The sequence below is a fragment of the Thermogemmatispora sp. genome (genome assembly GCF_042408735.1).
In the GTDB taxonomy this organism is placed as follows: Bacteria; Chloroflexota; Ktedonobacteria; order Ktedonobacterales; family Ktedonobacteraceae; genus Thermogemmatispora.
Genome location: NZ_JBHOQV010000133.1, coordinates 1 through 43,663 on the forward strand (window position 1 = coordinate 1; position 43,663 = coordinate 43,663).

Here is a 43,663-nt window from a genome sequence, read left to right on the forward strand (position 1 = left end):
GCAACGGTAGTCAAAGTTGAGCCAGCCGAAAGCGCCAGCGCTCCCGTGCACTCCACGCACGATGCGTCCATCAAGCAGCAAGGCTCCCCCGATCCCCGTGCCCACGCTCAGCAGGGCCGCACTGCGCCGCCGGCGGGCTGCTCCGCGCCAGACCTCGCCCAGTAGCGCCAATTGAGCATCGTTACCCAGGACCACAGGCACACCTAGACGTCCCTCCAAATCCTCTGCCAGGTTCCGTCCATTTAGATAGGGCAGATGGGGCACCCACAAGGCTCGACGCTCACTGCACGTGCCGGGCAGACCCACGCAGACACGCCAGAGCGCTCTTCCCTCCTGGGCAGCTTCTCGGCCCAGCCGCTCCAGGGCGGCCAGAAAGGTCTCATAGCTGGCTGGGGTCGCCAGGCGCGACGTCAGAGCCACGGCTCTCCTTCTGCTCGAGGAGCGGAAATACGCCCCCTGGATCTTGCTGCCTCCGACATCGATTCCCAGATACATCGTCAAGGCTCCTCCGTAGAAGCGCAGGCGGACCAGCTAGCCCTTAATGCCGGTCAGGGAGATCCCCTCAATAAAGTAGCGCTGGGCCCACAGCGTCAGCAGTACGCTGGGCAGAATGCCGATCACCGTGCCCGCCATCACGATATTGGTGAAAGCTACGCTCGACGTGTAGGTACGCAGGCCATTGAGTGAGAGGACCACCGTGCTCATCTCTGGCGAGTAGACAATCGAGAGCGGCCACAGAAAATTATTCCACTGGAAGACAAAAGCAAAGAGAATCAAGGCTGCCGCCGCCGGGCGCAAAAGGGGGACCACCACCCGCCAGAGCAAGGTCCATTCCGAGGCGCCATCCAGACGGGCCGCCTCCAGCAGCTCATCGGGAATACCGGCAATAAACTGACGCATCAGAAAGATCCCGAAGCCGTTGGCCAGATTGGGCAGGATCAGGCCAGGATAGCTATTGTCCAGATGGAGCGCGACCATCATGCGATAGAGCGGGATCAGCATCACAAACTGAGGAACCATCATCGTAGTCAGCACGCAGATAAAGATGATCCGCTTGCCTCGAAAATCATGCTTGGCAAAGACGTAGCCGGCCATGATGCTTGTCACCAGGATACCGGTCGTCGAGCAGACCGTCACGATCAGCGAGTTCACGATGGCCCGCCCGAAGGGAATCACCTCAAAGACCGTCTGGTAGGAAGAGAAGGCGGGATGGGCCGGCCACCAGATCGGTGGCAAGGCCCCCAGATCGGCAGGGGTCTTGAGACTAGAGGCCAGCAGCCAGAAAAAAGGGAAGAGCATCACCGCCAGGATCAGCAGCATCACACTATATTGCCCCAGCAGCCCAAGCGAGCGCCAGGCGCGGCGTCGCCGGCCATAGTCCTGCACAATCAAAGGCAACTGCATTGCAACACTCCTCGAACAGCATCCGCTCCACACCGGAGCCATCAGCGCACCGCCCGAGTCAGGCAAGAGCGCGCCGAGTCGCCTCACAACGAACGGAAGAGGCGCAACTGAAGCAGAGAGAGCGCGAGAACGATCGCCAGCATAATCATGGCCATCGCGCTTGCCAGACCGGCCTGCCCATAATTAAAGGCTGTGATATACATCTGATAGGCCACCACATCCGTCGAGTTAACGGGCGACCCCTGGGTCAATACATAGACGGGATCAAAGACCTGCAAGGTATTGATCGTCAGAATCACAAACACAAAGGCCAGCGTTCGTCTCAGCAGCGGCAGAGTAATCGACCACTGGCAGCGCCACCAGCCGGCGCCGTCGATCGCGGCGGCCTCGTAGTACTCTCGCGGGATCTCCGTCAGACCGGCCACTACCATCACGACATAGTAGCCCAGTGTCTGCCAGACATTCAGGATTACCAGAGCTAGCATCGCCTCATGGACCGAGCCAAGCCAGTCCTGGGGCGGCAGATGTAGCCAGCCAAGAATCTGATTGAGGGGTCCATACTGCGGCTCGTAGAGATAGCCCCAGACGATGGCCACAGCCACCGTCGGGATCATGTAGGGGAGGAAGAGCACGGTGCGCAGCAGGTTGCGCCCGTAGATGCGCGCCTGGTAGAGAAAGAGGCCCAGCAAGATGGCCAGCGGCAAGACGATGACCAGGTTGGCCAGAGAATAGAGAACGACATTGAGCAGGGCCGTGCGAAAGATAGGCTGGGCCAGGACCAGCGAGTAGTTCTGCAGCCCGACCCAGCGCATGCGCGCGTAGGGAAGAGCCATTGAACCCTGGTGCAGACTGATCCAGGCAGTCAACACGATAGGCACCGCCACAAAGAGCGTCAAGAGGCCCAACCCTGGTGTAAGCAGGCCGATCGTCGCCAACCGTCTCGTCGAGCGAAGGATGGCGGGGCGCTCTCCTGGCATAATCTCCACTCCTTCACAACAATTTCTGCAACAGAGAGAAAGAGAGCAGGCAGCGAGCGGCCCGACCTGGCTCGCGCCTGTCGCCGACCGGTCCTCTTGCAAAAGAGCCGAGAAGAGGAGAGGAAAGGAGAGAACGGAGCGCCCCAACCCTTTTCTCGCCCGGTCAACGCGAGCTGAGCCAGAAACAGCCGAGCGAAGAGGGAGTCCCTCGCTCACGCCAGACATAGACCCCTCTTCGCTCAGCCCGCCCAGATAGCCAGGCTGCTCTGCTCTCAGGCGTAGTAGCGGCTGAGAATCTGGCTCAGGTTGCTCTGGGCCTGCGCCATCGCCTGCTGGGGTGAACTCTGGCCGTACATGAGGGCCTCCAGAGTTTTCTGCAGGCTGGTAGTCAGCTCATCGCCCCCCAGGACGGTCGGGAAGGGTATGCTGTTCTTGAGCTGCTGTACGTAGGTCTTGATAAAAGGCGTATCTAGCTCTGCCTGGTGTGCGCTCAGATCGGAGGTCCGGCTGGGCAGAATGCCCATGCCCATCAGAATATCGCCCATGGCGGACGAGCCGCGCTGGCCACTCTGGGGACCATTGAGCCACTGGAGAAATTGCCAGGCCGCCTCTTGCTGAGCGGGATCGGCGTTAGCGCTGACAACAGTGCTCCAGGAGTAAGAGACGCTGTGCGAGCCGCTGCCATGAGGACCGACGGGGATCGGGGCGGTGCCGACGTCGTTGAAACGCTCTCCCATGCCCGCCCGGAGGTTGCTCTCCCACCAGTTGGCCATGATGATCATGGCCGTCTTGCCAGCCACAAAGTTATCAAGGTACGGGCCTGTCGTCGAGGCATTAGCCTGGCCCATCGCCGGATCCGTCACCTTGTCGCGAAAGATCAGCTGATAGTAGAGGTTGGCGGTATCCAGGGCCGCCTGGCTCGTCAGCAAGGGCTGATGGTTGCTGCCAAGCAGTTGGCCGCCGTCGGAGTTCATCAGCGAGAGCCAGGGATGGACTACGCCGCTGTTCCAGCTCGTGATCACTCCAAAGCCCTGCTGCACAATCTTGCCAGAGCTATCGCGCTTCGTCAGCTTGAGAGCGTCGCTGATCAGCTCGCTCCAGGTCGTCGGCGGGGCTGTAATCCCGGCTTCACGGAAGAGGGCCTTGTTGTAGTTAAGGGCGTAGAGGTCAACCTCATTGGGATAACCATAGGTTTTGCCATCGACCTGAACCGCCGATACGACGTTCTGAGGATAGGCTTGCTGGATGTCCTGAGCAAAAGCGGTGGGAGCCTCAGCTACCAGACCGTCCTGGACAAGCTGAGGCAGCCAGAGGTTGTAAATGCCCATGATAGTCGGGCCGCTGGCGCTCCCCCCCTGGGTCATAATCGTCGTCAGGAGGTTGCCAAAGGGCACCGTCCGCACCTGGATGGCGACCTGGGGATGAAGCTTTTCGTAGGCCCTGATGGCCTGCTTGAGCTGATCGACCTGGGGCCCCGACCAGTGCGTCAAGTAGCTGATCGTTACTTTGCCAGTAGAGGAGCCTCCGGCGCCACCACAAGCGCCGACCAGGAGGGAACAGAGGACAGCAAGGATGAGTAACGCGATTGGGCGCAGGCGTGGACGCGGATACGGTGGCATAGCTACCTCCAAAGAAGGATCTCAGACGACAGCGGCCCTCACCAAGGAGGCAGGCCGTCGCCGGGCAAGCGGGAACCATTGAGCTGAGATCAACAGGAGTCCCGTTTCAACTGCAGCATGGGCGTCAAGAGCCGCAAAGTCGACGTCGAAAGGCTTCGTAGACCTCCTCATTGTGTCGAGGGCTGACCCCTTCGGTATTGGGCGAGGCAAATGGCTCAACAAGATAACCACGACGAGCCAGCGCCAGGGCCGTTTCGCTGACAATGGCCTGCAGCAGGGCAATCGCTGCCAGGGTCGAAACTCCGCCAACCTTGCCGTTGACACCCGGCACCGATACTACGGCATCCTCGGCAGGCACGCCGTTGAAGAGGACCGCATCGGCAATGTCGCCGATTTTTCGGCCACTCGAGTGCAGGGCGGGACGCTGGCGGTGGTTTTCTTCCGAGGTGATGGCAACCACGTAGAGACCTGCCGCTTTGGCCGCCAGGGCCATTTCCACGGGCGCAGCATTTTGACCGCCGTGCGAGATGACAATCAACATATCGGCTGGCTCCCAGCGCGTATGACGCAGGAAAATACGGATGTATTCCTCCTGCCGCTCTAGCCAGAGCAGCTCTTCCGCACCGCCAGGCCCGCTAACGGTCGTCCACATCAGGCGAGGATCCATGATGGGATAGAAGCCGACATAGCCCCCGTAGCGCGGGAAGCAGTCTTGCACTGGGAGCACCGAGTGACCACTGCCAAAGAGGCGCACCCAGTGACCACCGGCAATGGTTTCGGCAGCCCGCTCCGCCACAGTACGTATCTGCTCTTCCTGCTCCTGAAGTCGCTCAATAACCTCGGCCACGGCGGTCAAATAGGGTATTGCTTGCATACTCACTCCTTCACCGATCCACAGATAAGGCCGGCAGCACAACAACGACCTGGCTGGCTAGGGCTTGCGCCTGGAGGCCCGCAAAAAGAGCTGCACGCGATAGCGGTCGCCACGCAGAACAGAGACGACGAATTCGAAGGGCCGTTTGGCCTCGTCGAAGGTCAGACGCTCGACGTAAAAGCCGCAGGCTCCCTCGCTGACCTGCAGCAACTGGGCCTGCTGAGCGTTGAGCGAGGTGATCGAAAAGATTTCCAGGGCCTCCGTCGGGACAACTGCATAGCGCTCCTCCAGATACTGATAGAGCGAACGCTCATTAAGATCAGCCTGCTCCAGCCCGGGAAAGCGCGCCGCCGGCAGATGGGCCGTTTGAATGCCCATCGGGCTGTCGTTGGCGTAACGCACACGATGAATGACCACCAGCGGCTCGCCAGCTTCGATGCGCAGACGGTGGGCCATCTCCGGCGGAGCCGGTTCGCGCTGGATGCTCAGGACGCGCGCTCCGGCATGCATCCCTCTGGCCGCCATCTCATCGCTGAACGAGGTCAGCCCTCGGGCCCCCGCCGTAATCGTCAGGTCACGGACAAACGACCCTCGCCCCCTCTCACGCACGATCAGCCCTTCGTCAACCAGCACCCCCAGAGCCTGGCGTACCGTGGTACGGCTGACACCATAGAGCTGGCACAGCTCCATTTCGCCCGGTAGCTGCTGCCCCGGCTTCCAGGCTCCGCTGAGAATGCGCTCGCGCATGTCGCGCTCGACCTGGTAATGCATCGGTACCGGGCTGCTTTTGGAAGCCGTCCGATAGCGAGACTCGCTCATGGCGTTGATCCTTCCGCCGCTGATGAAAATGTCATAACATAATGACATTTTAATGGCCGCCGTTTCCAAAGTCAAGGGGACCAGGGACCTTCCCCCGAAAGGGCAAACAGTCGCGGATCGTGAGTAGGCGAGGTGGTCAGAAGAGACGCGGCCTCCGGGCTGACCGAAAGCCGGACGAGAGGCGCTGTGGTCCAACTCCTGGGAGCGCGCAAGCCCCAAGGTCCAGTGGCTGAGGGGGCACCCTTCAGGCCAGACCCTGAGAAAACCCTCGAGGGTCAGCCGCCAGCACCGCCGACGAGGCTGCAGGCGTGACCAGAAGGCGCTGACGGCAGAAAAGAAACAGCAGCCCGACCCGGAGGGAAGGCCGAGCGCTGGCTGTCTGGCCGCCCAGCCCAGAGGAGGATAGCTGAAGAGCTGCTTCAGCCGCTTCTATCGATCGATTCTATATATTAATATTATCTATAGCCGCTCAGCGGTTTGCCCCTGGCTGCTGGCGCCGTCTCGCCAACAGAAAGCAGGCAAAGAGCAACAAATCGAGGCCCAGCATGGCCAGATAAAAGCCTGCTCCCAGCACGCTCTGCTTAATCGCCAGAGCCAGAGGCCCGCTATAGAAACTGAGCACCGCTTTGACGGTCAGCGCGGTGACCGCTCCGAGTAGGAGGGCGGCCACAATTTCGCCGACAGCCCGCTGTCCTGGCGACAGCCAGCGCCTCAATCCTGCTAGCAGGACTAGAACGAGGCCCGAAAGCAGGCAGAGTCCCTGGCCACCGAGCAGGCCAGTCTGCCAGCCGCTGAGGACCAACTGTGGTCCCCCAGGGCGACTTAGCTCGGTATAGCGCCAGGGAAGAAAAACCGAAGCCAGCAGCGCCAGCGTCCCCAGGGCAAACAGCCCCTCAGCAAGGCTCACCGCGTTGAAGCGCCCCCTGCCGTGCTGGCTCTGGCGAGAAGAAGGCCGAAAAGAGCTTTCTCGGTTCACAAGGTGGACTCCTGAAAGGAAGTGGATGCAGATCGACGGCGGAAGGCTGAGGTGGGACGGGCAGCGATACAGCGCCCGGCCTTGAAAACGGCCTCAACCTGTCTGAGATTGCCAGGATGGTCCAACGGGTTGGCCCGGAGTAGCAGGAGGTCAGCCTGATAGCCGGGCAAGAGACGGCCCAATTGGTCGCCGCGTCCAATTTGTAGCGCGGCCTGGCTGGTGGCTCCGGCAATGATCTGAGCTGGCGGAATACCCGCAGCGAACAGCAGCTCACACTCGCGCAGCAGGGCGGCCCCGAAGGGCAGGCCCGGATTGCCGGCGTCGCTCCCCACGCCGAGCAGCACGCCGCTCTCGGCCAGGAGCCTGGCGTTCTTCATTGCCAGGCCGAGAAAGCGCGGCGCCAGCCGCTCAATAGCGGCCAGCGTCGGCACGTAGCAGACACGGCGACTGCTCAGGAGGGCGGGCAAGTCCGGGTCGCAGATCTCAACATCGTCGCAGACGATTCCATGCTCAACTCCATCGCAGCCAAGCTGCACCGCCTCCCGCACATCCGCGGCGGTCATCGTATGGACGACTACCTGTAAGCCGCGGGCGTGGGCCGCCTCGACAATGGCCGCTAAGACCTCAGGCCGCAGCTTGGGGACCTGCACCTCTTCCTGAGGGATCACCAGGCAGGCGGTAGAAACTACTTTGATGAAGTCGACGCCGCTGACCGCTAACTGCTCGACCACCGCACGCGCCTGCTCTGGCTCGCTGAGTTCACGGGTCGCAGCGCGCCGCAGAGCCGTCAATCCATGAAAGAGATCGGCGGTGGGGTGGCCGCCTCGAGCAGTGAGAAAAGGGCCGGCCATCACGAGATTGGGAAAGAGAGGGCCGCGAGCCGCTCCCGCCCGCAGACGGAAGAGCACCTCGGGCAGGCCCCCGAGATCGCGCAGGGTGGTCACTCCAGCTGCCAGCGCCTGCCGTCCATGAGCAGCCAGCAGACGGCGAAAGTCGTCGCCGCTCTCAAGGCGCTCCTCGCTAGGCGAGGTGAGATGCGTATGCATATCGATCAGGCCGGGCAGACAGTAGAGGCCGGAGCAGAGAATCTCTTCTCCTCCCTCCTCCGCCTTCAGCGGCAGATGCTCATGGGCTTCCGTAATCGCCTGGATGCGTTCCCCCTGCAGCCAGAGATCACATCCCCTCCTGAGCTGAGCCTCGGCCCCACCCTCGATCAAGCAGATGTCACGTAGGACAGTGGAGTTCATTCGATCTCTCCTGAGACGCTCGATTGCCGCAATCCGCCGCTGAGCGCCTCAGCGCAACATGCGAAAGAAGGCCGCCGAAAGGCCAAGCGAGACGGCACAGTACAGCAGGCAGCCGATGATATCGGCAAGCGGGGCGCTGCCCGCGCTTCCCTGCAACATGGCGCCGCGCAGCAGGTCGGCTACCATGTAGGAAGGCGTGAACGGGGCCACCTTCGAAACAACGTCAGGTAGAATCTGCAAGGGCAGCAGAATGCCCGTCAGAAAGGTCAGCAGAATGTAGAGGCCCTGACTGATGATGTTGCCCAGCTCCACGCGGTCGGTGAACGAGGCAATGACCTGCCCCAGCAGGAGAAAGACGGCAGAGCCAAGGACAATGAAGAGGAGCGTTAGCGGAGCGTAGAGCAGGTTAAACTTGAAGTTGAAGACCAGGCTGCCGACGATAATGGCCACCACGGTCTGGACAACGATTACCAGCACCTGGGTACAGGCCCGGGCCAGCATGACTTCCCAGGGGGCCGTTGGCGTCACCAGGATGCGCCTGAAAATGCCGCGCTCGCGCCAGGTGATCATTGCCGTTGAATTTCCCATGAGGCCGGAGGCGATGATGTTCATGACAATGATGCCGGGCAGCAGCCAGATCGAGTAGGAGATGCCGCTACTCCCTGGCAAGGGAATGACATGCTGGCCAAAGACGAAGCCAAAGAGGAGCAGCGAGCCTGTCGGCACCAACAGGCTAAAGAAGAGCAACGTGCGGCTGCGAAAGGCCAGGATGGTAAAGAAACGGAACTCAGTCCAAAAGCGTCGCATGGGCGATTCCTTTCTCATCTCGTCTTGCTAGAAGGTGAAAGCCGGGAAATGGAAGGAAGAACCAGCCGCTAGTCCACAGGTCCAAGGCTGCGGCCCGTCAGGGAGAGAAAGACATCTTCCAGGTTGGGCTGGCGGATCGAGACGTTTTGTGGACGGGTCCCCGTCTCCTTGCCGATCTCTTCCAGCAGCGTCAGGACGCGCTGCGGATCGGAGGTTTGCACGCTGAGCAGGCCATCGTCGCTGCTGAGCGACTGGACGTATGCCGCCGCCCGCAGTTGCTCCAGTTTCTCGGCTGGCAGCCGCAGGCTGGCCCGCACCGTTGAGAGGTTGCCCATGCGCTCGATAAGCTCGCGGGGGGCCCCCAGGGCCAGAATCTGGCCACGATCGATGATCCCTACGCGGTCGCAGAGGATCTCAGCCTCCTCAATGTAGTGGGTCGTCAGGATGATGGTTTTGCCTTCGCTGCGCAGGCGGCGCACAATGTCCCAGATATGATGGCGAGCCTGCGGGTCCAGCCCGGTGGTTGGCTCATCCAGTAAGATGATGGCTGGATCATGGACCATCGCCAGCGCCAGGGTCAGGCGCTTCTGCTGCCCCCCAGATAGCGTGCCGATGCGGGCGTTGCGCTTCTCGGCCAGGTCAAAGCGCTCTAGCAGGGCCAGGGCCTCGGCTCGCGAGGGGAAGGTGTTGTAGAGCGCTCCGTAGAACTGGACAGCCTCCAAGGCCGTCAGGTCGGTAAAGAGGGTTTCATCCTGAAGCTGGACGCCCAGCATGCTCTTCACTTTGCGCCGGTGATGGGCAACCTCGTACCCGTCAACGCTGATGCGCCCCTCTTGAAAGCTGATCAGCCCCTCGATACAGGATAGCAGGGTGGTCTTGCCCGCTCCATTAGGGCCGAGCAGACCAAAGCATTCGCCCTGGCAGATCTGCAAGGAAACGCCGTTGAGGGCTTTGAGATCCCCGTAGGCTTTGTGGACATTTTCTATTGCAATGATCGCGGCACGGCTCCCGCTCACGACAGTGACCTCCTTACTCCCAAAGGTTGATGCTGCTATGCTCGCCGCTACTCCGCTGACCACGCTCCTGCTGCGATCGCCGGTAGCGGCATCTCATAATATTGACCCGCCAGACGCTCGGGGGCAATCAGTACCTGAGCCAGGGCTGTTGCTCCGTTTTCAAGGCCAAGTAGATGGTTCACTCCTTCGATAGAGTAGGCCAGACTGGTGTGGCAGCCAAGGCCGAGCAGGGCGGCTGCCAGATAGAGACGCTGAATAAGGCTGCCAGCCAACATGTTTTGGATGCGATACCAGCGGGCTCCATAGCGGCGCGCCCCTTCGTTGTACTCTCCGACCGGAAAGAGGTGTAGGTTGATATGGTAGACATTGTGATATCCAGTATGAGCCACTATTTGCTGTAATTGTATGCGCTTATCCCCTGACCTTACAAGCTGCAAATGGCGAGCACCAGGGGTATAGCAGTAGACGCCGGGATCGAGATCGCGCACGTTGGCAGCGATTACGTAGAGCAGCAGGTGCGGCAGCGAGGGCGCCGCGGGGGCAATGTCGCTCTGAAGGGGACGCCCCGCGACCGAGAGTAGCTGAGCGCACTGTTGCTGACTGATGCTGCCGGGCTGAAAATAGTGACGGGCGGAGTGACGGAGTGGCGTGCCTGCTGCCAGCTCCAGCCCGGCGTCGTCCTTCATGGCGATGGTGGGGGCCGCCTGCGGTCCGGCCAAAACCTGCCTGGCTTCCTGGCTCGCCCACTGGTCCGACGGCGGGCGATGCCCGTTGATAAGCGAGTCCCGGTGCAGAGCTTCCGAAAGGGGCAGGGAGCTGAGCGGCTGCCAACGAGCCTGCTCGGCTACCGCTCCGGCTCGGGGCGCGGCGGCTTTGAAACAGCGCTCTACAACGGCAACGGCTTGCGCTCCGCCGGGCCTCTCCCTCTCCCCGAGGCCGAAGACGATGACGACGTAGGCGCTCTCGTAGGCCCCATCGAGCTGCAGCAGGGCATTGACCGCGCTGTCGACAAAGCAAAAGTGGACGCTGCTCTCTAGCCCGTAAGAGCGAGCGACTTCCAGACACTGGCCCAGGACGATCCCCAGGTCGAGACTCTGCAGGCGATAGGCAAATTCACCATATTTGAAGGCGTTTTTCCAGAAGACGCAGCTCAGAACGAGCGCGAAATCGGCCTCGCAGCTCGGCGAGGCGAGCAGCGCCTCCAACAGGGCTGCCAGCGGCTGGTCACTGCTCTGATCCGAGGAGGCGCAGACCTCGCGGATCACGTCCAGGACGTGGTGAAGGGGGTCATAGTGGTAGACGCCAGCAGGCAGCGCCTGAGCGGCCCCGATTACGGCGTAGATCTCGCAGGGATAGAGGCCGCCCCCGGAAGGCACTGGGCGCAGCAGATCCTGCTTGAAGGGATGCTTGAGCGGGTCAAGGATCGGCAGCGTGCTGCCAACGGCGATAGCGTTATGGCTCTCGGCCCCTGTCCAGCGCTGACGAGTCACCCCATAAATGTCGGCCAGCATCTGGCCAAACTGGTTGAGTCCAAAGGGCTGCCGAGCTTGCGCCCGCGCCCGGAACGGCTGGTACGGGAGGCGCAGGCAACTGCAGCCGCGATAGAGTTTATATTTGAGCGGCGCGCGCGGCCAGTCGACAACCTCGCGATCGGGAAAGTGCTGCGCCTCGGCGATGTAGCGCTGGAGGGGCGTTATTGCTGCTGACGGCAGCCCCGGCTGGGAGGCCGCGCGCTGCTCATGCTCCTGCATGTTGCCCCCTTTCCTTTGGCAGCCAGGACGGCTGCACGGGCGGCTTCCCGTCGCTGAAGGCGCTCACCATCTCCGCGGCGCTGATCTTGAAGGCTTCCTCTACGGCGTTGGCCGCCAGGTGGCAGAGCAGAAAACGATCGATCGGCCGCAGACCCAGACGATTGAAATGCAGGTAGAGCAGGTTGAGCACCAGGCGATAGCTCTGGAACCAGGGATCGCTGTAGAGAGCCTGCTTCCGCCGCTGATCGCGCTCCAGCGCGCTGTGGAAGGGACTGGCGGCCAGCTTCCCGCGCACGGGAGAGGAGGGCGCGTCGCCCGCTTCCAGAGCCGCCGCGCTTAGGTCGATCTGGCCGGCGGCGATCAGGTGGGCGGCGCGCTCTTGATAGCGCTGCATTAGCTCTGACCAGGCCAGAGTGAAAGGAAAGGTATCGTCACCCCGCTCAAGCGCTTCTAAGAGCAGGCGCAGCCTGGCAACCAGGGTTTGGGCCTGAGCCAGGTAGCGACGATCAAGAAGGGAGCGCGTTCGAGCGGGGTCAGAGCTGGCAACGATGAAGCCTTCGGCATGCGAGCGGTAAGAGATGAAGCCGCGCGCGATGTGCTGGCCCTGGCAATGGGCCACGGTGAGCATCAGATCGAGACAGAGAGTTAGCAGCGAGTGGCCCTGGCGCAGGTAGGCCAGCATGGCAAAGGCCAGCTCGTTGGTCTCCACGTAGAAATCTTCGAGCAGGGTCGCCAGGGCCTCGGAGCCGAGCACCTGTAAACGGCGATCGTAGGGCAGATACTGAATCGAATTGTCGGGATAGAGAGGGAAGAATGGCCCGCTTTCTCGCTCCTGGCGCGCCAGCGTGGCATAGAGCGGCTTCAGCCGCTCCTCGTCAAGGCGGACGCTGGAAGGGTGCTGGCGCAGGTAGTCTCCCACGGTCTCTTCGATCAAGGGCTTGAGCGCCGCTGTGAACTGCGTCGGGGAGCAGTAGAAGCGTAGACGCAGGTGGGGACCGCGCAGCCAGTGGCGCACGAAGAAGAGCCGCTCTGTGATGGACCTGGCCTGGGCGAAGAGCGGCTGAATGCAGTCGAGGAGCAGCCCTTCTTTCTGCTCGTCGTAGTAATAGACATGGACGCTCTGCCAGTCGCAGGCTCGCGGGCCTAAAGGCGCAGGACAATTGCTCGACATGGCTTGCTCCTTTGGCTAGAGAGGTCTGCCTTCCTCCGCGGCGGGCAATTGGTTTCTGGTCTCGCCGCCTTCTTCAAGTGCTCGTTTGAGCAGATGGAGCACGTAGGCCTCTTCGACGATGGAAAGGCCGAGCCGATTGTTGTGCATGTGGGCGCAGCGCAGCAGAATAGTCAGCGGCAGGCTGAGGCTGATCGGTCTCGCTCTCCTCAGCGTCGCAGGAGGCTCAGGCGACAGTTGCTGGGAATACAGTAGGCCGGCCTGCTCCAGGGCAGAGAGTCTGCGGTAGAGCTGGCGAATGGAGCGCTGCCAGCTCGCGACAGCCGTTGCAGGCCCAGCGTGCTCAAGATCAGGCTCTGGCTGAGACGAGAGACGCAGGAGCAGCTCGCACATCTGGCTGAGGTGCTGGCGCTGGCGCTCGTAGCCCTGATCAAAGCTGGCCAGGAGTTGGGTACGCAGGCTGGCAGGCATACGCTCCCAGGAAGAGGAGAACTGTTCGATTACCCGGGCCGTCGCCGCGCGGTCCGGGTCAGCCAGAGCGGCGCTCAGCAGCATGGTCGCCAGGCAGTGAGCTGTGCGCTGCTTGCGATCGGCGCTCCTCGTCAGGAACGCCAGGGCGATGGTGCTCGATTCCCAGAAATGCTTTTCTATGTAGGGCATGGCCTGCTGGCCGCCGTAGTGCTCGTATTCTGGAACATAGGGCAGAAAGTGCAGGCTATTGTTCGGATAGAGTGGTCCGCGCTGATCATAGCCATACTCGATGTATGAGAGATAGCCGCTCAGCTCCTGGTAGCGCGCCGCGTCGAGGGAGTCGGGAGCTGGATGGTGCTGGAAATACTGGGTGGCGGCCCGACGCACCTCATCCCTGATCTGGGCCGCGTCTTCGGCTGCTCGCGGCAGAAGGCGCAGGCGAAGATGCGGCCCCCCCTGCCAGTAGCGCACAAAAAAGTAGGCGTCGATAAGAGCTTTCTCCTCTAGACGAGCGAGCAGCGGCTGCACGCACTCGACCAGCAGCGCGCCGAGATCACCGTGATAAAAGAAATGGGCACTGATCCAGCTAGCGCCAGGCCGCTCCATGATCTGTGGCTCCCCGGCTGTTGACTTCAAAGATGTATTCGCAGACATACTTCCCCTCCCGCGTGGGTAGCAGGTCAGCCTCTGCTGGCAGAGCTTCCTCCAGGAGCAGGCCGAAGCGGCCCTTCTCAATCAGGCGCTCGAAGGTGCCCAGCGCGAAGTAGCTCTCGAAGTCCATGTAGACAGGCTTGCGCTCCTTGCTGAGCGAGTATGCGGGAACGTCAAGTCCCTGGCCCTGGACGGCCTGGAAATCGAAGGGATTGACCCGCAGAAAGCAGCGCGCAGGCAGGCCGTACCGCGTGCGCCAGCGCTGCACCCTCAAGAAGTAGTCGAAGGGCGCCTCGCCTCTGTGGCGCAGGGGTAAGCAGGCTGGCGGCAGGTGCCAATGGGCGCGCTCGAGGCAGATACGCCCTAGACAGGTGCGCGGCCTGTAGCGCGGCTGCGGCTCTTCTGTGCCCCTGCTCTCGCCCTTGAGGGGCTGGTCAAGCAGGAGCAAGCGCAGGCTCCACAGATGCTCGGTGGGCATCTCGCCGAAGGCCCACAGCAGAAAGCGATACAGTGGGGGCAGCCAGTAGTCCGACATCAGCCCCAGATGGATCGGCAGCAGCTTGCGGCCCAGGCGCCTGGAGATCAAGAGCAGGCGCTGACTGGCGGGATCGTGCTGGACAAGCAGATCACTCAGCGGCAGGCTCTGACCGTGACTGCCGCTACCGAAAGAGCCAGGATAAGCGATCTCAAGCTCGCCGCCAGGCAGTCGCAGGTTTAGATTGGAGCCAAAGACGCCCTGGATGGCGATCGGCAGGGGATCTTCCTCCGCGCTCGGGAGGAGGCCGCCGCTGTTCATCTCAGCCGGCTCCTGGGACCTGGAGGCCAGGGCTGCTTCCAGATACCCCAGGCGACGCAGGCTGCGCCCAAAGCCACTCTGAATAGAGTTCAGCACCAGGTAGCGCTGGCCATCTTGCCAGTAGAGCTGACAGTGGAGAGCGAGCGAGCGTGGAGGCTCTCCCCATGCGGGAGACTGGGCCTCGAGTGCCTCTAGCCGGGCAGCCAGCCACTGGCGCTCGAGGTGGCGGACACCAGCCTTGTCAGGGGGCTGCTCAGCAAGAGCACCTGCTAGCTCCTGACGCAGGACCTGGAGACGGGCCAGTTCCTCGTGCTCGGTGGGACGACTGCCGAGGAGGGCGCCGAAGAGCTGCATCCCCCGGATCGGACTGGGCAAGGCTGAAGATGTCGAGGGCGTTCCTTCGGCCTTTTCGAATAGGCCCGGCATCAGGCTCTGACCCTGGCGATAGCACTCCTCGTAGAAGGTCAGCAGATCGACGGAGGCGCCCTCTCCATAGCGCCTGCCGAAAAAGGTCGCCAGGGCCAGGCGCCCGGCAAGCAGTGGCTCACAGAGGGCGATCAGTCGCCGGACCAGGGCCAGATCGGCGAGCAGGTCGCTCTCCAGGGCAGGGAGATTGCCCCCAGGCACCTGCTTGATGAGAATATGCTCGTAGATCAGGTTCTTGGCCGGCAGAGAGTAGCCGGGTCGTCCGCTCAAGCCTAGCTCCTCAAAGAGGCGCTCTAACAGGGCGCGCAGGTGCTGCAGGATGGCATAACGCCGGCGCGCCTCGGTAGCCCGCTCATAGGCGATCAGCGCCTCGTCTAGCTCTATCAGCTGAGCGCGCAGCGCTTGAACGGGCGCCTGGCCGATGGAAGCAAGGGCCTCGCAGAGACGCCGCAGATAGTCATGAGCCTGCTCAGGAATGGCAAAAGTGAGCTGCAAGAGGCCGCAGGCGATCAGTTGATCGAGAAAGGCCGCCAGTTCTTGGCGCCGTTCCTGCGGGTCCAGGGCGACGAGCGTCTCTAAGAGCGTTCCATAGGTCAGTGGCTGCCGGCCCTCGACGAGCTGGAGGACGATCTGCAGGGCCGGCGTGGCTCGCAGAGCTACCAGCCGCTCTTGACCCAGCTCATCGCGACTGACGAAGCGCACACCCCCCGCCTCTCTGGCAAGCGAGGGATTGAGGTTGACCGGCAGGGAGGGGCGAATGTCGGAGCGCCGGGCCAGCGCCTGGGCAAGGTGGTGCACGAGCAGGATGTTGGCCTCGATGACGCTCTGACCACGTTCCAGCTCGTCCGTCTCAGGCGCGAGCAGCTCGGTGCCCCTCTCTCGCTCGGACACCTGGAGAAAGCGACCACGGGCCAGGGCCGTAAAGGTGCTGTAGGGACTGGTTTTGGCAGCCATGCGCGCCAGATAGTTGAGCAGGCCATCCTCGAGCTTGCGGTCCAGATAGCGCCCGGCCTCCGCCGGAGGCGCTGCCAGCCAGCGGCAGCAATCCAGGTAGAGGCTCGGGCTGGCAAGCAGAACGCCCTGGAGGAAGCGCTCCCGACCGACCAGCTCGCGCAGAGCCTCGCGGCGTTCGCCCAGCTCCGCCTCGAAGAGGCGACGGGCCTCGGCGAGCAGAACGCTACGCCGCTGGAGCAGCTCGTGCCAGCGCAGGATTTCCTCCCTTAGATCGGCGGGTAAGGCGGCCAGCAGGGCCGGAGCCAGATGCGCCGCCGCCGGTGGACGTCCCTGGAAGATGGCCCGCCGAAGCTCGATCAGTTGCTGGCGTCGCCGGCGCTCTTCATCGCCCGTCAGCCTGCCAATCGCCGTGTGTAGCCTTTCCGAGAGCCGGTTCCCGCTGCTGCTGAGGACCTCCTCTACCTGCCACAGCTCTTCGATGAGCGCCAGGCTGCGTTGAAAACGCAAGGCCGCCAGTGCCGTCAGCGGGAGGCCGGCGATCCGTATGACGTATTCCTCTGCCACACTGCAGTTATGCTGCTCTTTCATGCCCCTCTTCTCTTCTCTAGAGACGAATGCTGTGACGGTAGCGCGCCCCCGCTCCCGCCTCCGGGCGCTCCTGACCAACGGCTATCAGAAACAGAGGGAGGGCCGCCCGCTCGTCTAGGCCCAGCAACTGCTGACAGCGATCGAGATGATAGCTGTCGCTGCAGCGCGCGACCAGGCCAAAGGCCGCGCTCAAGACGCAGAGACGTTGCGCCACCAGGCCGCATTCCATATTCATGATGCGATAGGCACGGTTCCCCAAGGACGCGCTGAGGTCTTCGTAGTTGGCAACCGGATAGGCAACAAAAGGGGCGCTTCCACAGTTGACAGCGGGGGTACTGTGAATGGCCTGGAGCTGGGCAGCCACTGCCCGCTGTTCAAGCAGATGCAGTCCGCCACAGCCCTGGCAGAGACGGTAAATCCCCGCGGGAATATCGACCACATTGTTGAGAGCCAGAAATAGCTCCAGGAAGGGCGGCCTCATTTGCCCACCGAGAGTGAGGTCGCTGGCGTACGGGGCCAGACTGTAGCGCACGATCTCCCAAAAGGTTTCTCGGCTCAGGGGCCTGGCGAGCGGCAGGAAAAAGGTGTCGCCTGAGCTGCGCCTGTGGAGGGCCTGGGCTAGCTCAAGCTCCTCTGGCCAGGGGGCTGGACCCTGCAGCCTGATGTCGTTCTCGGCGCAGGTCGAGGGCACGGGCGCCAGCGAGATTGCCAGTTCGGCGCTGCTCTCAAGCCGCGAGTGCTGGTCGATTTCCAGCAGCCTCTGACAGCGCTCGCGGTCAAGCGTACTCAGCCTGATATGCTCCGGCGCCAGCGCCTCGATCTCGGCCAGAAGTGCATCGGCGCTCACTGCCCCAGCAGGAAGCCGCTTGGCCGGGGCCCGCTCCCCGCCAGCGGGATAGAGTACCAGCGCCGCAAAGGGACTCTCCTCGCCGTCCTCCAGGCCCAACAGGCGAATGAGGACGCGATCAAGAAACTGGTAGTGCACCTGAACACCCAGACCCAGCAGACCACAGACCAGCAAGATGTTGCCGATCACCATCCCCACCTCCTGGGAGCACAGCCGGTAGGAGAAGTTACGGTAGCGAAAAGCGTTCTTCCAGAAATAGGCGCTCACAAAGAGCACACCCAGGCTCTCTGCCAGCTCGCAACCGAGAGCCGCACCCAGCAAGGCAGCATAATCGCCCTGTCTGAGGGCAGCCAGACCGTGATGGAGATTATCGTAGTGGTAGAAGCCCGGGGGAAGAGACTCGACCGCCGGCAGCCAGGCGTAGAGTTCGGCGGGGAAAAAGCAGCGAGCGGAGGCGACCAGACGATGGAAAGGCCAGCGGACAGCCAGGCCGCTATCGTGGCGCGAGAAGCCATAGCTGTAGTAGAGAAGGCAGGAAAGGGTCTGATAATCCAGGGAGTGCCTCCTTTGCTGGCCGTGCTCACCCTGGCCTCCAAAGGCCCGCCGCAGATCGCCCAGGTAGAGCGGAAGCTGTTGGCCAAGCGAATAGTGGGGGACGCCGCGATAGATCTTAAACTTGAGCGGCTCTCCGGGCATGCCCTCCTCGCCCTGGCCCTCGGCAAAGAGCTGCGGCAGGTCATAGTAGGTGGCCTGCAGGTAGCGCAGACCAATCTGGCGGTCCTGGTTGCTCATAGGTGCTCCCTCCACTCGCTCATGGGAATGGATGAGGATAGGGATTGAGATCGGCCTCGGTCAATGGCCGGGCCGCGTAGCCAAGCTGGTAGGGCAACTGATAAAGACGCGTCAAGCCAGAGCAGCGACGAGCATGATGGCCGAAGGTCATCGGGAGCATTCCCGGCATGAGGACCCGCACGGCTCGGAAGCCCTCCAGCGCCAGCTCAGGCGTTGTCTGATCGACGGCAATCACATCGATACCGCTGCGCAGGTAACGGGCCATTACAGCCAGCAAGTCCTCGCGCAGGTCCGTATGAGAGAGAGGCTGATCTCCCTCGAAGGCCGTCGCAAAGGTCTGTGTTCGCGGCGTCTGGTAGAGAAAAGCCAGGCGCTCAAACGCTTCCGGCAGGCAGTAGAGAAGAGCGTGATCGCGCATCTGGGTGACGCGCGAGGAATCGGCCAGCAGACTGCGCGCTCGCTCCTCCTCCTGGCGGTACAGGCTGATATGGCTGCCAACGATCGGCGCCAGCTCCTGCAGTGCATTGATGAGGGCCTTCTCTGGCAACAGATGCGAGCCGGCGGCACACAGCACGCGCGGATAGGTCGGACGCTGCTGCTCGTCGACCGCCATCACCCAGAAGCAGGGAATGCGCTCCGGCAGGGTGATGTTGAAGGCGTGCACGCGATAGCCGGTCAGATAGTAGAGCCGCTCGCACATCAGCCCGATCAGCGGGTCGCGCGCCGAGCCTAACTCGATGCGAGGCATAGGCAGGCGGGCGTACCAGGTGAGCAGAAAAGCATCGCGCTCGGCGATCTCCAAGATGCCATGCAGAAGGGCCTCCTCCAGGCAATTTCCGATGGCGCAGCCGTTGGAGATCTCGTAGACATAGGGCTTCTCGCCTCCCCAGTAGTGGAGACCATAGTAAACGTTGCACTCGGGCACCAACACCGGCTGCCGACGGGCGAAGGAATAGCCCCAGACCCAGTTGAGAACCAGGTCATCGCTATAGCGCACATAGGGGAAAGACGGCAGGCTGTACTGCGCTTCGCTGTGCAGCCCCAGTGTGCGCGGATCAATGGCCTCCTCCCCCAACTCACGTCGACTGGCCCGCACCACCGTCCGCTTGCCTCCTGGACGCATACCGGCGTAGCGCTCCAGCGCTTCGGCGATGGCCGCCACCTGGCCCTGCTCGTAGTTGAAAGCTCTGCCAAAGCCGACCTCCTGGCGCTTCCCATTTTGGAAATGGATATGGACGGCAAAATTGGCATAGAGGTTGCTGGCATCCTTGGTCAGGCCACAGATCAGGCCGCACTCCGCGTCGACATAGCGCGCCAGCAAGCGCTCCTTGACCGCCAGCAGGTCACGCATGCGGTAGATATGGGGGGCAAGCTTCCGCCGGGCCACAAGGGTCATCTCGTCCCGGGCAGCAGCGGCGTCGTCGGCGGGCAGGGCCGCACAGTCGGGACAGTGCGGCTCGCGTAGAAAGGGATGGCGACTGATCCTCAGCGTCGCCAGGTCCAGATAGAGCAGGGCGTTGCAGGTCAGCACGGCCTCCGGCGCGCGCAGAAATTGGGCGACCTCCCGTGCGATCTGCTGGACCAGAATGGTCCGGGCAAAGGCTGTCAGCCAGGTGGAGGCCGGACCAGGAAGCGCTGGCGAGCAGGCCCGCTGCGCCAGATAGGCGCGCTCCGCCTGGAACTCGTCGGCCTGCTTGTGAGCATTGAGACGCCGCAGCTCGGCGCAGGTAGCACAGGCGCTGCGCCAGGGTAGGACACAAGGGCCGAGCACCGCACGCCCCGGCTCAATCGAGAGGCTGAGCCAGGGTGTGCCATTCGCCAGACTCCAGCGATTGGCTTCCTGCAGCAGCGGCCCATTCCAGCGCTCGCAGATTACCAGCAGCAGCCGACAGTCCGGGACCTGCCCCGCCTGCAGGTCGGCCCGCCTGACATCTACAGGCTCCCCCCACGGCCGGAGGCCCTCGCGGACAGCCTCCCCCAGACTGCCCTCGGCCAGCACTCCTAGCAGCGGCAGCGATTTCTCTCGTGCCTGGTCAGCATTCATCATGGCCCCCCCTTGCCAGCAACACACGTACGATATAGGGAAGCGCCGCGCTCAGTGCAGCATCGTGATCAAGCGGCACCAGCAAGGCCCGCTGTCCCAGCCTCCGCAGAGTGGCAAGCAGGACCTGCAGCATCTGGGACCAGGCTTGCGAGGGCGTCTGCGGAGGAGCCACCCAGGCTTCGCCACGTAGGGCCAGCGGCAGAGGCGGTACCGGCCCAAGGGCATAGTCAGGTTCTCCATTGTGACGCGCCTGGGCTTGCTGCAGCGAGAGCAATAACCCCTCTTCGATCGCCGCCTGAGCCTGGATATGACAGGTATAGGCCCAGGTCTCACTCCCGCCACAAAAGGCGAAGGCGCTCAGTTCCCAGTCAGCTAGCAGGGCCGAGAGATCGTAAATAGCGACGGTCAGGCCCAACAGCTCCAACAGATGCCAATAGCGCCGCGCGGCCTCGGAGAAGACTGGGGCATCGATCGCAACACGTGGGCAGGGTTCGCTACTCCCCGAGAGTCGCTGCAGGAGCTGCGCACGCCCATGAGTCAAAAGTGCGCGGCAGAGCGCTTCAGACCAGCTCAGTCCAGCCGCAACACCCAATGGCAGTAGCTCCGGCCACCTATCTTGCTCCTCGATAGAGAGAGGGAAAATGGCCGGCGCTGGAACCAGGGCCAGTTGCTCAGTGGGCAGCTCCCAGGCCCAGAGGTAGCTTTCCTCCGGATCAAGACCTGGTGACGGCTCCAGGCCACGAGTGTAGCAGCTGTAGGAAGTGTGGGGAGACCGCGGTGGATCAGCCAGTTCGGGGACGCTCCCGCTCAGGCTGCGACGCGCGTCATAGCACCAGGCCGCATAAGCTTCGCAAGCCCGCAGCGTCGCTGCCCGCCGGGCAGCGCCAAAGTCGGTACCCAGGCCGAACACCTGCCAGCTCTTTCCTCTGTCCCGGCAGAGCGCCGGTCGGGCCAGATCTACGCGCGCCACATTCAAGGGAATCTGGGTATAGTTGTGCTCGTCAAGCGCGCTGAAAAGTCCGAGCCTGGCGTCAAATAGATGGGCCGCCCGGCGAGAAAAGTCTTCTTCAGAGAGCACTGGCCCAGCGGCGTACTCCGCCAGCCGTGCCCGAAACTGCTCCGCCGTCAGCGGGCGGGCCTGGCGGCAGCTCTGACAATGCGGAGAGCCTTTGAAAGGGTGGCGCTGGCTCTGCAGGGTCTCCAGATCTATGAAGAGGAGATGGCCGTCCGTCTCCAGTGGGCCAGCCTCAGTAATATATTTAAATAGCTCAAAGTTGAGAGTATTGGCGACCACAGCGGCAGTTGGTACAGCCAGAGCATAACTGAGAGGAGCCTGGGGATGGTCGGTGAAAGCATAGAGGGTGGCGACCGCTTCGCCGAGGATGGGGAGATTGGCCTGCAGGCGCAGCCAGGCACACTCCCAGCAGCCGCGGCCTGTCGCCTGCTCACCAGGAGAAGGGGAAACCAACGGACCCAGCCAGGCCTGGTCGTTAAGGATCACCGCACTGAGGAAGAGTTTGCCTTGCTGGTAGCAGAGGCGATTGAGCAGGGAGCAGCGCCCCAGCATTGGTCGATCCGAAAGGTGCAAGACGGCCTCAAACGGCAGAAGGGTCTGCGCCACAACCTGCTCATCATCCCAATCGGGCGCAGCCAGCAGGTGTAGCCTCTGGCGCGGGTCACGCGCCTGGCGCAGAGCCAGATACTCCTGCAAGCGTTGAGGCTCTAGCGCGCACTCGTCGGTAATCAGGACGTGAACATCCGCCAGACCGCTATGCAGGGCAGCCTGCACAAGGGCCAGCAGCGTCAGCCCAGAGCCGATGAGCAGCACACGGCTGTGACGGTAGCGCTCAAAACGCCAGGCGCTCGAATCCCGAAATGCCTCGATGAAAGCAATCTCCGCCGCATAGGTCTCCTGCTCCGCTGCGCTCAGCCGGTGAGGACGATCAGGGGCGAGATCTCTGACGAAGTCACGGGCGGCCAGCGTCTCAATGAGCCGGCTAATCAGGGGACGCTGCCCGGCGGGCGCCTGCTCCAGGATCTCCTCCAGGGTATGCCGCCCATCCAGATAGGGCAGAAGGATGTCGAGCAGGCGAGCCAGACCTTTGCCTTTCAGGTGGAAGGAGCCTTGATTGTTGCGCAGATAGACCCCCTCGGGGGTGGGGAAATAGAAGACATCGCCTCTCATCCTGGGTCGCATGACCGGTTTCTCCCTCATCGTGGGTATCGCCAGGCACACTACGCTGCCAGGCCAACCGTGTTTGAGGTGCAGCATAGCGGCTCCGCAGCCATGCTGCACCTGGGACAGGCCAAGCGGAACAGCTCGCTTCGTGCCCGTCGATGTCCGACAGCTCTCTCCTACCTGCCAGTCCCCTACCAGCAGCAACAGCAGGGGATACAGCAGCTACAGCAAGCCTCTGGAAGGACAGAGGCCCCAATCTCTATCATGCCATGACCCAGAGTCAGGGCTTCCAGACCACTCTGACCAGCATCAAGCGGCTGAATGCTCAGCTCATCTAGCCGCAGTTCCTCAAGGGTCAGGTTAGCAAGCTCTCGTTTCAGTTCTTCCATGAGCGCTCTCCTTTCTCCCGGCGGGGGTCGTGTATCGCGTCAGTTGGCGGACAAGAGAGCAGCAGGTCCTTCAACGGTCAGCCGCTGATTACCAGCAGCAGCAGCAGACGAGACAGCAGCTACAGCAGGCTGCCTGGCCGGACGACGCCCCAATCTCCACCATGCCGTGGCCGGTGGTGAGCTGCTCCAGGCCACCTTCTCCTCCAAGCTGCAGCTCTTCGATCTCCAGCTCGTCGAGTGCCAGCTCGTCAAGTTCAAGCTGCGCAAGCTTGCTGTGTAAATCTTGCATGAGTAACCTCCCTGTCCGTTATGGAGCGAGATAGTATCTGCGGCATGAGGTAACCTTGACCCCGCTAATAACCACTAGCCCGCACGGGAGGCCGGTCGATTCTCAGACCGGCATTTAGCATACTGCCAGGCTGTGACGCTTTAGCCCAGGCAGGGACAGCAGCAGCAGACGAGACAGCAGCTACAACAGGCCGCCTGACCGGACGACGCCCCAATCTCCACCATGCCATGGCCGGTGGTGAGCTGCTCCAGGCCACCTTCTCCCCCAAGCTGCAGCTCGTCAATCTGCAGCTCGTCGAGCGTCAGCTCGTCAAGTTCAAGCTGCGCAAGCTCGCTCTGTAGCTCTTTCATTACAATCTCCTTTCTCACGAATAATCGAGATTTACAGGTATGTGAAGGTGAAAAACCGCTCCCCTCCGCGCTTGACAAGCGATACACGACAAACCTGAAAATACGTCTAGCGGTTAGGAGGCAGCATCACCTCATGCCCGTAATTTGGGTAGCGGTGCCTGGATGATTGGCGAAGAGAAGGAGAGGGCAGATTCGAGGAAGCCTTAAGGCTTTCCTTGAGTCCAACCCCGCGGGGCCGACGCAGGCAATCGGCCAGATGCGGATGGCGATCTCGCCGGCGGTACCTGTGCCCGTGCTGACGGCGCTCAACAGATGCTCCTTCACATCCAATCACCGAGCGACACTGCTCTTGCGATGTCCTCTGACATGGCAGACCGGCCTTAGAGCGCGGCTCAGGTTCGAAGATCGCCCGAAGTGCTTCCTTCAGTACTACCCAGCCTGCCATCCTGCACGGCTGAGCCTGCCTAGAAGCGATCTACCTGACAGCGGTATGAGGAATAGGATGCGAGCATGGCCTACTTCTGGCTGCCTCCGCTGAAGCCTCCCTGCTCGGGGAAGAAGCGGGCGGCTCTGCTTTACGCTCTCGACAAGGAGAAGTCGAGCAATCCGCCAGGTCCCACTGGCTTTTGACTGGACATCCCGATTGCTCCTTGTTCAGATGTAAGCTGCTCATGCTCACATCTCGAATATACCATTATGGCCGAGTTAATGTCAAGTAGCCTGAGAAGTCTGGAGAGGGAAAGCCATCAAGAAGACGTTCAGTAGCCTACTTGATGTTCTGCAAGCCCCACCCGAGAGTAATGAGAAGCATCTTTTCTTGGAGAAACTTGAAAGCCTCGAATAACATGCGAAGCCCGTTCTTCAGATGGATGAGTGGGCCGCAGCAGCCCCTCGGGACAGCCTGAGCCTGGCTCTCTCCCGAGGGATCATCCTGGAAATAGTTAACCAGATGCCAGAGAGTTCCAGGGGGTCAAGCGCAGCGCAGGCCTCGCTCGTCGAGACGGGCTTGCTGCCCCAGCGTGGCGGTGCCGGGTCCTGGCCACACTGCCAGCAGCCGGCCCCATGAGTGTTCGAGAGCGGTAGAGACGCGCTTCTCCTCTTCCGGCTTCAGAGAGGGCGGTCACGGGCCTGGCCCTGCGCTCATCCTTCTGACTCGGCTCGGTCCGGCAACGTCCGCTCTCCTATCCAGGCGCGCGGTCGCTCCTGTTGCAAAGAGGTTGCTACAGCAAGAGGTACAGACCTGCACTCCATAGAGTGCCGCCCGCCAGGCCAGGCGTGGTCATAACGAAAGAGCAAGACAAGTGTATAACGCATAATACTACAGAGCGAACTTGAAGAATGGAACCATGCATCAGAGGACCTCCAGCGTGAGCCGGCCCGAAGCGGGGCCGCCAGAAGAGGGGCCTTTTCTTCGGGCCGGTCGGCAGCTCAAGAGCGCTCCCCTCTGGGTTATCCCCGGTAGCGAGGGGAGCGAGGATCAATCGCCAGCCCGGCTAGTTCGCCAGTCCTCCCCGGCTAGTTCGCCAGTCCTCCCAGAGCCAGACCAGATCGAAAGTAGCGTTGTGCGAAGAAGAAGATCAGCATGAGCGGGACCGAGACCATGATCGAGGCCGCAGCGAAAATGCCCCAGGGTGTGCGAAAGTCGCTCTGCAGGCTATAGAGGCCCAGGATGAAGGTCAGGTTGCTGCCGTTGGCGTTGGCATTGAGTACGAGATTGGCGAGAGCGAACTCGTTCCAGCCGCTCATGAAAGTGAAGAGCGCTGAAACGGCCAGCGCCGGGGTGGCCAGCGGCAGCACAATGTGCCAAAAAGCCTGCAATGTCGTGGCCCCGTCCAGGAGCGCAGCCTGTTCCAGTTCGACAGGCAGCGCATCAAGGTAGGTCTTGGTATTCCAGCAGCAGAAGACGACTGCGCCCGCCGCATAGATCAGCGCCAGACCGAACAGGTTGTTCAGCAGGTTGAGGGCGTTCAGCAGGAGATAGTAGGCCGTCAGAGCCAACAGGCCCGGGAAGGCCTGCAGCGCCAGCAGCCCACGCAGGGTCAGCTCTCGACCGGCAAAGTGAAAGCGGGCCAGAGCATAAGCCCCGGTCGTCGAGCAGACCAGACCGAGGAGGGCAGTCAGACCACAGACCAGCATGGTGTTGACGATCCAGTTGAGAAGCGGTTCCTGCGTCAAGGCCGTCACATAGTTATCGAAGGTAAAGTGAGCTGGCAGCAGATGCAGGTCCGTGGTATACAAGTTCTGCGCTCCAGCAAATGAAGCCTGGACCACATAATAGAGAGGGAAGAGAGCGAAGGCAGTCATTCCAACCAAAAAGACATAGATGCCAGCCAGCCCAAGTCGAGCAGCAAGACGAGAGGCGCGCCGCCCACGCGGGCGTGTACGCTCTCTGGCCGGCTCTGCAGGGGAAGCCTGCCGCTTCTCCAGGGTAGCGAGAGGCAGCTCGCGACTCATGCTTGCGTCCCCTTTCCCAGCGGCGACCGCGAGCCTGGGCCAGAGGCCAGATACGTCAGGGCCGCCAGAATGACAAACAAGGTGATGGCAAACGAGGCGATAAAGCCATAGTGCGGATTGGCCACCGTGGTCCCCAGGACGCGATTGTACATGTAGATCATGACGAACTCGGTGGCCCCGGGCCTGAGAGCGCTGACAATTGGCCCCCCCTGGGTGATCAGATAGACCGTGTTGAACATCTGGAAGGTTGTAATCGCGCTGAGAATCAGGGCCGGAACCAGGGCCGGCGTCAGCAGCGGCAGGGTGACGTTGCGAAAGTATTGCCAGGGACCGGCGCCATCGATGCGCGCTGCCTCACGCAGTTCGCCAGGGATACTCTGCAGCGCCCCCAGAATCACGACGGTGAAGAAGGGATAGCTGAGCCAGACATTGACAATGACTACCGAGATGAAGGCCAGCGTTGGGTTGAGGAGCCAGGGCACCCCGAATGTGGGACCGAAGAAGAGGCGTCCCACCTGGTTGAGCGGACCGAAATCGTACTGGAAAAGGAACTTCCAGATCAGGGCCGTAATACCCGAGGGCGCCGCCCAGGGCAGGAGCAGGACGACGCGCCAGAAGGGCAGCCCCTTGATCCGAGGATTATTCAGGGCCAGGGCCGTTAAGAGACCAACCACCAGGAAGCAGGCCAGACAGACAGCCACATAGAGCAGGGTCTGCCAGAGCACTGGAAAGAGGTCGCTATCCAGAGAAAAGATCAACTGATGGTAGTTCTCCAGCCCAATAAAGCGGTAGTTGTCCGAGTTGAACTCGCTGTAGTTGGTCAGCGATAGATAGCAGGTATAGAGAATCGGCCACAGGTTGATCACCGCGATAGTCGCCAGCATGGGGAACAGGAAAGCAGCAATTGTGCGCCGTTTGACGCGCAGCATGGGCGTCCTCACCTCCAGTTCTTCGCTTCACGCAGCCCCACCCTCCTGCTAGCTAGAGGGTGAGGCTGCCATCGATGGGTCTGCCAACCGTTGCGCTGGTCGAAGGCTAGCTAGGAGGTGATCTGCGCAATGCCTTTGGTGGCCGCCGCCTGAGCGTCGCTGAGGGCCTTGGCCGGCGTCTGCGAGCCATTCCAGACCGCCGTGAGCGCGTTCTGGACCGGCGTCCAGAGGGCTGACATGTAGGGGGTATTCGGCAAGGCAATCCCAAGCTTTACTTGAGCAGCATAGCCGGCGACGGCAGGCAGGGCCTGGATCGCGGCATCGTTGGCCGCAGCGCTGTTGGCGGGTACCTCCCCGTCGGCTCGCGCCATGGCAATCTGGTTCTCTTTATTGGTGTAGAACTTCATCAGATCGGCAACCAGGGCCGGGTTCCTGGCCGTTTTGGCCATCCAGAGGGACTTGACTCCCACGAAAGGCCGGGCCGGCGTGCCAGTGGCGCTGATCATGGGCAGCGTTGCAAAGCCAACGTTGATTTTGCCGCTGCCGGCATAGTCGGCGTAGGACCAGGGACCATTAATGATAGCCGCCGCCTTGCCTTCGGTAAAGAGCGAGGAGACTACGTCGTAGGTCGGCTGCTTGGGCAGATAGGGCCGAAAGGAAGCGATATACTGCATGGCCTGCAGGGCCTGGGGTGTATCGAGATGGGCCTTGCCATCAGGCGTCACGTATTGGGCACCGAAACCATAGAACCAGGGGGCGTTGAAGTAGGGATCCTCCGTAGGCCAGACTACTCCATACTGCCCGGGGTGAGCTTGCTCGTAGCTTTTCTCGAAAGCGAGCAAGTCGTCGGTCGTCTTGGGAAGCTGGTCGGCAGAGACCAGGCTCTTGTTGTACATGAGCGTGATAGCCTCGACCGCCTCCGGCACTCCGTAGACGTGGCCGTTAAAGACCAGAGCCGAGGCAGCCGCCGGCGTGTAGTTCTGGCGGAGATATTCCTGACCGATGTACTGGTCAAGCGGCACTACAACGTGCCCCAGGGCCAGCTCCCCCAGATTATCGTCGGTGAAGGCGATGATGTCGGGACCGTTGCCAGCTTTGACGGCGGTCGCAGCCTTGCTGGCAATATTGTCCTGGTGAACGAGGACGATTTTGACCTTGGGGTGCAGGCGCATGTACTGGTTAAAGATGGCCTGCTTGGCCTGCAGATAGAGGCCTTGCCAGCCGTGCCAGATGACAACTGTGCCACTCAAGTCGATGTTGCTGCTACCGCTGCTTCCACCGTTGTTCCCAGAGCCTCCACAGGCCGAGAGCAGCAACAGCACGGCCATAAACAGGCAGACAGCCAACAGGGTCCGCCCGGACGGTGCGCGCGAGGCTGATGTCTTCTTTGTCATCTCTCTTCCTCACTGAGCAGATGGTTGAGGAGCAGCAAGCGCTTTGCCGCTCGCTCTCTCACTAAGACAGGATCACAGGATCAAGGTCGTTGGGAACCAGGCAGTGCATGGGCCGCACGTCTGCACGTCGGTGAGAAGACCGCCGCGGCTGTTATCACCCTCTCTCTGGGAGTGAGAAAACGGCTCCGCTCAATGGCTCAATCATAATGGCAACCTGATGTTGGGACCTGCGTATGACCGGTCTCGAGGTGGTGGTCAGAAGGCAGGTGGCAGGAGGAGGAAGCAGCCCCTCCGGCAGCATCAGGGTCTGAACCTGCTCGCTTCGATTGAAGAGGACCAGGGCGTCACCCGCCTGCAGCCGCTGCCCGCAGCCAAAGGTACGCAGATAGGCATAGGTGGCTTGCTCGGGGGCCAGATGGACCACCCGGCGCTCGCCCGCGGCCAGCACCGGCAAGGTCCGGCGCAAGCGAGTCAGGGCCTGGTAGAAGGCAAGTAGCTCATGATTCCAGTCCTGCCGCCTCCAGGACATGTCACCCCGGGCCTCGGCATCGCCCCCAAACCCAGTAGCTGAGACATCAGCACGTTGAGACATGCCGATCTCTGTCCCGTAATAGATAACTGGCACCGGCGCCAGGGTGAATTGACAGAGCGCCGCCAACTTGAGCAGCTCCGGTCGGTCGCCTGCCACAAAGAGGAAACGGTTCATGTCGTGGTTGTCGAGAAAGCTGACGCGGGCCGGACCCGTGGTCATGTAACGCTCGTAGGAGCTGAGAAAGCTCTCGAACCTGCGCAGATCCCAGGTACGTGCCCCAAAGGTATAGCGCAGGGCTGCGGCGAGGGGAAAATCGAGGACGGCATCCAGTCTGCCGCGGTAGCGCCGCATGGCATCGGGCGTATCGGTTACCTCGCCTACGGTGAAGATGTCGGAGCGTAGGGAGCGGGTCGCGCGGCGGAAGGCACACCAGAAGTCGAAGCCCAGGCCAATGGCGTGGTCAAGGCGGAAGCCGTCGACACCGTATTCGCGCAGCCAGTGCAGGGCGCTGGCAATGATGTATTGCCGCGCTCCCTCGCTCTCGGAGCGCAGGGAGGGCAGACCGGGCACGGCATCCAGAAATGTACCATAGCGATCAGGCCAGCGCTCAAAGTAGAACCAGTCGCGCGAAGGTGCCTGATGGTCGCTCTGCGCCGCCAGAAAGGCCGGATGGTGCCAGGAGACATGCGCCGGCACGAAATCGAGCAGGACGCGCATTCCTCGCCCGTGGGCCTCGTCGACCAGGGCCTTGAGATCAGCGGCGCTTCCAAGGCGCGGATCAACAGCGCAATAGTCAAGGGCATCGTAGCGATGATAGCTTTCGGCCAGGTGCAGGGGCGAGAGCCAGAGACAGCTAACGCCTAGCTCTGCCAGGTAAGGGAGTGCTGCACGGACGCCGTTCAGGGTGCCTCCGTGCAGGGCTTGTGGCTCGCTTCCAGGGAGAAAGTTCCCATCGGCGGCATCGCTGCGAAAGCGGTCGAGAAAAATATGATAGATTATTGCCTCCTTCGTCCAGGCCGGCGGCTGGCGCTGCTCCTCTTCTTCGACCTGATAGGCGAAGGTTGTAAAGGCCCGCTCACCTGCGAAGTGGAAGGCAAAACCCTGCCCATCCTGAGCCCATATTTGAGGCTCAGCCGCCGCTGTAGGACCTGCCTGGGTAAGCAGCCAGCCAGCAATGCGATAGCGCACCAGGGTACCGGCAGGCTGGCCCGGGATAGTGGCCAGCCAGTGAGTGACATAGCCAGCGTGAGGGTCCCAGGTCACGCAGGTACGCTGCATGGGCAGCTCCGTCGCTGAGAGATCAGGGCGGCTGCCGTCAACGGTGTAGAAAAGGACGGCCCGTTCGATCGGGAGTTCTTCACCGCTGGTCGCCCACACTTCAACTGGCTCGCCAGGATGCGGCTCCAGAGGCCGGATGGTGTTGTCGTGACGAAACTGGCTCCGCTGGGCCGCCTGGCGCATGAGGACCTCTGTTAAGGGTAGGTCGCCCGGGACCGCAGCAACGGCGGCAGGGTCCGGCGGACTGATCGCCTCAGTGGCGAATGGCTCAAATACTTCCGACATGCACATTTTCCTACAAAATATCAGGAATTGGTGTCTTCTTTCAATGTGGCCTCTATCTCCGCACTCACTACGTTGCGCAATCGCTTTAACATGGCAATGAGCTGCCGCTCCTCTTCGCGGCTCAAGATGCTGAAGCGGCGGCCAATGGCCTCTTCGATGGCCGCCTGCGCCTGACGTCGCCTGGCAACCCCTTCCGCCGTCAGTCTGACGCGCTGCGAGCGGCGATCTGTCGGGTCAGGGCTTCTGATCAGTAGGCCCTCGCTTTCCAGATAATCTACCAGGCGGGTAACCGTGCTCCGCTCGCAAAGCAGGCGCTCGCTCAGGTCGGTGAGCCGCCAGCCCTCTTCAGGATCAAGCAGCAGGAGTGCGTTGTACTGCAGCGTGTTGAGATTAAACTGACGCAGAACTAGACGATCGGCATGATCAAGTAAGAGACTTAATTCTTGAAAGAGACGGTAGTCCCGGTAGTCGTCCATGCGCTTCTTCTAACCCTTTCCGCAGGACTCCGGCCACCTGAGCCGGCCCCGCCAGGCTGCTGTGCTCTCTCTTCACGGTCTGTTGCAGTTGCAAATGTTGCTAGCGATATTGTTTCACAAGAAAGTATGCCGGGAAAGGGGCCTCTTGTCAAGCCCCTCCCTGTCTATTCACTTCCTGCCCGGACCAGGGGGAGGGGATCATAAGCCTTGTCTGGCGCGGAGAGCATGCGCTGTCCAGACCAGATCAAGCCCAGTCTCCGGCTCGCTGACCTTTGAGGCAACGGCGCGGGGGAGGGCGAGGGGCGGCCAGGTGAAGAGTGGAGAGTCTAACGGGTAACCTTGATCTGGCAGGTTTCGATCTTGACAGTCTTGGGGAACGGAGAGTATTACTCTACTGGGAAGAGAACGCGAGGAACTGGCTGCCTAGCCATTCTTATTTGTCGCCAGCTCGCTGCGAGGATCCGGCAGAGATCTCCAGCAAGCTTTGGGACAGTCCGAGAGCGGCTCAGCGCCTGGTTCCAACAACTATTCAGAGGAGGATCACATCCCGTATGGACCCGGCGAGTCGTAGCACGGAGCCACCGCCAAGTCGCCTGGCTCTCTCGCCAGCGGTAGAGACAGGTCCAGGTTGAGGGAGAAAGGTGAGGATCATCGCGGCTCGACTCGGGTCGAGTCAGCGGTCCCGCTCAGATCAGTTCTGAGCACCTCTCTCGTCTTTTTCTTTTACTCACGCATTTCCTCTTTACCTCACCTTCCCTTCTCTCCCTCCATGCCTCGCTCTACCCAGTGCTTTTGCTGCACACCCTTTTAGATAGCCCCAGGGCTTCAGCAGGCCCAGGACGACGGATGCCGATGCCCGGCAAACGCCGCGAGGAAGGGATTTCTTTGCCCTTCTTCAGGCCCTAACCGGAGGGGTGAACGGGCATTATGGCCCTTTACGCTCGCTTCTATAGCGATTTATCCCTGTCTGTCCCTGGCCTGACGCTTCTGGCGCGCTTCCAGGGGCATCTGTCGGGGTCGGCCCAAGACCATTCGAGCCTGAGCTGCCTGATGCGCTGGGCGTGTGCCCTTGCGCGCAGAGAGAGAGACCCTGCGACCTGAACTCGGAGAAGAGCGGGGTCCCTTGAGCTGAAGGAGGCCAATCCCTTCTTGTGCTGAAAGAGGGTCTCTGACTTGCCTGGCCGGGCGGTTAGCCGTTGCTGCTCCTTTGCAAACCCGGGTCGGGGGGTGATCGACCGCAAAGATTTCTTGTGTTCGGAGAGAGAAGATGACTCGCACGTTGCATTCACAGGCACCCCAGGAGCAGAAGGGCTATCTCTTCCATGACCAGGAGGGATCAGGTCAGCTCGTGTCAGCCAGGCACTGGATGGAGATGACCGGTCGCCCGGTGACAGGCTGGCAGCGCCTGGCCGATCTGCTTCTGGGTGGGGGCTTCCTGCTGTTGCTCAGCGCCTTGCTGGTGCTGGCCGCGTCCCGCTGGACTGCGCCTTTGACGCCTCAAGTGGAGATCACTTTGTCACCGCTGGCTCTCCCTCTTTACGCTGGCTATTCGCTCTTGCGCATGCTGTTGGCCTATGGGCTGGCGCTCGTCTTCACCATTATCTACGGGCATGTGGCCGCCACCCGGCGCAACGCTGAGCGCATTCTTATTCCGCTTCTCGATCTGCTACAAAGTATTCCTCTGCTCTCGTTCCTGCCAGCGGTGGTCCTGGCGCTGGTGGCAGCCTTCCCGCAGAGCAATCTCGGACTGGAACTGGCCAGCATTGTCCTGATTTTTACCAGTCAGGTCTGGAATATGACCTTCAGCTATTATCATTCTGTATTGACTCTACCACGAGATCTGCAGGAAGTGTGCCGCCTTTTCCGCCTGCGACCCTGGCAGCGTTTCTTGAAGCTAGAGCTGCCCGCGACGATGATTGGCCTGATCTGGAATAGCATGATGAGCTGGGCCGGCGGCTGGTTTTTCCTGATGGCTTCTGAGCAATTCTCGCTGGGAGATCAGTCTTTCCGCTTGCCCGGCCTGGGATCATATCTCCAAGTGGCCGCCGACAGGGGCGATGGCATGGCGCTGCTCCTGGGCCTGTTGACCCTGGTAGGACTGATCATCTTGCTGGACCTCTTCCTCTGGCGGCCACTGGCAGCTTGGGCAGAGCGTTTCAAGTTGGAGGAGCAGGGAGCCACGCTTGTTCATCGCTCGTTGGTGCTTGATCTGCTGCGCAGTTCGCCGCTGCTGCGCCGGCTGCGGCACAGGGTTGGAAGACCGCTGGCGGAGGTCCTGGCGACGCTGCTCAATCGGCTGCAGCCTCTGCCGGAGGCCCTGCCATCCGGTCAGGAGCGCCGTCAGGCCCCAGTTCTCGAGAGCGCTCTGCTGCGGCGAGGAGTGGCGATCCTGGTCCTGATCATGCTTGGAGCAGCCGCGGCCCTGGTTCTCTGGCAGGGAGGCAAGATGCTGCTCCAGGTTCCTCCTGCCACCTGGGGACGACTGCTCCTGGCCGCTGGAGCAACCTGGCTACGAACCCTGGCGGCGCTGGCTATCGGGCTGCTCTGGACTGTACCGCTCGGTGTGGCAATCGGTCTCTCTCCTCGGTGGTCGCGTCGTCTGCAGCCGCTGGTCCAGATCGTCGCTGCTATTCCCGCTACCGCCCTCTTTCCGATCCTGGTGGCCCTCCTGGTGGCCCTGCCCGGAGGTCTCTCGCTGGCCTCCATTCTTCTGATGCTTCTGGGCACGCAATGGTATGTGCTCTTTAACGTCATCGCTGGGGCTATGGCCATTCCCCGCGATCTGCAGGAGGCGAGCACGCTTTTCCGGGTCAGCGGCTGGCGGCGCTGGCGCTCCCTGATTCTCCCCTCTATCTTCCCCTTCCTGGTTACGGGGCTGGTGACCGCCAGCGGCGGAGCCTGGAATGCCAGCATCGTTTCCGAGTTGGTGCAGTTTCGTGGGGAGACGTTCTCTACCTTTGGTCTGGGGGCAGAGATCGCGGCAGCGGCGGCTGCCGGCGACTATCCTCGTTTGCTGGCCGCCACCGTGCTGATGGCCATGGCGGTTGTCCTGCTCAACCGCCTGCTCTGGAAGCGGCTCTACCGGCTGGCTGAACGACGCTATCGGTTGGCATAGGGGTGAAGTCAGGAGGCGCTCGGGACGTGCTGCCGTTCAGGTCAGTCAGAGGGGATGTCAGATCGTTCCTTTTCCTTGAGCAAGAGCGAGGAGTTAAAGATGGTTTTAACGATGAATAATTTTAATGGTGTTAAAGATAAGTATTCCATCATTCTTGAAGCTCAAGACATTACGCACCGCTACCAGGCGCGCGCTGGTCAGGACCCGCGCGCTCAGCCGGTGGTGCTGGAAGAGGTCTCTCTGCAGCTCCGGAGCGGGGAGCTGGTGGCTCTGCTGGGACCTTCCGGCTCGGGGAAATCGACCCTGCTGCGTATCCTGGCCGGTCTGATCCGTCCGACGAGCGGTGTCGTACTGGTTCATGGTCAGCCGCTGCGTGGCCCTACGCCCTCGTGCGCAATGGTCTTTCAGAGCTTTGCTCTTTTTCCCTGGCTGACGGTGCTCCAGAATGTCGAGCTGGGGCTGGAGGCCCTGGGCCTGCCACGCTTACAGCGCCTGAAGCGCGCCCTGGCCATTATCGATATGATCGGGCTGGATGGCTTTGAAGAAGCCTATCCCAAGGAACTTTCTGGCGGCATGCGGCAGCGCGTTGGTTTTGCGCGTGCCCTCGCGGTTGAGCCCGAGCTGCTCTTTCTGGACGAGCCTTTTAGCGCGCTGGATGTGCTCACAGCGGCGAATCTGCGGCGCGAGCTGCTGCAGCTGTGGTACCAGCAGCGCATTCCGACGCGCACGATCCTGATGGTGACTCACAACATCGACGAGGCGGTCAGTATGGCCGATCGCCTGCTGATTTTGGGGGCCGACCCGGGGCACGTGCGCGCGGAGATCCAGGGGCTTCCCCGAGAGGAGCGCCATCCTCAGAATCCGGGCTATGCCCATCTGGTGAATTTGCTCTACCGCCTGATGACCAGCCCAGACCAACAGGGCCTTGGGCGGCAACTCGCGCAGGAGCCGAGCGTGCTTCAGCGGGGCCAGCCACGGCCCGCCCGCTCCTACCAGATGCTTCCCCACGTTCCCCCAGGCGACATCATCGGCTTGCTGGAGCTGGTTCAGTCCAAAGGCGGACGGGCCTCCCTGGCTGAATTGAGCCGCGAGCTGCGTCTGGAGCTAGACGAGCTGCTGCCGCTGGTCGAGGCCGTGAATCTGCTCCAACTCGCCTGGCCAGATGAGGGCGAGCTGACGCTGACCGAGAGCGGGCGCCAGCTTGCTGAGGCCGATGTTCAGGAAAAGAAACGCCTGTTCCGGCACCAGGCACTGGCGCGAGTGACCCTTCTTCGACGCCTCGCCGAAGATCTGGCCGCCGCGCCGGAGCACCGGCTGACGGAAGACCGCTACCTGGACCAACTGCGCGAACACTTCAGTGAGTCAGAGGCTACAGCCCAGTTGCAAACGCTGATCGACTGGGGTCGCTATGCCGAGGTCTTCCTCTATCAGGAAGAGGAAGGAATCTTTACCCTGGAGCCGGAGGAAGGAGCCACCGAGATCACCCGCTCGTAGCCTGCGCCTGACCTGGGACTGCAAGTCTGAGAGGGGAAAGCGCCTTCCAAATAGGGACGACTGATGACGATCCAGCGTCAGCCAGGTCAGCAGGCAGGGATGACCGCTTGCTGACCTGGCGCCAGTGCTAGAGGAGCGAATCGGCGGTGTGTTGGCGGAGGAGTTTTGGATATGGGCCGCTATGAGATCACGCACCTGGCGAACGGTGGCAGGCGCGCTGCTTCCCTCCCCTCAACATGGCTGGGGCCTGTCTGGGTGGAGGCCTCGCTTCGGCGCTCAGCCCAAGCGAATGCCAAGCAAGCGAAAGGTGCTTGCCAAGAGAACGGACTCCCTCTTTGGCTCGCTGCTCAAAGTGGCCAGAACTTCCCTTTCTCAGCCGAGCCAATAGGACGGGACCTCGCCGGTCCGCAACGCCCTGGCGAGATGCGCCGTTCCTGAAGCCATAGGAGCAGCCCCTGAGTGAACAAAGCCAGGCAAGTTGCCCCACCAAAGGTCATAAGGCCATTCCAGCGCTCAATCCAGTCGGCCACAACCAGGAAGAAGACCGCACAGGCGAAGGAACTCAGCACGACCCCGCGCAAGATTTGGCGGGCTGGCCCACTTCCCCGAAGCTTATGGGCCACCAGAGCAAAGACCGTTGCAAAGACAGGCAGGGGAGAAAGTAGGCCGCTCAGACGAGGACCAAGCACGCTGGCCGCCGTGGTCAGCGCCAGCACGCAACCGGTGGCCAGCAGCATGCGCACAGGCATCGCCCAGGCCGGTGCCTTCATCGGGTCACTTGTCTGATCAGGGGCAGGAGGCCAGAGAGCAAGCACCAACACCAGCATTCCAACCACGCAGAGAAAGGCAAGCGAGAGAGGGAGCGTGATCTGCTCTAACGCGAGGGTGGAGAGACCAAAGACGCCCCATCCACAGAGCCAACAGAAGAACCAGTTGAGACGGAAAGAGAGCCAGGCATAGATCAGACAAAAAAGGGCCTGCGAGATCAAGCCCAGGAGGATAGCCATAGCCATATGCCCAGCGAAGGCTCTTCCCAGCTCAAAAGCGACAAAGGCGGTCACCGGGGCAGAGGTAAGAGGGAGTCCCACCAGCCACCCTCCGACTCTGGCCCCCCAGCGACGGTCAGCCAGCCCAATCAGGCCGACAAAGAGAGGCGTGAGCAGCAGTTTCAGTACGAGCATTTTTCTCTATCCCTTTCCCTGTACCCTCCCCTCGGAGAGAGCGGAAGGGCCGATTGAGGACCGCCCCTTCGATCCATCGCTTATAGTTTGGAAGTATAGCGACTCTCTGTGGGAGCATCCAGAGAGAAGGGAAAGCCTTTTCTTGTTCGAGGCCAAAAAAAGAAAGGGAACAGCCAAGATGACCGGAGAAATCGAAAGATTGTTGGATGCTACAGGGTGGCAACTGCTCGAGGCCCTCCAGCAACAGGCCCGTCTCTCCTACCGCGAACTCGGGCAACGAGTGGGCCTTTCCGCTCCAGCAGTCAGCGAGCGGGTGCGTCGGCTCGAAGAGGCGGGCCTCATCACCGGTTACCATGCGGAAGTCAATCTGGACAGGCTCGGACTTCCGGTCAGGGCAATCATTCGGATGAGCCTGGCGAGCGGCCAGAGCAGCGCTCGAGCTATCGCCAGCATTCGGGAGATAGCCGAGGTGATCGAATGCTCGCGTGTGACAGGAGAAGAGACCCTCATTCTGAAAGGGGTGGCAACCTCGGTCGAGCATCTGGAAAGCCTGATCGATCGGCTCCTGGCCTACGGCTCGCTGACTACCTCCCTGATCTTATCCACCCCTATCCCCAGGAGGGTCGTGACCCCCGACATACTTGCCTGGGGACGCAGGAAGGCTAAGAACGCTCTTTGAAAGCGGTGTTCTCGCTCCTCCCTTCCCGGGAAGGAGAGCAGCCACCAGAGACCTTGCCCATCCGCCCGCTCTGGCTCTGGGCCTGGTCCCGCTCGCCAGGCGCGGCGCGCCAGGCCCGGCTGGCCTCCAGGCCAGGGGATAGACAGGTCCCACCGCCTCTAGAGCGATGCCCTGTGCTGCCTCCTCAGCGCGATCTGAGAAGCGAGGGAGGATGCGCTCACTGGGCGCTGAGAGCGCACCCTCCCTGTTGTCCCCTCCGGTAGGTTATCAACAAGAAGTTAATCTGCATCGCTCACCGGCGACTGAGATCGGGCCAGGAGCTGTTTCTTGAAATAGCTCCAAGAGCTTTCATTCGGCGAGCGCCACTCTTGGGGGGCATGCTGATAGTCCGGCTGATGGCGCTCGACATAGGCTCGCAGCCAGGCCGGGAGGGCAGCATATCCTCCTGCCAGCTTACAGCCGCGACACTGGTAGAGCAGCCAGCCTGGTCGATCGGCCATCGCCATCCAGGGCAACCAGGGTCCGATGCGCGTCCAGGCAATCTCACAGGGCGCCGAGAGCAGTCCCTCATCCTCCAGGTCCTGGCGCCTGACGAAAAACTGAAACAGCTCGGCCCCCTGGTAAAGATCGCTCTGCGAATAGCGAGGGTAGAGAGCGCGCGGCAGAGGAGAAGGATAGGCCAGCAAGATATCAAGGGCCAGGCAGATTCTTCCCGCCTCCAGGGGCGTCACCTGGAGCGGCAACGCTCCCTGTGGTCCCCCTAGTCGATAGCGTTGGTTGACAGGATCGTTCCAGACCGGGATGACCTCGACCTCCTCTCCCGTAAATGGATTGGTCCAGCGCTCCAGAATCGCGCGCTGCTGCGGATCCAGATAGAGCATCATTTCGCGAGAAAGCTGCTCATATCCGTCGGCGACCGGGCGGCAGCGACAGATATTGTAGCCCTCAACGGCGAAAAGCAAGCGACTGGCCTCGCCCGGCACCAGGCTGTAGACGTGCCCGCTCCACCAGCAGACCACCTCCTCGTCGATCAGCGAGGCGCGCGTTTTCACGAAGGCCCGCAGCAGGTGCTCTGGCTGCGAAAGATCAAGCGACAAAGACATCGATGGCTCCCTTCAGAGCGAGATTCTTGCTCGTAATCGCTCTCGCCGGCAGCGCAAGGCTAGCGCACGCTCTTGATGGGCAGCACCATGAGCGCACTGAGCAGGACGATGCCGGCCCCCACAAGAAAGAGGCCAGTGTAGCCCAGGCTGTTGATCAGCAGCCCCCCAAGCGCCGGCGAGAGAATCAGGGGGATGGAGAGGGCCAGGTTGATCAGGCCCAGGTCGCGTCCATAGTCGGCGGCGCTCGGCAGAACCTGGGTAATCAAAGCGGTATCGACGGCCAGATAGGCGCCGTAGCCCGCCCCAAGGAGAGCGGCAAATAGCTGGACTCCGCCCCATGTCGGCAGGACGACGGGCGTCAGCAGGGCCAGCATGACCAGAAGCGCAGCTACGATCACCAGCGGTTTGCGACGCCCCAGCCGGTCAGAGAGCCAGCCAGCACCAAAGGAGCAGATCAGAATAAGCAGGGTCTCGATGCTCTGAACGGCCAGCGTACCATCCAGGACCTTCTTGCCCGGAAAGAGCTGCTCGTAGTGCAGGCCATCCTTGAGATAATACTGAATATAGGTTGCAACAGCGAAGTAACCGAGAAAGAGCAGCAAGCGCGTAATGAAGGCCCAGGCGAAATCAGGATGCTGGCGGGGGTTGACCCAGAAACGCGCCAGGAAGGCTTTCAGGCGAAACGGAAGGGCTGGCCCGACGCTCCCTGGTTCTTCACGGTAAACGAGCACGCAGAGTAGGATGCTGGCGATCAGCGCGGCGCCCAGCGGATAGTAGGCCGCCAGATAGCTGCTGCGGAAAATGACGGCCACAATGACCCCACCCAGAACGGCAGCCAGGGGAATGGCCAGTCCGACCAGGGCCGAGATGAGACCGCGCTGATTGAGCGGCACGCGATCAGGGATGATCGCCTGTAGCACGGTCAGCAAGGCCCCGCCGAAGAATTGCAATAGTGACCAGCCAGCGACGATGACGAGGATCGAGGGGGCGAAACGGAGTAAGAGCAGGGCCAGACAGGCGCAGAGCATGTGGATCAGCAGCCAGAGACGGCGCCTCCCCAGACGGGCACGGCTGCGGTCGCTGATGGCGCCTGCCAGAGGGGTGGCCAACAGGGCAAAGACTCCCCCCACAGATTGGACCAGGGCCAGACTGCTGACGTGGTGGACCGGATCAAGCAGGTTGACCTGATAGGGGATAAGAAAGATGATCACAGGGAGCAACACACAGTTGCCCGCCAGATTGGCCAACAGGTAGACAAGGCCGAAGAGCCAGGAAACTGGGCGCTGCTCCGCCACCGGTGCTGCGACCTGCCCTTCTAAGGGGCCTGCTTCGGCGGCGTGGCTGGCCACTGAGGCCGTGTCAGGTCTGTCTGACATGCGAGAGTACCTCCTCTCTTTCCAATAGGGATAGGATCAGACACAGTCGAGGATACCAAAGGCGAGCCAATCTTCAGACCTTTGGCCGTCCCGACCCCGGCTTCTGCTCGGAGGGCGGTTCCTCTTTGCCTCCGCCCAGCGATTCGAGAGAAATGCGCAACGATCGGGGATGGGATCCCGTGGTGGGTCCTGTACCGCGGCCATCAGAGCGCAGCGGTTGAGATGGCCGCGCTGAGGGCAAGTTCGTAGTGAGCGCATAGATGAGGCGCTTGCCCAGAATCGAGTGGCAGATCGGCAACGGCAAATACCGTCCCTGGCGCAGGTGCTCGATGTAGTTGGCAACCTTCTCGATATCCTCCCGCGCCCGGCTCAGCTCGTCGTGGTCACGTGCTAACTCCTGACAGCGCGCCAGTAAGTTGTTGAGCGTGTGAGCGATCTGCCAGATCATGCCGCCGCTCTTGATGGAGGCGCGTACGCTATAGTTACCGGCAGCCGCCTCGCGATGGACCATTAAAATGTGCGCGATCTCGGCCTTGAGCTGCTCTTGCTGCTCAAGAAGCAGGCGACTCTGGGCAGAAAGCAGGCGCTCGGCGGCCATGAGTTCTTCGGCGCGGTCGGCACGTAGAATGGCCTGCTCAACGCTGCGCGAGCCGAGCCAACTGACAATAGCCGTGATGCCGATCATGAGAGTGGGACGGGCCAGCCACAGCCACATCGTCGGAGTTCCTCGGGCGCGGAGGATCTCAGGCGGGTGGGGCCCCAGCAGCAGGTTGTACCAGACAAAGGCAATTTCGGCCACGGTGAAGGGGATAATCAGCTTTCTCGGCATGAAGATACTGCCGATCATGATAGGATAAATAAAAAAATCATAGCTGGGGAGCAGATCGGAGCCGCCCTTGTCGGGGAGCGCGAAGGTGATCACAAACCCAATAGAGAGCATCATCAGCACAATGACCAGTCCCGCCGCTAGCTCACTGCGCCCAAGGCGATTGAGACGACCGACCAGAGCCAGAAAGCCCAGAAAGAGAAAGACCTCTCCGACGCTTGCCAGGCGTCGGTTCAGAAGGGCGAGCAGAAGATCAAAGAGGGCGAAGAAGACAAGAATGAACAGGAAATAGCCAGCTAACTCAGCCTTCCGCAGCTTCTCCCTCAGATACGGACTGGCTGTCGTCTCAGGCTTGCGCGGGGGAGCAACGAGATCCAACCACCACCCCCAGAAGCCTTTGCGCGGTCCCGTGGAAAGCAGGCGTTCCTTCGCCACGCTCGCATCGTTGCGAAACATGGTGACTGACTCCTTTGTTTAGGATCAGAAATGCCAGGGATGACTGGGAGGAACTGGACGGATACCTCATGATCAAGGATAACGATTGCTGCTCTGAAAATCAAGGAGGTTGCTCTTCGTAGAAAAGGGCTGCTTGCCTCATGAGAGGCTCTTCTTTAACAGGGAGGAGTCGCGTGCCTTTGAGGAGTCAGATATTACTTCTTTCCTATGTCTGAGGTTTCTCCTCCTTCCCTTCGGGCAGCATCGATCTGGCAAACAGTCCCGGCCCAGTGCGATCAGGGCGGCAAGGCAGTGTCAGCAGCTCGCTCGGCGAGGTCCGTGCAAGCGGATCAAGAGCAGCGTGGCCAGCAGACTGAACGAATTAAGGAAGGGTATCGGCAGCCGTAGCTTTCCCTGGCGCTGAATCGGGCTTATAGTCCGCCGGTAGACCTGTGTCTGACCAGAGCCACCAGCCAGGCGATCGTTGCCAGCGCCCAACCCTCCGTCCAGAAGACCAGGCGACCCTGCCTCCACCGGCGCCGAGCATGCACAAGACACTAATGCCGCGCCGCCGTTCCAGAACACTCATGCCCAGGATATTGAAGAGGCAGAGAACCCCGATCGCGCAGCGATGACGACCGGACAGTAAAGTAGGGCATAAAAAATAGAAAATTGTCTATATTTACACATATCTTCTATTGATCCGTATAAATCGTGCCGGCAAGTTTGCCCGCCTCAAGAGGCTATTCAGGCGCCTGGCCATGGCCTCGAGCGCCAACCGCTTTCGACCGCTGGCTCGCACCACCCAGAGCCGGGGTTTCCCTGGGGAAGGTCTAGAAGCTGGTCGCTCTGGCGCAGCGCGACCAGCAAGGTCCCTACTCAGGTCAGATTGTTGTAGTCCTGCACCATAGCAATAATCCACCAGCGAGCACCGGTGAGATCGGTGCCCACTGTGAGGCTATCATCCAGATGCAGCCAGTCTCCTGAGCGCTGAGATTGCTGATGACTACCGCATGCTCATCGGCAGCGCAGAACCAGCAACCGGCGATGGGTTGTCTACGGTAGAGTTTGGATATCTGGGAGCTGGCCAGCGAGGACGCCGCTGTCCCAGGCCGTTTGGAGGCTGATCTGATTGAGAGGTTCCTGCGATCTGCCCTGGCTTGAGCTGGCGTTGGCTGTATGGATGAGGTGTGGTCAGAGAGAAAAGGATTCCCCTGACGCATGCGAGCAATAGCGCTGCTGGTCAGGCTGGGAGCGGGCGGGCCGTGGGTGCATGAGAGGCCATCCGCAGTGAGGCGTCAGTTGGGACCAGGCGCGGTGATGGTGATCTGGTCGCCTAGTTGCAGGGGGGCTACCGCTCAATGGCTGGCTTCCATCAGGACCTGACCGGGAGCACTCGGTCGATGGCCAGCAACGAGTGCAAAGAGCTGGAAAGGCATAGAGCGAGGCCGCTAGACCCTGGCCAGATGATCGGCAGACATGCTACAATACTATTAAACTATTCATATTAGTCAATTCGCTGCGAGCTGTGAGTAAAAAGTGTCTCTTCCAGCAAGCGAAGTGCTGAGGGGGAGGCAGTACGGACGGCAAGTAGAGCAGTTACAGAGTTACTCTGCTGCGCTTCATCCGGAGAGCGCTGTTCAAGAGCGCCATGGCGAAGAAGGCCAGAAGGTGCTTATGGCAATGACAGACCTGAAGCCTGTACATCCATTTCCAGCCCGCATGGCCCCCGAGGTGGCTCTGGAGGAATTGGGACGCCTTCCCGCTGGCAGTACCGTCCTTGACCCGATGATGGGGTCGGGCACCGTGCTGAAAGCAGCGCTCCATCAGCATCTGCGCGCTATTGGCCGCGATATTGATCCTTTGGCCGTCCTGATGGCGCGGGTCTGGACCACGCGCCTCGACACCCAGGAGTTGCGCCGGAGGGCCGTCTGGCTGCTAGAGCAGGCCCGTGCTCAGCTCGGGACTGCCCTGCCCTGGATTGACAACGATGCAGAGACGACAGCCTTTGTGAACTACTGGTTTGCCCAGCCCCAACAGAGCGACTTGCGTGGCCTGAGCGCGGCGCTCCTCAAGGAGCAGGGCGCGATCGGTGATGCTCTGCGTCTGGCCCTGAGCCGGATCATCGTGACCAAGGATCTGGGAGCCTCGCTGGCACGCGACGTCTCCCATAGTCGTCCTCACCGGACGCGGTTGAGCACTCCCTTCTCGGTCAGGGAGGGCTTCCTGCGGGCCGTAGAGCAGATTGCCAGCCGCCTGGAAGCTCACCCCTTGCCTGGTACAGAGGAGGCAGACGTTGCCAGAGAGGACGCCCGTCATCTCGCCTCGTTGGCCGATCAGACCATTGATGTCGTTCTGACGTCGCCCCCCTACCTGAACGCGATCGATTATCTGCGCGGGCATCGACTGGCGCTGGTGTGGCTGGGCTACAGCCTGCGCGAGCTGCGGGCCATCCGGGCTGCCAGTATTGGAGCGGAGCGCGGGCCGGAGAACGGCGCCAGCCTGACGGCCCTCGAGGCCCTCCTGGAGGGATCGGGCTTCTCCCAGGAGATCATGCAGCGGCTCCCCAGCCGCGAACGGGGGATGCTTCAGCGCTACCTGCTCGATCTGGCCCGGTTGCTGGCGGAAATCAAACGGGTGCTTCGGCCGGGAGGCAGGGCCATCTTTGTGAT

Annotated in this window: 33 protein-coding genes; 4 read left to right on the top strand and 29 right to left on the bottom strand. The window is 61.6% G+C overall.

Features of this window, described 5'->3' with window-relative positions:
• The 25 genes from ACFMO7_RS13580 to ACFMO7_RS13700 form a co-directional block, all read right to left on the bottom strand.
• A partial coding sequence (locus tag ACFMO7_RS13580) for an ROK family protein (protein WP_376796024.1) occupies positions 1–495 on the bottom strand: 495 nt, incomplete at its 3' end.
• A 36-nt stretch (positions 496–531) separates the two neighbouring features.
• Positions 532–1,404, bottom strand: coding sequence for a carbohydrate ABC transporter permease (locus tag ACFMO7_RS13585; RefSeq protein ID WP_376796025.1), 873 nt, complete (start codon positions 1,402–1,404; stop codon positions 532–534).
• Between the two features lie 83 nt (positions 1,405–1,487).
• Positions 1,488–2,381, bottom strand: a complete 894-nt coding sequence (locus ACFMO7_RS13590; protein WP_376796026.1) for a carbohydrate ABC transporter permease — start codon at positions 2,379–2,381, stop codon at positions 1,488–1,490.
• Positions 2,382–2,653: 272 nt separating this feature from the next.
• The gene (locus ACFMO7_RS13595) at positions 2,654–4,000 is read right to left on the bottom strand and encodes an ABC transporter substrate-binding protein (protein WP_376796027.1); all 1,347 of its coding nucleotides are present in this window, start codon (positions 3,998–4,000) and stop codon (positions 2,654–2,656) included.
• Between the two features lie 124 nt (positions 4,001–4,124).
• Positions 4,125–4,874 (bottom strand): sugar isomerase domain-containing protein, encoded by a 750-nt coding sequence (locus ACFMO7_RS13600; RefSeq protein WP_376796028.1) that lies wholly within the window; start codon positions 4,872–4,874, stop codon positions 4,125–4,127.
• A 57-nt stretch (positions 4,875–4,931) separates the two neighbouring features.
• Positions 4,932–5,693: a GntR family transcriptional regulator gene (locus ACFMO7_RS13605; RefSeq protein WP_376796029.1), complete on the bottom strand. Its 762-nt coding sequence runs from the start codon at positions 5,691–5,693 to the stop codon at positions 4,932–4,934.
• Positions 5,694–6,162: 469 nt separating this feature from the next.
• Complete coding sequence (locus tag ACFMO7_RS13610) at positions 6,163–6,669, bottom strand: hypothetical protein (protein WP_376796030.1); 507 nt, start codon at positions 6,667–6,669, stop codon at positions 6,163–6,165.
• Positions 6,666–7,916 carry an amidohydrolase family protein gene (locus ACFMO7_RS13615; RefSeq protein ID WP_376796031.1) on the bottom strand — a complete coding sequence of 417 codons (1,251 nt, stop codon included), beginning with the start codon at positions 7,914–7,916 and terminating at the stop codon, positions 6,666–6,668. The genes ACFMO7_RS13610 and ACFMO7_RS13615 overlap by 4 nt, the downstream gene beginning before the upstream one ends.
• A 48-nt stretch (positions 7,917–7,964) precedes the next feature.
• Entirely contained in the window at positions 7,965–8,723 is a 759-nt protein-coding gene (locus tag ACFMO7_RS13620) for an ABC transporter permease (protein ID WP_376796032.1), read from the bottom strand.
• Between the two features lie 68 nt (positions 8,724–8,791).
• Positions 8,792–9,739: an ABC transporter ATP-binding protein gene (locus ACFMO7_RS13625; RefSeq protein WP_376796033.1), complete on the bottom strand. Its 948-nt coding sequence runs from the start codon at positions 9,737–9,739 to the stop codon at positions 8,792–8,794.
• Positions 9,740–9,786: 47 nt separating this feature from the next.
• Complete coding sequence (locus ACFMO7_RS13630) at positions 9,787–11,490, bottom strand: SagB family peptide dehydrogenase (protein WP_376796034.1); 1,704 nt, start codon at positions 11,488–11,490, stop codon at positions 9,787–9,789.
• Complete coding sequence (locus ACFMO7_RS13635; protein ID WP_376796035.1) at positions 11,477–12,661, bottom strand: thiopeptide maturation pyridine synthase; 1,185 nt, start codon at positions 12,659–12,661, stop codon at positions 11,477–11,479. The genes ACFMO7_RS13630 and ACFMO7_RS13635 overlap by 14 nt, the downstream gene beginning before the upstream one ends.
• Positions 12,662–12,676: 15 nt before the next feature.
• The gene (locus ACFMO7_RS13640) at positions 12,677–13,735 is read right to left on the bottom strand and encodes a thiopeptide-type bacteriocin biosynthesis protein (RefSeq protein ID WP_376796036.1); all 1,059 of its coding nucleotides are present in this window, start codon (positions 13,733–13,735) and stop codon (positions 12,677–12,679) included.
• The gene (locus tag ACFMO7_RS13645) at positions 13,716–16,544 is read right to left on the bottom strand and encodes a lantibiotic dehydratase (protein WP_376796037.1); all 2,829 of its coding nucleotides are present in this window, start codon (positions 16,542–16,544) and stop codon (positions 13,716–13,718) included. The genes ACFMO7_RS13640 and ACFMO7_RS13645 overlap by 20 nt, the downstream gene beginning before the upstream one ends.
• Positions 16,545–16,560: 16 nt before the next feature.
• Positions 16,561–18,183 carry a SagB family peptide dehydrogenase gene (locus tag ACFMO7_RS13650; protein WP_376796038.1) on the bottom strand — a complete coding sequence of 541 codons (1,623 nt, stop codon included), beginning with the start codon at positions 18,181–18,183 and terminating at the stop codon, positions 16,561–16,563.
• A 19-nt stretch (positions 18,184–18,202) separates the two neighbouring features.
• Positions 18,203–20,230 (bottom strand): TOMM precursor leader peptide-binding protein, encoded by a 2,028-nt coding sequence (locus tag ACFMO7_RS13655; RefSeq protein ID WP_376796039.1) that lies wholly within the window; start codon positions 20,228–20,230, stop codon positions 18,203–18,205.
• On the bottom strand, positions 20,217–22,424 hold the full coding sequence (locus ACFMO7_RS13660) for a TOMM precursor leader peptide-binding protein (RefSeq protein WP_376796040.1): 2,208 nt from the start codon (positions 22,422–22,424) through the stop codon (positions 20,217–20,219). The genes ACFMO7_RS13655 and ACFMO7_RS13660 overlap by 14 nt, the downstream gene beginning before the upstream one ends.
• A 173-nt stretch (positions 22,425–22,597) precedes the next feature.
• Positions 22,598–22,795 (bottom strand): thiomuracin/GE37468 family thiazolyl RiPP peptide, encoded by a 198-nt coding sequence (locus ACFMO7_RS13665; protein WP_376796041.1) that lies wholly within the window; start codon positions 22,793–22,795, stop codon positions 22,598–22,600.
• Between the two features lie 88 nt (positions 22,796–22,883).
• Positions 22,884–23,084, bottom strand: a complete 201-nt coding sequence (locus tag ACFMO7_RS13670) for a thiomuracin/GE37468 family thiazolyl RiPP peptide (RefSeq protein WP_376796042.1) — start codon at positions 23,082–23,084, stop codon at positions 22,884–22,886.
• A gap of 140 nt (positions 23,085–23,224) precedes the next feature.
• On the bottom strand, positions 23,225–23,434 hold the full coding sequence (locus ACFMO7_RS13675; protein ID WP_376796043.1) for a thiomuracin/GE37468 family thiazolyl RiPP peptide: 210 nt from the start codon (positions 23,432–23,434) through the stop codon (positions 23,225–23,227).
• Positions 23,435–24,949: 1,515 nt separating this feature from the next.
• Entirely contained in the window at positions 24,950–25,888 is a 939-nt protein-coding gene (locus ACFMO7_RS13680; protein ID WP_376796044.1) for a sugar ABC transporter permease, read from the bottom strand.
• Positions 25,885–26,817 carry a carbohydrate ABC transporter permease gene (locus ACFMO7_RS13685; protein WP_376796045.1) on the bottom strand — a complete coding sequence of 311 codons (933 nt, stop codon included), beginning with the start codon at positions 26,815–26,817 and terminating at the stop codon, positions 25,885–25,887. The genes ACFMO7_RS13680 and ACFMO7_RS13685 overlap by 4 nt, the downstream gene beginning before the upstream one ends.
• Before the next feature lie 110 nt (positions 26,818–26,927).
• A complete protein-coding gene (locus ACFMO7_RS13690; RefSeq protein ID WP_376796046.1) occupies positions 26,928–28,211 on the bottom strand; it encodes an extracellular solute-binding protein in 1,284 nt (427 codons plus the stop codon).
• A 154-nt stretch (positions 28,212–28,365) separates the two neighbouring features.
• A complete protein-coding gene (locus tag ACFMO7_RS13695; RefSeq protein WP_376796047.1) occupies positions 28,366–30,306 on the bottom strand; it encodes an alpha-amylase family glycosyl hydrolase in 1,941 nt (646 codons plus the stop codon).
• A 20-nt stretch (positions 30,307–30,326) separates the two neighbouring features.
• Positions 30,327–30,782, bottom strand: a complete 456-nt coding sequence (locus tag ACFMO7_RS13700; RefSeq protein ID WP_376796048.1) for a MarR family winged helix-turn-helix transcriptional regulator — start codon at positions 30,780–30,782, stop codon at positions 30,327–30,329.
• A 1,267-nt stretch (positions 30,783–32,049) separates the two neighbouring features.
• Here ACFMO7_RS13700 and ACFMO7_RS13705 point away from each other — a divergent pair.
• Both ACFMO7_RS13705 and ACFMO7_RS13710 read left to right on the top strand, forming a co-directional pair.
• Positions 32,050–33,897 (top strand): ABC transporter permease, encoded by a 1,848-nt coding sequence (locus ACFMO7_RS13705; RefSeq protein ID WP_376796049.1) that lies wholly within the window; start codon positions 32,050–32,052, stop codon positions 33,895–33,897.
• 99 nt (positions 33,898–33,996) lie between these two features.
• Complete coding sequence (locus tag ACFMO7_RS13710; protein ID WP_376796050.1) at positions 33,997–35,391, top strand: nitrate/sulfonate/bicarbonate ABC transporter ATP-binding protein; 1,395 nt, start codon at positions 33,997–33,999, stop codon at positions 35,389–35,391.
• Between the two features lie 347 nt (positions 35,392–35,738).
• On the opposite strand, the gene ACFMO7_RS13715 is transcribed toward ACFMO7_RS13710, so the two are convergent.
• Positions 35,739–36,572 carry a hypothetical protein gene (locus ACFMO7_RS13715; RefSeq protein ID WP_376796051.1) on the bottom strand — a complete coding sequence of 278 codons (834 nt, stop codon included), beginning with the start codon at positions 36,570–36,572 and terminating at the stop codon, positions 35,739–35,741.
• 178 nt (positions 36,573–36,750) lie between these two features.
• On the opposite strand from ACFMO7_RS13715, the gene ACFMO7_RS13720 reads away from it, so the two are divergent.
• Entirely contained in the window at positions 36,751–37,251 is a 501-nt protein-coding gene (locus ACFMO7_RS13720) for an Lrp/AsnC family transcriptional regulator (RefSeq protein WP_376796052.1), read from the top strand.
• 278 nt (positions 37,252–37,529) lie between these two features.
• On the opposite strand, the gene ACFMO7_RS13725 is transcribed toward ACFMO7_RS13720, so the two are convergent.
• From ACFMO7_RS13725 to ACFMO7_RS13735, 3 genes are all read right to left on the bottom strand, one after another.
• Entirely contained in the window at positions 37,530–38,354 is an 825-nt protein-coding gene (locus tag ACFMO7_RS13725) for a DUF1838 family protein (protein WP_376796053.1), read from the bottom strand.
• 59 nt (positions 38,355–38,413) lie between these two features.
• A complete protein-coding gene (locus ACFMO7_RS13730) occupies positions 38,414–39,730 on the bottom strand; it encodes an MFS transporter (RefSeq protein ID WP_376796054.1) in 1,317 nt (438 codons plus the stop codon).
• A 73-nt stretch (positions 39,731–39,803) separates the two neighbouring features.
• A complete protein-coding gene (locus ACFMO7_RS13735) occupies positions 39,804–41,012 on the bottom strand; it encodes a hypothetical protein (RefSeq protein WP_376796055.1) in 1,209 nt (402 codons plus the stop codon).
• Positions 41,013–42,674: 1,662 nt separating this feature from the next.
• Here ACFMO7_RS13735 and ACFMO7_RS13740 point away from each other — a divergent pair.
• On the top strand, positions 42,675–43,663 hold a 989-nt coding region (locus tag ACFMO7_RS13740), incomplete at its 3' end, for a hypothetical protein (protein ID WP_376796056.1).

Coding starts and splice junctions, on each gene's coding strand:
- ACFMO7_RS13615 (WP_376796031.1), bottom strand. CDS start 7,916: ATGAACTCCACTGTCCTACGTGACATCTGCTTGATCGAGGGTGGGGCC.
- ACFMO7_RS13710 (WP_376796050.1), top strand. CDS start 33,997: ATGGTTTTAACGATGAATAATTTTAATGGTGTTAAAGATAAGTATTCC.
- ACFMO7_RS13640 (WP_376796036.1), bottom strand. CDS start 13,735: ATGGAGCGGCCTGGCGCTAGCTGGATCAGTGCCCATTTCTTTTATCAC.
- ACFMO7_RS13700 (WP_376796048.1), bottom strand. CDS start 30,782: ATGGACGACTACCGGGACTACCGTCTCTTTCAAGAATTAAGTCTCTTA.
- ACFMO7_RS13595 (WP_376796027.1), bottom strand. CDS start 4,000: ATGCCACCGTATCCGCGTCCACGCCTGCGCCCAATCGCGTTACTCATC.
- ACFMO7_RS13715 (WP_376796051.1), bottom strand. CDS start 36,572: ATGCTCGTACTGAAACTGCTGCTCACGCCTCTCTTTGTCGGCCTGATT.
- ACFMO7_RS13660 (WP_376796040.1), bottom strand. CDS start 22,424: ATGCGACCCAGGATGAGAGGCGATGTCTTCTATTTCCCCACCCCCGAG.
- ACFMO7_RS13685 (WP_376796045.1), bottom strand. CDS start 26,817: ATGCTGCGCGTCAAACGGCGCACAATTGCTGCTTTCCTGTTCCCCATG.
- ACFMO7_RS13590 (WP_376796026.1), bottom strand. CDS start 2,381: ATGCCAGGAGAGCGCCCCGCCATCCTTCGCTCGACGAGACGGTTGGCG.
- ACFMO7_RS13675 (WP_376796043.1), bottom strand. CDS start 23,434: ATGAAAGAGCTACAGAGCGAGCTTGCGCAGCTTGAACTTGACGAGCTG.
- ACFMO7_RS13655 (WP_376796039.1), bottom strand. CDS start 20,230: ATGATGAATGCTGACCAGGCACGAGAGAAATCGCTGCCGCTGCTAGGA.
- ACFMO7_RS13735 (WP_376796055.1), bottom strand. CDS start 41,012: ATGTTTCGCAACGATGCGAGCGTGGCGAAGGAACGCCTGCTTTCCACG.
- ACFMO7_RS13680 (WP_376796044.1), bottom strand. CDS start 25,888: ATGAGTCGCGAGCTGCCTCTCGCTACCCTGGAGAAGCGGCAGGCTTCC.
- ACFMO7_RS13665 (WP_376796041.1), bottom strand. CDS start 22,795: ATGGAAGAACTGAAACGAGAGCTTGCTAACCTGACCCTTGAGGAACTG.
- ACFMO7_RS13635 (WP_376796035.1), bottom strand. CDS start 12,661: ATGTCGAGCAATTGTCCTGCGCCTTTAGGCCCGCGAGCCTGCGACTGG.
- ACFMO7_RS13690 (WP_376796046.1), bottom strand. CDS start 28,211: ATGACAAAGAAGACATCAGCCTCGCGCGCACCGTCCGGGCGGACCCTG.
- ACFMO7_RS13650 (WP_376796038.1), bottom strand. CDS start 18,183: ATGAGCAACCAGGACCGCCAGATTGGTCTGCGCTACCTGCAGGCCACC.
- ACFMO7_RS13720 (WP_376796052.1), top strand. CDS start 36,751: ATGACCGGAGAAATCGAAAGATTGTTGGATGCTACAGGGTGGCAACTG.
- ACFMO7_RS13630 (WP_376796034.1), bottom strand. CDS start 11,490: ATGCAGGAGCATGAGCAGCGCGCGGCCTCCCAGCCGGGGCTGCCGTCA.
- ACFMO7_RS13725 (WP_376796053.1), bottom strand. CDS start 38,354: ATGTCTTTGTCGCTTGATCTTTCGCAGCCAGAGCACCTGCTGCGGGCC.
- ACFMO7_RS13620 (WP_376796032.1), bottom strand. CDS start 8,723: ATGCGACGCTTTTGGACTGAGTTCCGTTTCTTTACCATCCTGGCCTTT.
- ACFMO7_RS13695 (WP_376796047.1), bottom strand. CDS start 30,306: ATGTCGGAAGTATTTGAGCCATTCGCCACTGAGGCGATCAGTCCGCCG.
- ACFMO7_RS13645 (WP_376796037.1), bottom strand. CDS start 16,544: ATGAAAGAGCAGCATAACTGCAGTGTGGCAGAGGAATACGTCATACGG.
- ACFMO7_RS13600 (WP_376796028.1), bottom strand. CDS start 4,874: ATGCAAGCAATACCCTATTTGACCGCCGTGGCCGAGGTTATTGAGCGA.
- ACFMO7_RS13605 (WP_376796029.1), bottom strand. CDS start 5,693: ATGAGCGAGTCTCGCTATCGGACGGCTTCCAAAAGCAGCCCGGTACCG.
- ACFMO7_RS13585 (WP_376796025.1), bottom strand. CDS start 1,404: ATGCAGTTGCCTTTGATTGTGCAGGACTATGGCCGGCGACGCCGCGCC.
- ACFMO7_RS13670 (WP_376796042.1), bottom strand. CDS start 23,084: ATGCAAGATTTACACAGCAAGCTTGCGCAGCTTGAACTTGACGAGCTG.
- ACFMO7_RS13705 (WP_376796049.1), top strand. CDS start 32,050: ATGACTCGCACGTTGCATTCACAGGCACCCCAGGAGCAGAAGGGCTAT.
- ACFMO7_RS13730 (WP_376796054.1), bottom strand. CDS start 39,730: ATGTCAGACAGACCTGACACGGCCTCAGTGGCCAGCCACGCCGCCGAA.